The 57,671-nt window shown below is 69.1% G+C and carries 46 protein-coding genes (1 of these 46 cut by a window edge); 25 read left to right on the top strand and 21 right to left on the bottom strand.

Annotated elements, in window-relative coordinates; all coding sequences use genetic code 11:
* A protein-coding gene (locus D7006_RS02410) for a cation diffusion facilitator family transporter (RefSeq protein ID WP_237355404.1) crosses the window boundary here: on the top strand, positions 1–794 show its 3' portion. 97 nt of this gene lie to the left of the window's left edge; the window shows 794 of its 891 coding nt (coding positions 98–891); the start codon falls outside the window, past its left edge; its stop codon occupies positions 792–794.
* A 6-nt stretch (positions 795–800) separates the two neighbouring features.
* On the opposite strand, the gene mog is transcribed toward D7006_RS02410, so the two are convergent.
* A complete protein-coding gene (mog, locus tag D7006_RS02415; protein ID WP_237355405.1) occupies positions 801–1,334 on the bottom strand; it encodes a molybdopterin adenylyltransferase in 534 nt (177 codons plus the stop codon).
* 202 nt (positions 1,335–1,536) lie between these two features.
* On the opposite strand from mog, the gene D7006_RS02420 reads away from it, so the two are divergent.
* A complete protein-coding gene (locus tag D7006_RS02420) occupies positions 1,537–2,448 on the top strand; it encodes a helix-turn-helix transcriptional regulator (protein ID WP_237355406.1) in 912 nt (303 codons plus the stop codon).
* Between the two features lie 123 nt (positions 2,449–2,571).
* On the opposite strand, the gene D7006_RS02425 is transcribed toward D7006_RS02420, so the two are convergent.
* Entirely contained in the window at positions 2,572–4,278 is a 1,707-nt protein-coding gene (locus D7006_RS02425; protein ID WP_237355407.1) for an ATP-binding protein, read from the bottom strand.
* A gap of 439 nt (positions 4,279–4,717) precedes the next feature.
* On the opposite strand from D7006_RS02425, the gene D7006_RS02430 reads away from it, so the two are divergent.
* From D7006_RS02430 to D7006_RS02460, 7 genes are all read left to right on the top strand, one after another.
* Positions 4,718–5,590 (top strand): branched-chain amino acid ABC transporter permease, encoded by an 873-nt coding sequence (locus D7006_RS02430; protein ID WP_169124693.1) that lies wholly within the window; start codon positions 4,718–4,720, stop codon positions 5,588–5,590.
* Positions 5,590–6,426: a branched-chain amino acid ABC transporter permease gene (locus D7006_RS02435; protein WP_168461421.1), complete on the top strand. Its 837-nt coding sequence runs from the start codon at positions 5,590–5,592 to the stop codon at positions 6,424–6,426. The genes D7006_RS02430 and D7006_RS02435 overlap by 1 nt, the downstream gene beginning before the upstream one ends.
* On the top strand, positions 6,426–7,187 hold the full coding sequence (locus D7006_RS02440; RefSeq protein ID WP_169124694.1) for an ABC transporter ATP-binding protein: 762 nt from the start codon (positions 6,426–6,428) through the stop codon (positions 7,185–7,187). Before D7006_RS02435 ends, D7006_RS02440 begins: the two co-directional genes overlap by 1 nt.
* A 3-nt stretch (positions 7,188–7,190) precedes the next feature.
* Entirely contained in the window at positions 7,191–7,916 is a 726-nt protein-coding gene (locus D7006_RS02445) for an ABC transporter ATP-binding protein (protein WP_237355408.1), read from the top strand.
* Positions 7,917–8,005: 89 nt separating this feature from the next.
* The gene (locus D7006_RS02450; RefSeq protein ID WP_169124696.1) at positions 8,006–9,178 is read left to right on the top strand and encodes an ABC transporter substrate-binding protein; all 1,173 of its coding nucleotides are present in this window, start codon (positions 8,006–8,008) and stop codon (positions 9,176–9,178) included.
* A gap of 89 nt (positions 9,179–9,267) precedes the next feature.
* On the top strand, positions 9,268–9,951 hold the full coding sequence (locus D7006_RS02455) for a DUF2848 domain-containing protein (protein ID WP_237355409.1): 684 nt from the start codon (positions 9,268–9,270) through the stop codon (positions 9,949–9,951).
* A 53-nt stretch (positions 9,952–10,004) separates the two neighbouring features.
* On the top strand, positions 10,005–10,694 hold the full coding sequence (locus tag D7006_RS02460; protein WP_237355410.1) for a GntR family transcriptional regulator: 690 nt from the start codon (positions 10,005–10,007) through the stop codon (positions 10,692–10,694).
* A 154-nt stretch (positions 10,695–10,848) separates the two neighbouring features.
* Here D7006_RS02460 and D7006_RS02465 read toward each other — a convergent pair whose 3' ends face one another.
* On the bottom strand, positions 10,849–11,556 hold the full coding sequence (locus D7006_RS02465) for a 4'-phosphopantetheinyl transferase superfamily protein (protein WP_237355411.1): 708 nt from the start codon (positions 11,554–11,556) through the stop codon (positions 10,849–10,851).
* Complete coding sequence (locus D7006_RS02470; RefSeq protein ID WP_229644976.1) at positions 11,549–12,250, bottom strand: thioesterase II family protein; 702 nt, start codon at positions 12,248–12,250, stop codon at positions 11,549–11,551. The genes D7006_RS02465 and D7006_RS02470 overlap by 8 nt, the downstream gene beginning before the upstream one ends.
* 293 nt (positions 12,251–12,543) lie before the next feature.
* Here D7006_RS02470 and D7006_RS02475 point away from each other — a divergent pair, with 293 nt between their 5' ends.
* The 5 genes from D7006_RS02475 (at position 12,544) to D7006_RS02495 (ending at position 17,963) form a co-directional block, all read left to right on the top strand.
* Positions 12,544–13,353 carry an ABC transporter permease gene (locus D7006_RS02475; RefSeq protein ID WP_229644975.1) on the top strand — a complete coding sequence of 270 codons (810 nt, stop codon included), beginning with the start codon at positions 12,544–12,546 and terminating at the stop codon, positions 13,351–13,353.
* Positions 13,354–13,363: 10 nt separating this feature from the next.
* On the top strand, positions 13,364–14,188 hold the full coding sequence (locus D7006_RS02480; RefSeq protein WP_169124702.1) for an ABC transporter ATP-binding protein: 825 nt from the start codon (positions 13,364–13,366) through the stop codon (positions 14,186–14,188).
* An 88-nt stretch (positions 14,189–14,276) separates the two neighbouring features.
* Entirely contained in the window at positions 14,277–15,689 is a 1,413-nt protein-coding gene (locus D7006_RS02485; protein ID WP_237355412.1) for an enolase, read from the top strand.
* Positions 15,690–15,720: 31 nt separating this feature from the next.
* Positions 15,721–16,914 (top strand): dihydrodipicolinate synthase family protein, encoded by a 1,194-nt coding sequence (locus D7006_RS02490; RefSeq protein ID WP_237355413.1) that lies wholly within the window; start codon positions 15,721–15,723, stop codon positions 16,912–16,914.
* 80 nt (positions 16,915–16,994) lie between these two features.
* Positions 16,995–17,963, top strand: a complete 969-nt coding sequence (locus D7006_RS02495; RefSeq protein WP_237355414.1) for a hypothetical protein — start codon at positions 16,995–16,997, stop codon at positions 17,961–17,963.
* Between the two features lie 6 nt (positions 17,964–17,969).
* Here the strand turns inward: D7006_RS02495 and D7006_RS02500 are convergent, their stop codons facing one another.
* On the bottom strand, positions 17,970–18,698 hold the full coding sequence (locus D7006_RS02500) for an SGNH/GDSL hydrolase family protein (RefSeq protein WP_237355415.1): 729 nt from the start codon (positions 18,696–18,698) through the stop codon (positions 17,970–17,972).
* Between the two features lie 334 nt (positions 18,699–19,032).
* Here D7006_RS02500 and D7006_RS02505 point away from each other — a divergent pair, with 334 nt between their 5' ends.
* Positions 19,033–19,464: an OsmC family protein gene (locus D7006_RS02505; RefSeq protein ID WP_237355416.1), complete on the top strand. Its 432-nt coding sequence runs from the start codon at positions 19,033–19,035 to the stop codon at positions 19,462–19,464.
* Positions 19,465–19,614: 150 nt separating this feature from the next.
* Here the strand turns inward: D7006_RS02505 and D7006_RS02510 are convergent, their stop codons facing one another.
* Together D7006_RS02510 and D7006_RS02515 are read right to left on the bottom strand one after the other, a co-directional pair.
* Complete coding sequence (locus tag D7006_RS02510; RefSeq protein ID WP_237355417.1) at positions 19,615–20,628, bottom strand: LLM class flavin-dependent oxidoreductase; 1,014 nt, start codon at positions 20,626–20,628, stop codon at positions 19,615–19,617.
* Positions 20,629–20,702: 74 nt separating this feature from the next.
* Positions 20,703–21,599: a LysR family transcriptional regulator gene (locus D7006_RS02515; protein WP_237355418.1), complete on the bottom strand. Its 897-nt coding sequence runs from the start codon at positions 21,597–21,599 to the stop codon at positions 20,703–20,705.
* A 78-nt stretch (positions 21,600–21,677) separates the two neighbouring features.
* On the opposite strand from D7006_RS02515, the gene D7006_RS02520 reads away from it, so the two are divergent.
* A complete protein-coding gene (locus D7006_RS02520; RefSeq protein WP_237355419.1) occupies positions 21,678–22,454 on the top strand; it encodes an MBL fold metallo-hydrolase in 777 nt (258 codons plus the stop codon).
* Positions 22,455–22,457: 3 nt separating this feature from the next.
* Here the strand turns inward: D7006_RS02520 and D7006_RS02525 are convergent, their stop codons facing one another.
* The gene (locus D7006_RS02525; protein WP_237355420.1) at positions 22,458–24,617 is read right to left on the bottom strand and encodes a histidine kinase dimerization/phosphoacceptor domain -containing protein; all 2,160 of its coding nucleotides are present in this window, start codon (positions 24,615–24,617) and stop codon (positions 22,458–22,460) included.
* A 302-nt stretch (positions 24,618–24,919) separates the two neighbouring features.
* Between D7006_RS02525 and D7006_RS02530 the strand changes: the two genes are divergently transcribed.
* Positions 24,920–25,609 (top strand): gamma-glutamylcyclotransferase, encoded by a 690-nt coding sequence (locus D7006_RS02530; protein ID WP_237355421.1) that lies wholly within the window; start codon positions 24,920–24,922, stop codon positions 25,607–25,609.
* Between the two features lie 57 nt (positions 25,610–25,666).
* On the opposite strand, the gene D7006_RS02535 is transcribed toward D7006_RS02530, so the two are convergent.
* Positions 25,667–26,431, bottom strand: a complete 765-nt coding sequence (locus tag D7006_RS02535; protein WP_237355422.1) for a helix-turn-helix transcriptional regulator — start codon at positions 26,429–26,431, stop codon at positions 25,667–25,669.
* 615 nt (positions 26,432–27,046) lie between these two features.
* Here D7006_RS02535 and D7006_RS02540 point away from each other — a divergent pair.
* The 3 genes from D7006_RS02540 to D7006_RS02550 all read left to right on the top strand — a co-directional run bounded on the left by D7006_RS02540 (position 27,047) and on the right by D7006_RS02550 (position 37,227).
* Complete coding sequence (locus D7006_RS02540) at positions 27,047–34,495, top strand: hypothetical protein (RefSeq protein WP_237355423.1); 7,449 nt, start codon at positions 27,047–27,049, stop codon at positions 34,493–34,495.
* A 297-nt stretch (positions 34,496–34,792) separates the two neighbouring features.
* Positions 34,793–35,440 carry an invasion associated locus B family protein gene (locus tag D7006_RS02545; protein WP_237355424.1) on the top strand — a complete coding sequence of 216 codons (648 nt, stop codon included), beginning with the start codon at positions 34,793–34,795 and terminating at the stop codon, positions 35,438–35,440.
* 239 nt (positions 35,441–35,679) lie between these two features.
* Positions 35,680–37,227: an adenosine deaminase gene (locus D7006_RS02550; RefSeq protein ID WP_237355425.1), complete on the top strand. Its 1,548-nt coding sequence runs from the start codon at positions 35,680–35,682 to the stop codon at positions 37,225–37,227.
* Between the two features lie 10 nt (positions 37,228–37,237).
* Here D7006_RS02550 and bchE read toward each other — a convergent pair whose 3' ends face one another.
* Positions 37,238–38,761 carry a magnesium-protoporphyrin IX monomethyl ester anaerobic oxidative cyclase gene (gene bchE, locus D7006_RS02555; RefSeq protein ID WP_237355426.1) on the bottom strand — a complete coding sequence of 508 codons (1,524 nt, stop codon included), beginning with the start codon at positions 38,759–38,761 and terminating at the stop codon, positions 37,238–37,240.
* Positions 38,762–38,885: 124 nt separating this feature from the next.
* Here bchE and D7006_RS02560 point away from each other — a divergent pair, with 124 nt between their 5' ends.
* On the top strand, positions 38,886–39,962 hold the full coding sequence (locus tag D7006_RS02560; protein WP_237355427.1) for a class I SAM-dependent methyltransferase: 1,077 nt from the start codon (positions 38,886–38,888) through the stop codon (positions 39,960–39,962).
* 10 nt (positions 39,963–39,972) lie between these two features.
* On the opposite strand, the gene D7006_RS02565 is transcribed toward D7006_RS02560, so the two are convergent.
* The 7 genes from D7006_RS02565 to D7006_RS02595 all read right to left on the bottom strand — a co-directional run bounded on the left by D7006_RS02565 (position 39,973) and on the right by D7006_RS02595 (position 50,043).
* Positions 39,973–42,687 carry an EAL domain-containing protein gene (locus D7006_RS02565; RefSeq protein WP_237355428.1) on the bottom strand — a complete coding sequence of 905 codons (2,715 nt, stop codon included), beginning with the start codon at positions 42,685–42,687 and terminating at the stop codon, positions 39,973–39,975.
* 72 nt (positions 42,688–42,759) lie between these two features.
* Positions 42,760–43,800 carry a TRAP transporter substrate-binding protein gene (locus tag D7006_RS02570; RefSeq protein WP_229646421.1) on the bottom strand — a complete coding sequence of 347 codons (1,041 nt, stop codon included), beginning with the start codon at positions 43,798–43,800 and terminating at the stop codon, positions 42,760–42,762.
* A gap of 212 nt (positions 43,801–44,012) precedes the next feature.
* On the bottom strand, positions 44,013–44,522 hold the full coding sequence (locus tag D7006_RS02575) for a peptide deformylase (RefSeq protein WP_237355429.1): 510 nt from the start codon (positions 44,520–44,522) through the stop codon (positions 44,013–44,015).
* A 205-nt stretch (positions 44,523–44,727) separates the two neighbouring features.
* Complete coding sequence (gene clcA / locus D7006_RS02580) at positions 44,728–46,092, bottom strand: H(+)/Cl(-) exchange transporter ClcA (protein WP_237355430.1); 1,365 nt, start codon at positions 46,090–46,092, stop codon at positions 44,728–44,730.
* Positions 46,093–46,210: 118 nt separating this feature from the next.
* Complete coding sequence (locus D7006_RS02585; protein ID WP_237355431.1) at positions 46,211–47,953, bottom strand: ABC transporter ATP-binding protein/permease; 1,743 nt, start codon at positions 47,951–47,953, stop codon at positions 46,211–46,213.
* A gap of 236 nt (positions 47,954–48,189) precedes the next feature.
* Positions 48,190–48,402, bottom strand: coding sequence for an alkylphosphonate utilization protein (locus D7006_RS02590; RefSeq protein ID WP_024280870.1), 213 nt, complete (start codon positions 48,400–48,402; stop codon positions 48,190–48,192).
* A 15-nt stretch (positions 48,403–48,417) separates the two neighbouring features.
* Positions 48,418–50,043: an acyl-CoA synthetase gene (locus D7006_RS02595; RefSeq protein WP_169124728.1), complete on the bottom strand. Its 1,626-nt coding sequence runs from the start codon at positions 50,041–50,043 to the stop codon at positions 48,418–48,420.
* A gap of 238 nt (positions 50,044–50,281) precedes the next feature.
* Between D7006_RS02595 and D7006_RS02600 the strand changes: the two genes are divergently transcribed.
* Positions 50,282–52,198: a propionyl-CoA synthetase gene (locus D7006_RS02600; RefSeq protein ID WP_237355432.1), complete on the top strand. Its 1,917-nt coding sequence runs from the start codon at positions 50,282–50,284 to the stop codon at positions 52,196–52,198.
* Between the two features lie 86 nt (positions 52,199–52,284).
* Here D7006_RS02600 and D7006_RS02605 read toward each other — a convergent pair whose 3' ends face one another.
* Positions 52,285–52,620, bottom strand: a complete 336-nt coding sequence (locus D7006_RS02605) for a hypothetical protein (RefSeq protein ID WP_237355433.1) — start codon at positions 52,618–52,620, stop codon at positions 52,285–52,287.
* A 26-nt stretch (positions 52,621–52,646) separates the two neighbouring features.
* Entirely contained in the window at positions 52,647–52,964 is a 318-nt protein-coding gene (locus tag D7006_RS02610; RefSeq protein WP_237355434.1) for a hypothetical protein, read from the bottom strand.
* Positions 52,965–53,295: 331 nt separating this feature from the next.
* Here D7006_RS02610 and D7006_RS02615 point away from each other — a divergent pair, with 331 nt between their 5' ends.
* From D7006_RS02615 to D7006_RS02625, 3 genes are all read left to right on the top strand, one after another.
* A complete protein-coding gene (locus D7006_RS02615; protein ID WP_229646429.1) occupies positions 53,296–54,003 on the top strand; it encodes an outer membrane protein in 708 nt (235 codons plus the stop codon).
* A gap of 204 nt (positions 54,004–54,207) precedes the next feature.
* Positions 54,208–55,122, top strand: a complete 915-nt coding sequence (locus D7006_RS02620; protein WP_237355435.1) for an MBL fold metallo-hydrolase — start codon at positions 54,208–54,210, stop codon at positions 55,120–55,122.
* 17 nt (positions 55,123–55,139) lie between these two features.
* Positions 55,140–55,862 (top strand): SOS response-associated peptidase, encoded by a 723-nt coding sequence (locus D7006_RS02625; protein ID WP_237355436.1) that lies wholly within the window; start codon positions 55,140–55,142, stop codon positions 55,860–55,862.
* A gap of 3 nt (positions 55,863–55,865) precedes the next feature.
* Here D7006_RS02625 and D7006_RS02630 read toward each other — a convergent pair whose 3' ends face one another.
* Together D7006_RS02630 and D7006_RS02635 are read right to left on the bottom strand one after the other, a co-directional pair.
* The gene (locus D7006_RS02630; RefSeq protein ID WP_237355437.1) at positions 55,866–56,645 is read right to left on the bottom strand and encodes a DUF1499 domain-containing protein; all 780 of its coding nucleotides are present in this window, start codon (positions 56,643–56,645) and stop codon (positions 55,866–55,868) included.
* 41 nt (positions 56,646–56,686) lie between these two features.
* Positions 56,687–57,430, bottom strand: a complete 744-nt coding sequence (locus D7006_RS02635) for an HAD family hydrolase (protein WP_237355438.1) — start codon at positions 57,428–57,430, stop codon at positions 56,687–56,689.
* Positions 57,431–57,671 lie beyond the last annotated feature (241 nt).

Here is a 57,671-nt window from a genome sequence, read left to right on the forward strand (position 1 = left end):
TGGCGCTGCTGTCGGATGCGCTGGAAAGCATCATCAACGTCGCCGCCTCGGCCGCCGCGCTGTTCGCCATCACGGTGTCCGCGCGTCCCGCCGACGACAACCACCAGTTCGGCCACCACAAGGCGGAATATCTTTCCGCCGTTCTGGAAGGTGTGCTCGTGGTGGTGGCGGCCATCACCATCATGCGCGAGGCCTATTACGGCTTCCTCGACCCGCATCTGCCCGACCAGCCCTTCACCGGCATGCTCATCAACGGCGCGGCGACGGTCATCAACGCCATCTGGTGCCTGGTGCTGCTGCGGGTGGGCAAGAGCATGCGCTCGCCGGCCCTCGTCGCCGACGGCAAGCATGTGATGACCGATGTGGTCACCTCCGTCGGCGTGCTGATCGGCTTCGTGCTGGTGCCCGTCACCGGCTGGCCGGTGCTCGATCCGCTGATCGCCGGCCTCGTGGCGCTCAACGTGCTGTGGACCGGCTGGAGCCTGATGAAGGAATCCGTGGGCGGCCTGATGGATGCCGCCCCGCCGCCGGACGTGGTGGCGCGCATCCGCGAGCTGGTCTCGCTCCACGCCGCCGGCGCCATCGAGGCGCACGATCTGCGCACCCGCCATGCCGGGCGCATCACCTTCGTGGAATTCCACCTGGTGGTGCCCGGCGACATGACGGTGGCCGCCGCCCACGACATCTGCGACCGCATCGAGAACGCCTTCGAGCGCGACATGGACGATGCGATCATCACCATCCATGTGGAGCCCGAGGGCGAGGCCAAGCACCGCGGCGTGGTGGTGGTCTAAGTCCTGTCAGGCGCCTTTGGGCCGGAACGCGGCGCAGACCTGCGGGTCGGTCTCGATGCGCCCGGCGCCGATCAGGTCCAGGCAATAGGGGATGGCCGGGAACACGGCCGCGAGGCACACGGCGATGGACGCCGGCTTGCCGGGCAGGTTCACGATCAGCGTCTTGCCGCGCACCCCCGCCTCCTGCCGTGAGAGGATGGCGGTGGGCACCTCATTGAGGCTGATGCGCCGCATCTGCTCGCCGAAGCCGGCCAGCGGCTTCTCGATTACCGCCGCCATGGCCTCGGGCGTCAGGTCGCGCGGGGAGGGGCCGGTGCCGCCCGTGGTGCAGATGAGGTCCATGTGCTCCGCGTCGGCGAGGGTGATGAGGGTGTCGCGCACGCTCTCGAACCCGTCCGGGATCACCCGATAGTCGGCGACCCACGGGCTGGTGATGGCGCGGCGCAGCCAGGCCTCGATGGCCGGGCCGCTCAGATCCTCATAGGTGCCGGAGCTGGCGCGGTCCGAGATGGTGACGATGCCGATGCGGGCGGGGGTCATGTGGCAAATCCGGCTGGAAAGCATTCCGCCTGTGCTGGCGTGCCAAGCATCCTAAAGCAAGCGCCGCACCAGCGGTGCCCCGTCGCAGGGTACAATTTGGGCTTGCGACGCGCCGCCCATGCCGTATTCATGTGAACATAAGATAAAAGTGTCGTTTCCTCCGGCGCGCCCAGCGTGGTGGAGGCCAATCGGGCCGGGCCGGATGTCGGAATATCTCACCACCCGCGAACTCGCGGCGCTGCTGAGGGTGCGCGAGCGCAAGGTCTATGACCTCGTCGCCACCGGCAGCCTTCCGGTCCGGCGCGTCACCGGCAAGCTGCTGTTCCCGCGCCGGGAAATCCAGGACTGGATCGCCGGCTCGGCGGACACCGCCCCGGCCCACGCCGCCGCGCCGGATGGCGCCCACCATTCAGCGCCTTCGGACCATCACGCCCCGCCGCCGGTGATGACGGGCGGGCATGATCCGCTGCTCGAATGGGCGCTGCGCGAATCGCGCTCCGGTATCGCCTGCCTGATGGATGGCGCGCTCGACGGCCTCGACCGGGCGGACCGTGGCGAGTGCATCGCCGTCGGCCTGCATGTGCCGGAGGGCGACGACTGGAACGCCTCTGTGGTGGAGCAGCGCTTCGGCCGGGCGCCGTGGGTGCTGGTGGAGTGGGCGCGGCGCGTGCGCGGGCTGATCTGCCGGCCGGGCCTTCCCCGTCCACCCACCTGCCTCGCGGAGGTCAGGGGCTTCCGATTCCAGATGCGCCAGAAGGAGGCAGCGAGCGAGCTGGTACTCGACCGCCTGCTCGCGGCGGAAGGGATGGGCCGCGACGACCTCACCTGCGCCGGCACGGTGGAGCGGTCGGAAACCGACCTCGCCCTCGCGGTGGCCGCCGGGCGGGCGGATGTGGGCCTCGGCATCGCCGCCGCGGCGCGCCTGCACAATCTCGATTTCGTGCCGCTGGTGGAGGAGCGCTTCGACCTCATGGTCTGGCGCCGGGCCTATTTCGAGCCGTCGTTCCAGAAGCTCGTCGCCTTCTGCCGCGAACCCGCCTTCCACGCGCGGGCGGCGGAGCTGGGTGGCTACGACGTCTCCGGCTTCGGCCGGGTGCATTTCAACGGGGCCTAATGCCGTTGGACCGGTCTTCGACCGGTTCTGGAGGCCACGCTCAAGGGCCGCAGACAAAAAAGACCCGCCCGAGGGACCGGGCGGGTAAGTCAAGGGCAATGGGGGTGCCCTATGGGAGGCCGCTCAGGCGAGCGGCGGCACATCCAGCGCGCGGAAGATGGCGCAGCGGCGGAAGGCGTCGATGGAGGGCGGCTCGCCCTTCTGCGAGCAGTATTTCGCGACCAGCTTCGCGAGGCCCTTGATGTCGCGGCCGGAGGTCTCCGGGAACATCTCCACCAGCGTGTCGATGAGCTCGTTGGAGAGGATGAGGCCGAACTGGTCGCACATGACGCGCCAGATCTTCCGCCGGTCGTCCGGGCCGGGGGAGTGATACTTGATGAGGGCGATGCAGCGCGAGACGATGGCCTCGTCGATGTCGTCCACCCGGTTGGTGGTGAGGAACAGCAGGCCGTTGAAGTATTCGAGCACGCGCAGGAACACGCCCACCACCGCATTCATGGTGAGATTGTCCTGCCGGCGCTTGATGTAGACGTCCGCCTCGTCGATCAGCATCACCGCGCCCCAGCGCTGGGCGCGCGTCAACGCATCCTTCAGCGCCTGCTCCATGTGGGCCACGTCAAGGCCGAGCTGGCCGGAATGCACGCGGTAGAGCGGGCGCTGGATGATCTCCGAATAGACTTCGGCGGTGAGCGTCTTGCCGACGCCGGGCGGGCCGGCGCAGAGCACGGTGGTGCCGCCGGATTTGCCGGCGACCACGTCGTCCATCAACGTGTTCATCTCGGCGGTGAGAATGTCGATGAGGTCGGTCTGCTCCGGCGGCAGAACCAGCTTCTGCTTCAGCTCCGGGTGGTATTCGTAAGGCCGGATGTCGTCCACATGCACCCACACATGGTGGTGCAGCTCCAGATGGAACATCAGGATCAGCGGGTGGACCGGCATGTCGGTGAAGGCACCCTTGGGGATGCTGTCCTTCGCCGCGCGCAGGGCCTCGTCCACCGCCATGTGGAAGAGGTTCTGCTTGTCCGCCTTCTTCACGATCTTGTCGAGGAAGAAGCCGGAGGTCTCCGTGCCCAGCGTGCGCTCGCCGAGGAGTTCCTCGTCGTTCACCAGCCGCGCCTCGCTGCCGGAGGAGGAGAGGACCACGGTCGCCTTGCGCGCCCAGTCGGTGTCGCGCCGGTTGGCGGTGGGATCTTCGGCGAACAGGCCCGTGCCGCGGCCGGAGAACTGCTCGCCATAGCGGCCGCGCCACTCGAAATAGCGCACCATCTGGTCGTCGAAGGACTTGAGCAGGCCTTCGTCCTCCATCAGCCAGCCCTTGGCGGCGAGCGTGCCGGGGATGGTGAGGCCGCGCAGGTCCTTGGAGCGGATCAGCAAATTCTCCACATGGGTCTTGCCGCGGTTGTTGGCCTTCAGTTCCACGATCAGCCGGCCGGCCTCCTCCTCGCCGGGGGGCGTGTAGTCGAGGCGGGTGATGAGATAGGGCTCGGGCTTGCCCGAGGGGTTCATGCGGAACAGCCAGCCGCGGATGCAGTGCTTGACGAAATAAAGCGCGATGGCGCCCGCCAGATCCTCCAGTTCGTCCGCGCCGAAGCGCTTGCCTTCGTCGCGGAACACGCCGACGAGGTTGGCGAGCTGCTCCTCCTGCCCGCGAATGGTGGTGCCGCCCGTCCTCAGCACCAGCTCGTGCAGGTGGGCCAGCTCGTCGGGCTTCAGCGCATCGAGGCCCAGCTCCATGCGGCTCGAAAGACGCGGCTGGGCGAGCAGGTGCGCCTGGTCCGGGAAGGCGTCCACCAGGCTTTCGACCACCAGGCGTTCGACGATGAGTTTCATGGGGCAGCCTCATGTCTCGAACGATGTCGGGGCTTCGACAATTTGGTCGACCTGTGACACGCCCTGGCATCGCGAACGGGGATGAAAGGGCGATAGCAAGATCGGGGCCGGAGCCGGGCTGGGCCTTTTTCCGGCGTCCGCCTGCCGCCCCGATGGGCACTCCGCCGCCTCCCCGGCGTGCAGTCCGGCCCGGCTCCGGCGCGCGGAAATCCCCGCAAAAGATTGCCAGCACAGCGTGGAAGGGGCACGTCCTTTATGCTGCAATGCAGTGAAATCCGCCTGAAATTTCAGCTTGAAGCCACGTCAAAAATAGCTTTGTATCAAAACTAATCGCTGCCCCGCTTCCGTGCCGTCCGCAATCGTCGGAGGGCGACGCCTCAGGCGGAAGGGGAGGGGCAGTGCCTGCGTCCGGCGTTCGAGAGGAAGGTTGCCCCGGCCCATGCTCGCGCAGCAGATCGTCAACGGCCTCATGCTCGGGGCCATCTACATGCTTGTGGCGGTGGCCTTCACCCTCGCCATCGGCGTGCTCAACTTTCTGAACTTCTCGCTGCCCGGCCTGTTCATGGTGGGCGGCATGCTCGCCTTCGGGCTGATGAAGGCAGGCTGGCCCTTCCTCATCGCCGCGGCGGGCGCGCTGGCGGCGGCGGCGTTCGTCTCGCTCCTCGTGGAGCGTTTCGCCTACCGGCCCATGCAGGGGGGCGATCCCGAGGTGCCGCTGGTGTCCTCCCTCGGCTTCCTGGTGCTGCTCGAGAATTTGATGCTGATCCAGTACGGCTCGGACCAGCAGGCATTCCCGGCCCTGCTGCCGGACCTCAACATCCGCCTCGGGGGCCTCGTCATCGGCATCGCGCAGCTCATCTCGCTGGCGCTCTCCCTCGGCCTCGTGACGTTCCTGTCCTGGTATCTGTCCTCCACCGCCGGCGGCCGGCGCATCCGCACAGTGGCGGAGAACCGCGAGACGGCGCTGCTCATGGGCATCGACATCTCCCGCCTCGTGCCGCAGCTCTTCATCGCCTCCGCGCTGCTGGCTGCGCTGGCCGGCATCCTGTTCGCGGTGAACTACCAGCAGGTGTCGCCCTTCATGGGCGAGGGCGTCGGCTTCAAGGGCGTCGCGGCCATGATCGTCGGCGGCATGGGCTCCATCTGGGGCGCGGTGCTGGGCGGGCTGGTGATCGGCCTCGCGGAGGTGCTGTCCATCTCCTTCATCGGCGCGGACGTGGTGAACATCTCCGTCTACGGCCTCTTACTCCTCATCCTCATCGTGCGTCCGCAGGGCCTCATGGGCCGCGCCGCCAGCCGGGAGAAGCTGTGATGAGCGGCTATCTGACGGGCGTCCTCGTCGTCCTCGCCTTCAATGTCATCGCCGCCTATGCGGTCTATCTGCCGCTCGCGGCGGGGCAGCTGAACCTCGGCATCGCCGGCTTCATGGCCATCGGCGCCTATGCCTCGGCCTTCCTCACCAACGAATATATGTGGCCCATGTGGGCGGCGATCCCGCTCGGCGCGGGGCTTGCCGGGCTGGTGGGCCTCCTCATCGGCGTGCCGGTCCTGCGCACCCACGGCATCTATCTCGCCATGGCCACCTTCGCCCTCGGGCAGGTGATCTCCGCCGTCTTCCTCAATCTGGAAGTGGTGGGCGGCGCCGCCGGCTATCCCGTCACCGATTATGCCGGCCCTTATGTGGTCTATGCGGCGGCGGCGGGCGTGGTGGTGCTGATGCTGCTCGTGTCGCGCACCCGCTTCGCGCTCTGCCTCACGGCGGTGAAGAGCGACGCGACGGTGGCGGACCTGCTCGGCGTTTCCGTGCGCGGCATGAAGGTCGCGGCCTTCGCGCTGGGCGCGGCGGTGGCCGGCTTCGGCGGCGGGCTGTACGCGCACCATTACAGCTTCGTCGAAGCCCAGCATTTCAACGTGCTGCTCTCGGTCTTCACCGTGCTCTATGTGCTGTTCGGCGGCACGCAGACGGTGTGGGGCCCGCTGGTGGGCGCCGCCTTCTTCACTTTGGTGCCGGAGCTGCTGCGCGCCTCCGACCAGTGGCGCTACGCCCTCTTCGCCGTCTTCATCATCCTGTTCATGGCCGTGCGGCCGCAGGGGCTGGTGACGTCGTCCCTGTTCCGCCTGTTCCGGCGCAAGGCGGAGGCCGCGTGATGTCCGCTGCTCTCGCCATCTCCGGCCTGTCGAAATCCTTCGCCGGCGTGCGCGCCATCCGCGATCTGTCCTTCACGGTGCCGAAGGGCGTCACCACCGCCCTCATCGGCCCCAACGGGGCGGGCAAGACCACGGTGTTCAACCTCGTCAGCGGCGTCTACGGCGTCGATGCCGGGCGCATCGAGGTGAACGGGCAGGACGTGACGCACATGCCGTCGCGCAAGCGCATCTCCACCGGCGTCGCCCGCTCGTTCCAGAACATCCGCCTGATGCCGCACCTCTCGGTGCTGGAAAACCTGCTGGTGGGCCAGCACGTGCGCGCCTCCTCGCTTGGTGCGCTGCTCACCCCCTACCGCCTCTTTCCCAACCATCGCTGGAAGCGCGAGGCGCGCGCGGCGCTGGAGGAGAGCGGCCTCGGCCGCTGGGCGGACGAGATGGTCTCCGCGCTGCCCTATGGCGTCAGGAAGCGCATCGACCTCGTGCGCGCGACGCTCGCCGGCGCGAGCCTGCTGATGCTGGACGAGCCCGCCGCCGGCCTCAATCCCAGCGAGACCAACGCGCTCCGGGATCATCTCAAGGCGCTGATGGCGAAGGGCGTCACCCTCCTCGTGGTGGAGCACGACATGCACTTCGTGGATTCGATCTGCGAGAACGTGGTGGTGCTGAACTTCGGCGAGAAGATCGCCGAGGGCCCGCTCTCGCGCGTGCGGCAGGAGAAGCTGGTGCGCGAGGCCTATATCGGTACGGACGAGGAGGCCTGAGCCATGGCGCTGCTCGAAGTCTCCGGCCTCTCCGTCTCCTACGGCCGCGTCGCGGCGCTTTCGGACGTGTCGCTGACCGTGAACGAGGGCGAGGTGGTCACCGTGCTCGGCGCCAATGGCGCGGGCAAGTCGACGCTGCTCAAGGCCATCCTCGGCGCGGTGCCGGCCAAAGCGGGCGGCATCGCCTTCGCTGAGGCCGACATCACCCGCCTGCCGCCGCACCGGCGCATGGGGGCGGGGCTGGTGCTGGTGCCGGAAGGCCGGCGCATCCTCATCACCCTGACGGTCGAGGAAAACCTGCGGCTCGGCGCCCACATGCGGCGCGACACGGCGGCGGTGGAGCGGGAGATGGCGGCCATCTACGACCGCTTCCCCAACCTCGCCGAGCGCCGGCACATGGCCGCCTCCTGCCTTTCCGGCGGCGAGCAGCAGATGCTGGCCATCGGCCGCGCCATGATGGCGAAGCCCCGCCTGATGATGCTGGACGAGCCGTCGCTGGGCCTCTCGCCACTGTTCGTCTCCAAGCTGTTCGATCTCATCCGCGAATTGAACACCGGGGGGCTGTCCGTGCTGCTGGTGGAGCAGAACACCGGCAAGGCGCTGAAGGCGGCGCATTCCGCCACCGTGCTGGAACTCGGCCGCGTGGCCATGGCCGGCGCGCCCGACGTGCTCGCGGCGGATCCCCGTTTGCAGGACGCGTATCTCGGCGGCGGGTCGGCCGCCCATTGAACCAGGGTCCGAGGGCCCATGGGCCCTCGGGTGAAGCCCGCGCGGCGATTGAGCGTGCGGGAAACAAGAGCCACAGAGGAGAACGGGACATGAAGAAGAGCGTGCTGTTCGGTGCCGGCCTTCTGGCGGCGCTGGTCGCCTCCGGCGCCGCGCGGGCCGAGGGCGAACTGGTCCTCGGCTACATGATGGCCAAGAGCGGCCCCTATGTGAGCCTCGCCAACACCAATGAGGTGGCCGTCGACATGGCGGTAGAGGAGATCAACGCCAAGGGCGGCATCAACGGCAAGAAGATCAAGGTGGTGAAGTTCGACACCGCCGGCGATCCCAAGCAGGCGACCACCGCGCTGCGCTCCTTCGCGCAGGATGCCGGCGCGCTCGCCGTCATCGGCCCGTTCTCGTCCTCGGAAGTGCGCACCACCTTCCCGGTGGGCGAGCGCGAGGGCCTCGCGCAGATGTCCATGGCCTCCTCGGCCCCGGGCCTCACCAAGGGCTTCACCTACGGCTTCCGCAACACCACGGACGAGGGCAAGGTCATCGACCAGGTGCTCGCCGCCATCAAGGACAAGAAGCTGCCCATGGCCTCGGGCGCTGCGGCCTATGCCACCGACGACGTGGTGTCCAAGTCCATCGGCACGGTGGTCGTGCCGAAGATGTTCGAGAAGTATGCGATCCCCTCCAAGGGCTCGGTGGACTTCCAGCTCGCCGCCTTCGATCTGTCGCCCCAGGTGGCGCAGCTGAAGCAGATGGCGCCGGATATCGTCGGCCTCGGCTCGCCGCCCGAAGGCGCGGTGAACCTCGCCAAGGAGCTGAAGCGCCAGGGCGTCTCCACCCGCATCATCGGCGGCACCACCATCGCCGATCCCGAGCTGCCCAAGCGCATGGACGGCGCCGGCGACAACCTCACCATCGGCACCACCTTCTTCCCCGAGGTGAACGACAAGACCAAGGCCTTCACCGCCGAGTTCGGCAAGCGCACCAAGGCCGCCGGCCTCAACCGCACCGACCCGAACCAGATGGACGCCTCGGTCTATGACATCGTCTACCTCTATTCGGAGGCGATGAAGCGGGCCAACGTGACCGGCGACAAGGCGAAGCTCGCCGAGGAGCGCGCCGCCATCCGCGACCAGCTCGCCAAGCTGAAGGACTATCAGGCCCTCGAAGGCGCCATCTCCTTCACCGACGGCGACGCCGTGAAGCCCGTCTACATCCTCGAGGTGAAGGGCGGAAAGTGGACCCTTCTCGACACGCGCACGCCGAACTGACCTCGGCCGAAGCGTGCGGCCGGCGCCTCCTTTCCCTCCCCCTTTCGGAGGCGCCGGTCTCTTCTCCTTTTCCTGAACGAGAGATCCCGATGGGCACCGAGCTCACCTTCACCCTCCATGCCGGCGGCGAGAGCCGCACCGAGACGCTCGCCATCCGCCACGCGGTGATCGCGGGCTGGACCGGCCGCGACAAGGTCGCGCTGGAAAAGCACATCGTGGAGCTGGAGGAACTGGGCGTCGCGCGCCCGGCCTCGACGCCCATCTATTACCGCGTCGCCGCGGCCCGCTTCACCACGGCGGGCGAGATCGAATCCACCGGCGCGGAGTCGTCCGGCGAGGTGGAGTTCATGATCCTTCAGGCTGATGGCCGCCGCTGGCTCGGCGTCGGCTCCGATCATACCGACCGCAAGGTCGAGACCTACGGCATCACCGTGTCCAAGCAGATGTGCGACAAGCCCGTCGCCGCCACCCTCTGGGCGCTGGACGAGGTGCTGCCGCACTGGGACAGCCTGCTCATCCGCTCCTATGCGGTCATCGACGGCGCGCGCGTGCTCTACCAGCAGGGCTCGGTGGCCGCCATGCTGCCGCCGGAGGAGATCATCGCCGGCTATGAGCCGGGCTTTGCGGACGGCACCGCCATGTTCTGCGGCACGCTCGCGGCCATCGGCGGCATCCGTCCCGCCGAGCGGTTCGAGTTCGAGATCGAGGATCCCGTGCTGGGCCGGATTATCCGTCATGGGTATGATGTGACCGTCCTTCTCGTTGCCGGCTGAGCGAGGGGCGGGGCCAAGGCAGAACGACCGGCACCGGTCAGGGGAGAGGCGCCATGCAGCTCGATGCGCGCGACGTGGGTCAGGAGATCTCCGAGGATGTCGGCCCGCCGCAGGTCCGCTCCCTCCGCGACACGGCCTATGACGTCATCAAGCAGCGCATCATCATGTGCGCCTTCCGCCCCGGCGAGGCGCTGAGCGAGGCGCAAGTGGCGGCCTCCCTCGGCCTCGGCCGCACGCCGGTGCGCCAGGCCTTCGACCGGCTGATGCGCGACGGCCTCGTGGAGGTGCTGCCGCGCAAAGGCATTATCGTGCGGCCCATCTCGCAGGACGAGGTGCGCGACATGGTGGAGGTGCGCCTCCTCAACGAGAGCTTCTGCGCCCGCCTCGCTGCCGAGCGGGCGGATGCGGGCGTCATCGCCGCTTTGAAGGAGAATGTGCGCCGGGGCTCCGCCGCCGCGGGGTCCGGGGACATCGTGGAACTGATGGCCCTCGACCGCGAATTCCACCTCACCATTTCCGGCGGCGCCCGCAATCCGGTGCTGGGCGAAATCCTGCGGAACCTGCACGAGCGGGCGCAGCGCGTGTGGTTCGTTTCCCTGCGCGACGTCGCCCACCACCGCCGCGTGGTGGACGAGCATGCCGCCATCGTCGACACGCTGGCCGCCCGCGACGCCGACGCCGCCGAACAGGCCACCCGCGCCCACATCCTCTCCTTCGCCGAAAACCTGACGCGCCAGCTCTGAACCCCTTTGAGCGCCGTCATCGCCCGGCTCGTCCGGGCGATCCACAGCTTGGCCGGGCGGGGTGTTCGCGGCCATTCACCGTGCGAACGGATGGGTGGATGCCCCGGACGAGCCGGGGCATGACGGTGTTGGTGGGAAGGGGTCGAAGCGCCCCCTACATCCGCTCCCACCCCGCCCCGGCGGAGAGGAACAGCATCGGCGCCTCCACCTCCACGGCGAAAGCGTAGGCGGCGGCGGGCAAAGCGCCGCTGCCGGTCAGGAAGGCGCGGCCGGCGCGCGCCACGAGGCCGCCGCCTTCAGGCAGGCGCACGCCCCGGGCATCTCCGGCAAGGCCCTCGCCCGTCGCCTTCAGCACCGCCTCCTTGCCGCACCACTGGCGCAGGGCCGCTGCGGCGCGGTCGCCCTCGGGGAGGGCGGACCAGCGGGCGCGGTCGTCGTCATGCATGAAATCGGGGGCGAGGCGGGTCCACAGATCGAGCCCGCGCGCCTTCTCCACATCGACGCCGATGGTGCCGCCGCGGGCGAGCCCCACCGCCACCCAGCTTCCGGAATGGGTGAGGTTGAAGTCGAGATCCGACGCGATGCCGAGCGCCGGCCGCCCGTTGGCGCCGCGCACCAGCGGCACGTCGGCGGGGGGAAGGCCGAGGGCGGCGCCCAGAAGGGTGCGCGCGAGGCTCCAGGCGGCGGTGCGGGCGGCGCGGTCGTCCGCCTTCACATGGCGGGCGATGCGCGTGGCCTCCCCGTCCGGCAGCGCGATGGAAAGGTCGGGATTCACAGGCGCATCGGCGACCCGCGCGATGGCGACAAGACTCGCGGCCGGTGCGAGGCGCGCGGCATCCACCGGCGAGGACGGATCAGGCACGGGCGGCGCGCCAGACGGAGAGGGTGCGCTTCAGCAAAGTGAGAAGGCGCTCCTCGTCGGAGCGCGTGAAGAAATGCCCGCCGGGCCACACCTCCACCGCCACCGGGCCGGCGATGTGCTCGCGCCAGGCTTCGAGGCTGGCGGCGGGGGTGGCGGGATCATCGGCGCCGCCGAGGATCACCGCCGGGCAGGCCAGTGCCGGGCCGGGGGTGAAGGCGTAGGTATCCACCATGCGGAAGTCCGCCTTCAGCGCCGGCAGCGTCATGGCGAGGATGTCGGGGCGGCGGAACAGCACCTCGGGCGTGCCGCCGAAGCGCTTCAGCTCCTCGATGAGCGCGGCATCGCTCATCAGATGCCGGTCGAGCCGGGGAAACGGCAGATGCGGCGCCGCGCGGCCGGAGAGCACCAGCCCGGCCACGGTGACGCCGTGGCGGGCGAGCGCTCGCGCCATCTCGAAGGCGAGCAGCGCGCCCATGGAATGGCCGTAGAGCGCCACCGGCACATGGCGATGGGCGAGGGGCGCGGCGATGTCCTCGGCCAGCGCCGCGAGGCTCGCGGGCACCGGCGCGCCGTGGCGGGAACCGCGGCCGGGAAGCTCGGGGCTGTCCACGGTGGCAAGGCCGGCGAGCGCGGCCTTCCAGCTGCGGTAGAGCACGGCGGAGCCGCCGGCATGGGGCAGGCAGACGAGGCGCACGGCTCAGGCGTCCCCGTTCCGGGGCGGTATCGTCCGTGTGTCTGGACAGCGACGCGGCATCGTGGAAGCCTCCCCTACCGAGATAAGCGGGAAAGGGCTGGCGGCTCAAGGCTCACGCTGCAGTGCGGCAAGAAAAGAAGCGGAAAAAGCGCCGCTCGCGTTACTGCGGTGCCGCCTCGACCAGGTCGGCATGGGCTTGACAACGGGCGCGCCGGGAAATGTAATTCACTAGTTAGTTAAAACGGGACCACAGAGTCCCGGCCGGGACAAAACGCTAAAGGGAGGAAGCCAGCATGGCGTCGCCGCGCCACAGGAATCCCGTGCTCGCCGTCATCGACGCGCCGTGGGCGAGGCCGGTGGGGCTGCTCGTGATCCTCATCGCGATCTGGGACATCTCGGTCCGCATCTTCCAGATCCCGGCCTATCTCATCCCCACCCCGTGGGACGTGATGATCGCCTTCCGCAACGATGGCGCCATGCTGGCGCGCGAGGCGGTGCCCACCACCATCGCGACGCTGGCCGGCTTCGCGCTCTCGGCGGCCATCGGCATTCCGCTCGCCATGCTGATCGCCGGATCGCGCACCATCGAGGCCTATCTCTACCCGCTGCTGGTGTTCTCCCAGTCCATCCCCAAGGTCGCCATCGCGCCTTTGTTCGTGGTGTGGTTCGGCTTCGGCATCGTGCCGAAGGTCATCTCCGCCTTCCTGCTCGGGGTGTTCCCGGTGGTGGTGGCCGGGGTGCAGGGCTTCAAGTCGGTGGAGGCGGACATGCGCGACCTCGCCCGCTCCATGAAGGCCTCGCGGCTCCAGACCTTCGCCATGGTGAGCCTGCCCCACGCCATGCCGGCCATCTTCGCCGGCCTGAAGGTGTCGGTGACGCTGGCGGTGGTGGGCGCGGTGGTGGGCGAGTTCGTGGGCTCGAATTCCGGCCTCGGCTTCGTGCTCCAGCGCTCCATCGGCAATTTCGAGCTGCCCACCATGTTCGCCGCCCTCATCGTGCTCGCGCTCATCGGCGTGGTGCTGTTCTGGGTGGTGGACCTCGTGGAGCGCCTGATCGTCCCGTGGCATGCGAGCCAGCGCCATGACGTCTTCGTCACCGTCTGAGGAGGGCGACATGGCCAGACCCAACACCCTGCGCGTGATCTCCCGCAACGAGGGTCCTTCGACCCGCCGTCGTCTCATCGACATCCGCGGCCTCGCCAAGACCTACCAGACCCGCGACGGCGAGGTGCCCTCGCTGAAGCCCATGGACCTCGACATCTCCGAGGGCGAGTTCATCTGCGTGGTCGGCCCCTCCGGCTGCGGCAAGTCCACCCTCCTGAAGCTGGTGGCCGGCCTCATCCCGGCCTCGGCGGGGGAAATCCTCATCGACGGCAAGGCCGTGACCGAGCCGCCGGACGATGTGGGCATCGTGTTCCAGAGCCCGGTCCTGCTCGCCTGGCGCACCGTGCTGCGCAACGTGATGCTGCCGGTGGAGGTGCGCCGGCTGGACCGCGCCAGCCATCTGGAGCGCGCCCGCCAGCTGCTCAACACGGCGGGGCTCAACGGCTTCGAGAACAAGTATCCCTGGCAGCTCTCCGGCGGCATGCAGCAGCGCGCCGCCATCTGCCGGGCGCTGGTGCACGACCCCAAGATCGTGCTCATGGACGAGCCGTTCGGCGCGCTGGACGCCATGACGCGCGAGAAGATGAACCTGGAACTCCAGCGCATCCAGTACGAGACGGGCAAGACCATCCTGCTCATCACCCACTCCATCCCCGAAGCGATCTTCCTCGCCGACCGGGTGGTGGTGATGACCGATCGCCCGGGCTCGGTGGCCGCCATCTATGACGTGCCGCTGCCCCGCCCGCGCGCGCTCGACATGATGGCGAGCCCCATCTTTGCCGAACTCGCCAAGACCATCCGCGGACATTTCTACGCCCGCGGCCATCTCGATTGAGGTGCCGCCGGCGCCGGTCGCACCGGTACCGGCGGACCTCGCTCCATCGCCGCGCGGGCCTGAGGCCCGCAGGACTGAGAGGACGAACATGCCCTTTCCGCGCATCACCATCCGCGAGGTGGAGATCGGCGAGCGGCTGATGCCCTTCGTCCGCCCGTTCCGCTTCGGCCCCTCAGTGGTGGAGACGGCGCCGCAGGCCTTCGTGAAGGTCGCGGCGGAGGTGGAGGGCTTCGGCCCGGCCACGGGCATGGCCGCCGAGATGATGATGCCGCGCTGGTTCGACAAGGCGCCGCACAAAAGCCCCCTTGACACCGTGGACGACCTGCGCCGGGGCCTCGCCCAGGCGGCGCGGGTCTATGCCAATGCGCTGCCTTCGAGCGCCTTCGGCCTGTCGGTGGCGGCGCGGGCGCCGCAGCTCATGTGGGGCAAGCGCGAAGGCGTGCCGCCGCTCGCCGCCGGCTTCGGCCCGGCGCTGCTCGACAAGGCGGTGCTGGACGCGCTGCTGAGGGCAATGGGCATCGGCCTCGTGGCCGGCCTCAAGGCCAATGTGATGGGGCTCGACGGGCGCCTCTCGCCCGACCTCTCCGCCGGGCAGATCGGTGGCTTCCTCGCCGCGCTCACGCCGGCCCCGGCGGTGGCGCTGCGCCACACGGTCGGCCTCATGGACCCGCTCGACGGCCCGCACGGCCTCGCCGCCGAGATCGCGGCGGCGCGCCTCGCCTTCTTCAAGATCAAGATCGGCGGGGACCTTCCCGCCGACATCGCCCGGCTGGAGGAGATCGCCGCCATCCTCGCCGCCTCGGCGCCGGGCTATGTGGCGACGCTGGACGCCAACGAGCAATACGACCCCGACCGCCTGATGGCCCTCGCCGAGGCGCTCGACGGCCCGCGCCTTGCCGCCTTCCGCGCGCGGCTCCTCTATGTGGAGCAGCCGTTCGACAGGGCGCAGACCTTCGCCGCGCCCCTGCCGCCGCTGGATGGCCTGCCGGTCATCATCGACGAGGCGGACGATGCGCCGGACGCCTTCCCGCGCGCGGCGGCGCTGGGGTATCGCGGCGTCTCCTCCAAGAGCTGCAAGGGGCTCTACAAGGCCATCCTCAACGCGGCGCGGGTGAAGGCGTGGAATGCGGGCGGGGCGCGCGCGCCCTTCCTCATCTCGGCGGAGGACCTCACCTGCCAGCCGGGCCTCGGCATCGAGCAGGACACGGCCCTCGTCGCCGCTTTGGGCCTCGCCCATGGCGAGCGCAACGGCCACCATTATGTGGAGGGCTTCGGCCCGGCGCCGGAGCGGGAGGCCCGCGCCTTCTTCGACGCCCATCCCGACCTCTACACCCAGCGCGGCGGGCGGCTCGGCCTCGATGTCTCGCGCGGGCTGCTGCCCACACGCAGCCTTCTGGAGGCGCCGGGCTTTGCCCGCGCCGCCGAGCCCGACTGGGCCAGCCTCACCCCCATCGCGCCGGCCGCGGTGCCCGAACCCATCCCGCACGGGACGCTCGCCTGAGCGCCCGCGCCGCCTTTTCAGGATCGCCCCCATGAACGAGCACGCCCGCGCCACCGCCCTTTCCATCCGCCTGCCCGTGGCAAGCGGAGGGCTGGAGACCTTCCGCCTCTCCGCCCCGCGCGATTTTCCCGCCCGCGCCTCCGGCCCCATGAACCGCATCGCCTTCTCCGCCGCACATGTGGTGGCGGACCCGCTGAAGGATTGCGACCCGTGGCTCGATGCCGCCATCGACTGGGACCGCACCATCGCCTACCGCGCCCGCCTGTGGGACCTCGGCCTCGGCGTCGCGGAAGCCATGGACACCGCCCAGCGCGGCATGGGGCTGGACTGGCCGACCTCGCTGGAATTGATCCGCCGCTCGGTGGAGGCGGCGAAGGCGCACGGGCCGGAGGCGCTGGTCTTCTCCGGCGCCGGCACCGACCATCTCGCCCCCGAGGCGGCGACATCGCTGGACGACGTGATCCGCGCCTATGAGGAGCAGATCGCGGCGGTGGAGAAGGTGGGCGGGCGCGTCATCCTCATGGCTTCGCGCGCGCTGGCCCGCGTGGCGAAGTCGCCGGAGGATTATGAGAAGGTCTATGCCCGCGTGCTGTCGCAGGTGTCGGCGCCGGTCATCATCCACTGGCTCGGCGACATGTTCGATCCCGCGCTCGCCGGCTACTGGGGCACGCGCGACCTCGACGTGGCCATGGACACGGCGGTCGCCGTCATCAACGCCAATACGGCGAAGATCGACGGCGTGAAGATCTCCCTCCTCGACAAGGACAAGGAGATCGTCATGCGCCGCCGCCTGGACCCGGCCGTGCGCATGTATACGGGCGACGATTTCAACTATGCGGAGCTGATCGCGGGCGACGCGCAGGGTTATTCCCACGCTTTGCTCGGCATCTTCGACGCCATCGCCCCGGCCGCCTCCGCCGCGCTCACCGCGCTGGCGGCGGGGGACACCGCGCGCTTCCACGACATCCTCGGGCCGACCGTGCCGCTGTCGCGGCACATCTTCAAGGCGCCGACGCGCTTCTACAAGACGGGCGTCGTCTTCATGGCCTACCTCAACGGCCACCAGGACCATTTCACCATGGTGGGCGGGCAGGAGAGCACCCGCTCCACCCAGCACCTCGCCGAGCTGTTCCGGCTCGCCGACGCGGCCGGCCTCCTCACCGATCCGGACCTTGCGGTGACGCGCATGAAAGCGGTGCTCGCCGTGCGCGGTGTGGAGGGATAATCCCCGCGACTTCAGGCGCTTCCGCCACGCTCGTGCTTGTGCCACCTTCCCGCCATCGAAAGGCAGGGGAGGGGGCTGTCATGCGCATCAACCTGGATGCGGATCAGCAGGACGCGGCGCTTGGTGCCATGCTCTGGGTGTCGCAGGCGCGGGGCGCGGCGGCGGTGACGCCGGCCGACCGCCACACCATCGCCGCCGCCGCCGAGGTGGTGTTCGGCCGACCGCCCGGCGGGTCCTTGCCGGGGCCTGTCGATCCCGCCGGCCTCGCGGCGCGGCTCCGGGGCCCCGCTGCGGCCGAGGCCATGCGGCTCATCACCGTGGTTGCGCTGGTGGATGGCAGCATCGATGCCGCCCGCATCGACCGGCTCGTCGCGTGCGCGCAGGCCGCCGGGCTCGGCGGCGCAGACTATGTGCGCGATCTCGCCGAGGCGGCCCACGGCCATCTCCATGCAGCACTCGGATGCATGATCCGGGCGAACATGGAGAGCGTCACCGGTCGCCCCTGGAGCGGCAACGTCACGAGCGACGTGGCCGCCTATCTCCTGCCTTACAACGACAAGCCGGACCCCGCGCTCGCCGCCCGCTTCCATGCGCTGGAGCACCTGCCGCCGGAGAGCTTCGGCAACCACTTCTTCCACCATTTCCGCGACAACGGATACGCCTTCCCCGGCGAGCCGAACGGCCTCTCCGCCGTGTTCTGCGTGCCGCACGATTCCTGCCACGTGCTGGCGGGCTACGACACGACGCCGCCCGGGGAAATCCTGGTCTCCACCTTCACCGCCGCCATGCACCCGAAGAATTCCATGGCGGCCCATGTGCTGCCGGTGATCGTGAGCTGGCATCTCGGCATCAAGCTGAACGATGTCGCCGCCTCGGCCACCGGCGCGCTCAAGCCCGGTGCCTTCTTCGAGGCGTGGGAGCGCGGGGCGGGCATGAATACGGACCTCTTCGCGCCGGGCTGGGACTTCTTCGCCGTGGTCGCGGAGGACATCGACGCCCTGCGGGCCCGCTACGCCATCGTGCCCCGGCGCTTCCCCCTCGACGCCTGAGCCGGATCAGCGGCAGGCGGCCGAGAACAGGCGCGCCCGCCACAGCAGGGCGCCGGCGCGGCTCGGATGGATGCCGTCCGTGGTCGAGACCGATTGCGGCGCCGGCACCACCACCGCGCCCGTCTCGGCGCCGATGGCGCGGATGGCGGCGTTCTGCTGCGCCACGTAGGACTGGTCCAGCATGTCCGCATAGGGCGAGCGGCCGTGCTCCACCGGGTTCACCTCCACCAGCACCAATTGGCTGCCGGGAAAGCGGGAGATGATCTCGCGATAGAGCGTCCGCCACTCGGCGATGGAATGCTTCGGCTTCACGGCATCGTTGGCGCCGATGGCGATCACCACACGGGCGGGCTGCAGGTGGCTTTCCAGCGATCCGGCGCGGGAGACGAGATCGTCGATCTTGTCGCCGGGCACGGCGGCGTTCAGCACCTCTTCGCCGCACAGGCTGCGCGGGGCGGCCTGATAGGTGATGCTGTCGCCGATGGCGAGCACCGGGGCATTGCTCAAGCGGGCGCGCACATCCGCCTCCAAAGCGATGCGGGCGCGCAGGGGAATCTGGTGCACGGCCAGCGCCACGAGCGCGGCCGCAAGGCCTGCCACCGCGAGGGCCACGAGCCAGGGCCTGAGGCGCGCCCGTTGGCGGGCCGAGAGGGTCGGCGCAAGAGCGAGAGCGAAACGGCTGCGGGCGGGCAAAGGCCGGCTGCCAGCATCCTGCTGGCCGGGACAAAAGCTCATGGGGCTTCACCTTTCATCTGGAAGGCAACGCCCGGAACACCGTTTGGTGTCCGGTCGCCGCGCCGGGTGCCGCCCCTCTGGTCCAAACAAATCCGCCTGTGTCCCGTGCCGCGCCGCCGCAAAGCGGGGCCCCTCGGAACGCTCCCCATTGTCACGGCCGAGATGTCGCAAGTTGGACCGCGCTGCGACTTTTGATGTCGCGGGTGTGAACGAATGTTTCCGTTTCGCACGATGGCGAAATGAACGTTTTGGCCCCCTCGGACGTTCCTCCCTCCGCAGGCACTGCAAAGCCCAAGCGCACCCCTGCGCGGGCCATCAGAGCGAGGAGACGACCATGGCGATCGTGCGCAGCGGTTCGGCGGAATGGAGCGGCGGCATCAAGGACGGGCGGGGCAAGATCTCCACCGAGAGCGGGGCGCTGGCCGGCTTCCCCTACGGCTTCGCCAGCCGCTTCGAGGGCCAGCGCGGCAGCAATCCCGAGGAACTGCTCGGCGCGGCCCATGCCGCCTGCTTCACCATGGCGCTCTCCCTCATCCTCGGCGAGGCGGGCCTCACCGCCACGCAGCTGGAGACCACGGCGAAGGTGTCGCTGGAGAAGCAGGACGCCGGCTTTGCCATCACCCAGGTGGACCTCACCCTCGTCGGCACCGTGCCCGGCGCGACGCCGGAGCAGTTCGCCGAGCTGGCCGGCAAGGCCAAGGCGAACTGCCCGCTGTCCAAGGTGATCCGCGCCAACATCACGCTGGACGCCAAGCTGGCGGGGTGATGCCAATAGATTGAGCCGTCATCGCCCGGCGCGTCCGGGCGATCCACGGTTGGGCTGGGTCGGGTCTTGGGGCATTGCTCCGGCGGACGGGTGGACCGCCCGGACGCGCCGGGCGATGACGGGCGGAGAGGGATGGCGGCGTCCGGCCGCTCACACCACCGCCGCCGCGTCCGCTTCCGCCCTTTCGCCCGCCACTTCCGCGATCATGCGGTAGGAGGCGAGGCGCTTGTCGTGGTCGAACACGTCGGAGACGATCATCACCTCGTCCACGCCGGTCTCGCGCACGAAGGCGGCGACGCCCTCACGCACGCGCTCCGGGCCGCCGATGACCGAACGCGCGAGGAAACGCTGGGCCTGCGCCTTCTCCATGGGGGTCCAATAGTCCTCGATGTCGTCGATGGGCGGCTTGGAGAGGCCCCGCGCGCCGCGGAAGATGTCGGCCACAGACATCTGCTGGGTGGTGGCGAGGCGGCGCGCCTCGGCGTCCGTCTCCGCCGCGATGACGTTCAGGGCGGCCATGGAATAGGGCTTGGCGAGCACGTCCGAGGGCTTGAAGCGCGCGCGGTAGATGTCCAGCGCCGGCAGGAGGTCGGCCGGGGCGAAGTGGGAGGCGAAGGCGTAGGGCAGACCGAGGGCCGCCGCGAGCTGGGCGCCGTAGGTGCTGGAACCCAAAATCCAGAGCGGCACCTGCGTCCCCGTCGCCGGCACGGCAAACAGCGTCTGGCCGGGCTGGGCGGGGCCGAGATAGGCCTCCAGCTCCTGCACGTCCTGGGGGAAATTGTCGGAATTGGTGAGCGAACGGCGCAGCGCCCGCATGGTCATCTGGTCGGTGCCCGGCGCGCGGCCGAGGCCGAGGTCGATGCGGCCGGGGAAGAGATGCTCCAGCGTGCCGAACTGCTCGGCGATGACGAGGGGCGCATGGTTGGGCAGCATGATGCCGCCCGCGCCCACCCGGATGCGCCTGGTGCCCGCCGCGATATGGGCGATGACCACCGCCGTGGCGGCGCTGGCGATGCCCTGCATGTTGTGATGCTCGGCCACCCAGAAGCGGCGATAGCCCCAGTCTTCCGCATGGGCGGCGAGGTCGCGGGCATTGTCCAAGGCCTGACGGGGGCCGAACCCCTCCCGCACCCGGACGAGATCAAGAATGGAAAGCTGGGCCATCAACTGCCTCGTCCGCCCCCGAACGACATATGGCCGTGAGATAGGGAGCGCGGGGGCGAAGCGGAAGGGGCGGCTCAGGCCCCGTCCGGCGCGAAAAGGCCGGCCTCGGCCGCGAACAGCGCCGCCAGCGCATCGCGCACCGCCCGCACCGCGCCATCTTCCGGCTGAAGTGGCCGCGTCAGGGCCACCAGCGGCCGCGCCGGGCAGGCCGGCGCCAGCGCCACAGGGACGAGGCCCAGCAGCGTGGCGCCGATGAAATGCGGCAGCAGCGCCACCCCCAGCCCGGCAGCGGCGGCCTGCGCCTGGGTGAACTGGCTGTTGGCGCGAAAGGCGAGCCGGGCGCGCGGGAAGTGGCGGGCGAGGAAAGCCGCTTCCGGCAGGTGCGCATTGGCGGCGTCGAAGCCGACGAACACCGGGGCAGCGCCGTCCGCCAGCGTCGCGGCATGGGCGGGCGCCGCATAATAGCCGAAGCCGATGGTGGCGAGCCGCCGCGCCACCACGGCGCCATCGCCGGGCATGCCTAAGCGCAGCGCGATGTCTGCCTCGCGCCGGGAGAGGCTTGCCAAGCGGCGCTCGGAGATGATCTCCACGTCGATGGCTGGATAGCGCGCCGCGAGGGCGCCGAGCCGTGGCACGAGGAAGCCGTCGGCGAGGCTGGGCGTCGCGCTGATGCGCACCAGGCCGGAGAGCGACGGCTCGCGCGGGGCGCGGGCGAGGCGGGCGGCCGCCTTCTCCATGGCCTCCGCCGCCTCCAAAGCGTCCATGCCCGCCGCCGTCAGGCCGTAGCCGTCACTGCGCCGATCGAACAGGCGCGCGCCGAGCGTCGTCTCCAGCGCCGTGATGCGCCGGGCGACGGTGGCATGGTTCACGCCCAGCGCCCGCGCCGTGGCCGAGAGGCTGCCGTGGCGGGCTAGCGCCACGAACACGCGGGCGTCCTCCCAGTCGAGGGTTGTGCGAAAACGATCGGTCATTGAGAAAGAATAGGGAATTTTCGCTCAGGGGCGAAGTCTGGATGCTGGCGGCGACAGGACAAATCGAAGGAAAGCCCCATGACGTCCGCTTCCGTCACCCTCACCCTCATCGGTGGCCCGACCGTGCTGATCGAGATCGGCGGCTTCCGCCTCCTCACCGATCCCACCTTCGATCCGCCCGGCCTCTACCGCACCGAGCCAGTGCGCTTCGAGAAGACCGCCGGCCCCGCGCTGGCGGTCGAGCAGGTGCTGCCGCTCGATGCCGTGCTGCTCAGCCACGACCAGCATCTCGACAATCTCGATGCCTCGGGTCGCGCCCTGCTGCCTCAGGCGCGCGCCGTCTTCACCACCCCCGTGGCCGCCGCCCGGCTCGGTGGCAATGCGGTGGGGCTGGCGCCGTTCGAGACGCGGGAAATCGAGGTGCCGGGCAAGGGACGCCTGCTCGTCACCGGCGCGCCGGCCCGCCACGGCCCGCCCGGCATCGAGCCCATCTCCGGCGATGTGGTCGGTCTGCTGATCGGCGTGGAGGCGCCAGGCGACGCGGTCTACGTCACCGGCGATACGGTCTGGTATGAGGGCGTGGCCGAGGTGGCGCGGCGGTTTTCGCCGAAGGTGGTGGTGGTGTTCGCCGGCTCGGCGCAGCCGCGCGGCGCGTTCCACATGACCATGGATGCCAACGACGCGCTGGAGACCGCGCGCGCCTTCCCCGGCGCGACGCTGTTCGCCGCCCATACGGACGGGTGGGTGCACTTCAAGGAGAGCGCGGAGCGCCTCGCCGCGGCCTTCGCCAGCCTCGGCGTCGGGCACAGGCTGGCGGCGCCGGAGCCGGGGCGGCCCGTCTCCTTCGCGCTGTGAGCGTCAGGCCCCCGACGGGCAGAGGGGGGCGGTGACGATGGTGCGCAGGCCGGGAGCATTCTCCTCGTCGGCGATCACGCCGTCGAGGCCCTGCACCATGGCCTTGATCATGAGCGTGCCGAAGCCCTGGCGCTCGCCCACCTTGCCGCTGCCGTGGTCGGCGACGATGAGGCGGAAGCGGTCGCGGTGCTGCTCCAGCGCCACACGCAGCGGGCCGGGGGCGCCGCCATAGGCGTATTTGGCGGTGTTGAGCACCAGCTCGGTGAGGATCAGCCCAAGCCGCACCGCGCGGTCGGCCGCCATCAGCACCGGCGCCACATCGAGCATGATGTGGGCTTCCCATTCCTTGCCGAGGGCGCTCGTGACCTCGTTGGTGAGGTCGATGAGATAGCGCGAGAGGTCCACCGCCTCCACCTGCTCGCCGGCATAGAGCTGGCGATGCACGAGGCCCACCGCCGCCACCCGGCGCTCGGCCTCCGCCAGGGCCGAGGCCGCCTCGCTCTCGCCGAGACGGCGCGACTGCAGGCGCAGGAAGGAGGACACCAGCTGCAGGCTGTTCTGCACGCGGTGGTTCACCTCCCGCATCAGGAAGTCCTTGTGCTGCAGCAGCTGCTCGTTCTCCACCACGGTGGCGGAGAGACGGCGGTTGAGGTCACGCACGCGCCGGTTCTGGCGCGCCTGCAGCACGGCGTGGCCGAGGCGGTTGATGGTCTCCACCTCCGCCAGCGACCAGGCGCGCGCCTTGCCGCGCACGGTCTCGCTCCACGCCTCGAACGAGGCGCGCGGGGTGAGCTGGGCATTGGGATCGGCCGGCTCATCGCGATGCGGATTGCCGGCCCAGTTGACCACCTCCACCTGCTCGGCGCGCAGCCACAGCAGCACCAGCGGTGCGTCGCCGGGAATGTTCACCGCCGCGACGCCGCTGGCCAGCGGCGCGACGTCGGCTGCGGCCGGCAGCAGGCTGGGCAGGGCGCGGGTACTGAAGGCCCGCGTCTGCGCCTTGCCCTCCACCCAGCGCGCGATGCGCCGGAGCGCCGTCTCGTCCGGGCAGCGGCCGCAGGTGCGCACGCGGTCGGCCTCGACCACGGCGAAGCCGTCGGCGCCCAGCGCCCGGCGCAAATCGTCGCCGTGGCGGGTCAGCACGTCCTCCACCGGAGCGTCGGCGGCGAGATAGTCGGCGAGGGAATCCTCGGCGCCGCGCAGCCGGATGCGGTCGCGATACTGCATCGCCTCCTCGCGGGTGCGGATCTGGCGGGCGAGGTTGGAGGCGAGCGACTGGCAGGCCATGCGCAGTTCGTAAGGCAGGCGCCGGGGCGTGCGGTGATGGCAGGCGACGAGCCCCCACAGCACCCCGTCCTTGACGATGGAGACGGAGGCCGAGGCCACCACCCCCATGTTGTGCAGATACTGGATGTGGATGGGCGAGACGGAGCGCAGCATCACATCGGACAGATCGAGCTGGGCGAGCCCGGCCTCGGCCGGGCGCAGCGGCGCGGGCTCGTAGGCCACGTCCGGGATCACCCGCACGCGGTTGCGCACATAGAGCGCGCGCGCCTGCCGGGGGATGTCGCTGCCGGGGAAATGATGGTTAAGGAAGGAGCCCATCTCCTTCGCCTTCGCCTCGCCGAGCACCGTCCCCGCCTCGTCGTCGAGGAACTGGTAGATCATTACCCGGTCGAAGCCGGTGATGCGGCGGAACACGGAGGCGGCTTCTGTACACAGATTGCGCAGATCCGGCGCGCGCTCGAAGCTCACCGCCGCGGCGTCGAGCCCGGCCAGCACCTCGGCCGCGCCGAGCCGCACTTCGGGCGCCGGCTCCAGCTCCACCAGCAGGCCCTGCGGGGCGCGGTGCAGCAGCACTTCGAAAGTCTCGGCGCGCCCGGGCACGAGGCCGACGCGGGTGACGCCGCTCTGCGGCGCCTCGCGCAGCTGCGCCGACAAATCCTGTCCGAGGAGGGTGTCGAGGGTGGCGCCGAGCCAGTCCTCGGCCAGGCGGCCCTCGATGTCGCCGGCGCCGCCCACCACCGTGCGGGTGCGCGAGTCGGCCACGAGCAGAAGGCCGTGCGGCTGGATGGAGCCCGGAATGTGGATGGGTTCGCGGTCGCAGGCGCCGAGATCCGGCGTGGTGCGGGGCGCGGTGCTGCTGACGGAAGCGTCGTTCATGGGGGCCGTTCGCGCTCGTCCTCTCTCGTCGCAGGAAACCCTGCGCCGCTGATGATCGGAGCCGGCCGCGCCCCCCGGCGCGCCCCCGACGCCCGCGCCGGTCGCCGCCCGTGGCGGGCGGTTCCAGTCGCGATTCCTCACCCTTCATCGCACGGGTTTTACTGCCAAGCCAAATGCCGAGCCCGATGCCACGCCCGATGCCAAGCCTATACCCCGCGGGATGCCGTACCCGAGGAAGGATGAGGCGCCGATGGGACGCGGGCATGGGAATTGGCGCGGTTCCTGCTTAAATAGGGGCAGCCATGAAGATGCATGCTCTGACCCGTGAACTGATCGAGGCCGGCGGCATTGACGCGCTGGTGGCGCGCGATGCGCCGGATCTGGCCGTGCTGACCGAGGCCGAGCGCGCCGCCTCGCTGCAGGCGACGCTGGCGGAACGGCCGGAGGGGCCGGCCTGGCTCTTCGCCTACGGCTCGCTGATCTGGAACCCCACCGTGCGGGTGGAGGCCTGCCGCGTCGGCCGCATCGACGGCTGGCATCGCGCCTTCTGCCTGGAGACGGTGGTGGGACGCGGCTCGCCCGCCCATCCCGGCCTCACCCTCGCCCTCGACGAGGGCGGCGACTGCACCGGCGTCGCCTTCCGCCTGCCGGAGGAGGGGCTGGAGCACGAGCTCTCCCTGCTGTGGCGGCGCGAGATGCTCTCGGGTGCCTATGTGCCGCGATGGCTGGATGTCATCGACCTCGACGGCGGGCGGATCGGCTCGGCCATCGCCTTCACCATGGACCGCACCAGCGTGCAGTATGCCGGCGGCCTGAGCGAGGAAGAGGTGGTGGACCGCCTCGCCACCGCCCGGGGCGCCATCGGCTCGGCCGCCGACTATCTGTTCGCCACCTGCGAGGGGCTGGCGGAGCACGGGGTGCGCGATTGCGCCCTCGACACGCTGGCGGCGGCGGTGCGGCGGCGCCGGGAGGCGCTCGACCGGCAAGGGTGATCGCGGCAAGGGTGAGCGCGGCAGGGGTGATCGCAAGAGGTGTGATGGCCGGAGGGTTCAGCCCGTCTGGCTGACGTCAGCTTCCTCGGCGCGGGCGACGCCGGCGGTAGCCTGGTTGGCCTCGGTGCGGAACGCCGAGGGGGCACGGCCGAAGGTGCGCCGGAACAGCCGGTTGAAGGTGGCGATGTCGTTGAAGCCGGCCTCGAACGCGATGTCCGACACCTTCTTCGCGGCATTGACGGGATCGAGCAAAGCGGCGCCCGCATATTTCAGGCGCGCGGTGGTGATGTGTTCCCGCAGCGTGGTGCCGTGCTTCTGGAACATCTTCTGGAGCGTGCGCACGTTGAGCTTGTAGCGCTGGGCCACCTGGGCCACGCCGTAATCCTGCTGGCGGCAATTGGCGGCGATGTCGGCGAGGATGTCGCGGAAGAGATGGTCGCCGCCGGGCTGGCCGCCGAGCTCGTCCTCGCGTGCAACCGAGAGGAGCGCGAGAAGGCCGGCCTCGCAGGCCCGAGCCAAAGCCGGCGGCAGGTCGCGCCCGACGATGCACTGTGCCTGCGTGATGAGCAGTTCCACCGACGCGTCCGGCGTCGTGGACAGTGCGCTGCCGCCCGCGCCCGCCGCTCCGGCGCCCGGCGTGCGGTCCGGGGCCGCCACCAGAATCACCGACCCCGCGGGGAAGCGGATATCCGCGCCGCGGCGCACCGTTGCTAGAAAGGGCACGTTGGCGGGAATTGGTTGTGCCGGCCCCTGATCAAGCGCGATGGTAGAGGATTCGCTGGCCCGCCCCGCCAGAGTTAGCGGCAGCTCCAATGCGGTCATACGCAGACCCCCCAATTGTGGCGCCTCCGCACAAATAATGGCCACATTCGGTAACAGCGTCTGACGCACGGTTAACCGCTTGTTAACCGCTGTGACCTTGGGGACGGGTGCATCGCTACCTTGCAACAGCGCACGATGAGACTGTGAGTCTGATGCAGAGCAGTCATGAATACTCAAATATTGCGTCTGCGAAATCTTTCGAAATCCCTCCATGACTGGCCGCCACGCCTCCCTTGATCGGCGCTACAACACGGCAAACAGAGTCTAAACGCAATCCACGCTACTAAATTACCGTCATCTATTCTATCTTTGACTAAGCTGTAGGGTGGTTGCAGGCAACCACCAAATGCCGACTTTATAGTTAATGTATTGAAATAACTATACAATTCAAACTATGGCAGAAGTGCAACACCTCACGCGAATATGAAGAAGTTCGCTTTTTGAGCAGTGATGATTCGCGCCCTGCGGAGAGGTGATTGCAGACGCTGGGTAAGTTCGCGTCAGTTCGAGGAGTGTGAGAATCGCTCCACAACCATGGGTCGCAGATTGTGGCGGCCGAAACAGGTTCTGGCTGGCGGAGGGCTCCCCTCCTGCCGCCGCATGTTGGGGGTGAAGATGGTCAATACGGGCGGCACCATCCTGTCTGGCGTTGAGGCGCATCCTTCGGTGAACCGGGGTCGCATGCGCGCACTGCTTCTCAGCTCCGCTCTGGCGACGGTGCTTGCGGGCGTGATCCAGCCGGGCACGGCGAACGCGGCGTGCTCCAGTGCGGGTTTTCCGAATGTGACGGTGGACTGCACCGGGACCGATAACAACGGCTTCTCGAACAACAACATCTTCGGAAGCACGACGGTCAATGCCGGTGCTGGCGTCATCGTGCAGACCGCGCCGAGCGGTACCGCCCTGAACGTCGGTTCTCTAACCTCGATCACCAGCAACAACACGGCCGCGACCTTCACCGGCGATGCCAACGGCATCGTCTATAACGCCGGCACCAGCATCACGCTGAACAACTTCTCCGGTTCGGCCACGGGCACCACCGGAAACGGCATCCAGCTCTTCGCCACCGCCGGCAACATCACCGCCAACAATTTCACCGGCACGGCGACGGGCGGCGATAACGGCATCAGCGCCACCGCAGCGGTCGGCAGCATCACCATGACCGGCTTCGCCGGCACGGCGACCGGCACCGAGGCGAGCAGCAACGGCATCAACCTCACCTCCACCCTGGGCAACATCACCTTCACCTCCACGCCCGCCGCCTTTGTCAGCGGCGGCACGAACGGCCTGAACTTCACCGCCCTCGGCACCATCAACACCACCACCAACGGTGGCTTCTTCAGCGGCACTTCGGGCTCCGGCGCCAACTTCCTCGGCCAGGAAGTCAACCTCACCGCCAACAACTCCTTCTTCATGGGCGGCACCAACGGCGTCGCCGCCACTGGCGCCGACCTCGACCTGCGGTTCGTCGGCGGCACCGCGATGGGGACCTCGGGCGATGGCATCAACGCCACCGCGGTGGGCTTCTCCCTCGGCGGGACGCAGATCCCGGCCGTCTCCTCGGTCACCACCAACGGCACCTTCGTGCAGGGCGGCACCAACGGCATCAACGCCACCGCCACGGCTGTCGGCCTCACCGGCGTCGGCGTGGACGCCACCACCACCGTGACCGCGAATGGCGGGTCGGTGACCGGCGGCACGGGCGCCGGCATCTTCGCCTCGGCCATCACCGCGCCCGTCACGGGCGGCCCGAACACCGCCTCCACCACCGTGCAGGGCTCCGCCGACGTCACCGGCGGCTCCAACGGCATCTTCGCCCTGGCCGGCAGCCTCAACGGCAACGCCAACACCACGGTGAACGTCTCCGGCGACGTGGAAGGCACCAACGGCAACGGCGTCTTCGCCCTCGGCGCCAGTGTCGGCGACTTCACCGGCTTCGACCCGAACGATCCCTCCACCTGGAACTCGGCGGTCGGCACCGGCAAGGCCACCGTCGACGTCACCACCAAGGACAATGTCACCGCCGGCAACGGCACCGGCATCCTCGCCGTGGGCATCGGCACCGGCAATGAAGTGACCGTCGACGCCCGCGACAATGTCGACGCCACCGGCGGCTTCGGCGTGCTGGCCGGCTCCATCGGCACCGGCGGCACCGTGGATGTCACCACGAAGAGCGTCTCCGGCACCCAGGGCGGTGTGCTCGGCTTCAACACCGATGGCAATGTGAACGTCCACACCACCGGCACGGTGGAGGTCGCCTCGGGCGGCCTGATCGGCGTCGGCGCCATCTCCAACAACGGCAATGCGACCGTCAACTTCTCCGGCGTCATCGACCCGCCGCTGATCGGCGCCGGCTCGCTGACCATCGGCAACGGCACCGCCACCACCAACACCGCCGGCACCATCGACGCCGACCTCATCGGCGTGATTGCCCTGAACGTGGGCGACGGCCGCGCGGTGGTGGACAACAACGCCTCGGTCCAGTCCAGCGTGGGTGCCAACCCGCTGCTCGGCGTCGGCGGCATCAAGGTCGGCAACAACAATGCCGGCCTCGACGTTGACGTGCAGAACAACGGCGTCGTCACCGACTATGCGGTGGGCGTGCTCGGCCTCGCGGTCGGCAACGGCAACGACGTTTCGGTGAACAACAAGGGCGTGGTCGATGCCGGCTTCCTCGGCGTCGGCGGCATCGTCGTCGGTGAAGGCACCGGCGTCGAGACGGTCACGGTGCGCAACTCCGGCGCCATCGAGACCGGCGGCATCGGCGTGCTGGGCGCGGCCCTCGATCTGAACGGCACCGGTGCCGGCACCAATGTCGACGTCAACAACTCCGGCACCGTTACCGGCGGCTTCCTCGGCGTCGCGGGCATCGCGGTGGGCGAGGGCTCCGGCACCACGGTGAAGGTGGTGAACTCCGGCGCCATCTCTGACAATGCGGGCATCGGCGTGCTCGCCGGCGCCTTCGGCGACAATCACACCGTCACCCTCAATAACCAGGGCGCGATCACCGCCGACCTCGGCGGCGTGGTCGGCGTGGTGGGCGGCGACAACGGCAAGCTCAACGTCACCAACTCCGGCGCCATCTCCACCCAGGGCGCGGCCGTCGCCGGCCTCGTGGTGGGTGACGAGGGCCAGGTGAAGGTCACCAACACCGGCGCCATCAACGGCGGCCTGCTGGGCGTGGGCGGTGTCGTGATCGGCGACAACACCACCGGCATCGCCACCACCGTGGAGGTGAAGAACTCCGCGGCCGTCACCAATGACGGCATCGGCGTGCTGGGCGGCGGCATCGGCGACAACCAGGTGGTGAAGGTCTCCACCTCCGGCGCCATCGACTCCGGCCTGCTCGGCGTGGGCGGCTTCTCCATCGGCGCCAACGGCAATGTGGACGTGAAGACCACCGCGGCCGTCACCTCCGGCGGCGCGGGCGTGGTCGGCGCCGGCATCGGCGACAACTCGGTGGTGAAGGTCACCACCGGCGAGCAGGTGGACGGCACCTTCCTCGGCGTCGGCGGCCTCATCGGCGGCGCGGGCTCGCAGCTCACCATCGTCACCGAGGACAAGGTGACCTCCTCCGACGGCTTCGGCGTCGCGGCCCTCGGCCTCGGCACCGGCCAGACCATCAACGTGACCACCCAGCAGGAAGTCTCCGGCGACCTGCTCGGCGTCGGCGCGCTGAACCTCGGCGGCGGCGGCACCACGGTGAACGTCGAGACCCAGGCCAAGGTCACTTCGGCCTCCGGCTTCGGCGTGCTCGGCGGCTCCATCGGCACCGGCGCCAACACCGTCACTGTCCTCACCCAGAAGCAGGTCTCCGGCGACCTGCTGGGCGTGGGCGGCATCATTGGCGGCACGGGCGGCAGCCTCACCATCGAGACCAAGGACACCGTGGACAGCGCCAACGGCTTCGGCGTGGCGGCCCTCGGCCTCGGCTCCAACACCATCGACGTGACCACCGACAAGGCGGTCACCGGCCGCTATCTCGGCGTCGGCGCCCTGGCGCTGGGTGACCAGAACACCGTCACCGTCCACACCAAGGACACCGTGACCTCCTCGGATGGCTTCGGCGTCCTCGGCGGCGCCATCGGCGCGGGCCCGAACGTCGTCTCCGTCACCACCGACAAGGCGGTCGCGGGCGACCTGCTCGGCGTCGGCGGCGTCATCGGCGGCACGGGCGGCAGCCTGACCATCGAGACCAAGGACACCGTGGACAGCGCCAACGGCTTCGGCGTGGCGGCCCTCGGCTTCGGCTCCAACACCATCGACGTGACCACCGACAAGGCGGTCACCGGCCGCTATCTCGGCGTCGGCGCCCTGGCGCTCGGCGACACCAACGCGGTGACGGTCCACACCAAGGACACCGTGAAGTCGGCTGATGGCTTCGGTGTGTTCGGCGGCGCCATCGGCGGCGGCGCCAACACCGTGAAGGTCACCACCGACCAGACGGTCGACGGCCGCCTCCTCGGCGTCGGCGGCATCCTCGGCGCCACCGGCGGCTCGCTGGACATCAACACCAAGGCGGCCGTGACCTCCGCGGACGGCTTCGGTGTCGCCGGCCTCGCCTTCGGCAACAACAACACCGTGAAGGTGCTCACCGAGAGCACCGTGAGCGGTGACCTGCTCGGCGTCGGCGCCCTCTCCATCGGCGACGGCGGCACGGTGGACGTCCACACGCTGGCGGCCGTGACCTCGGCCAACGGCATCGGTGTCCTCGGCGGCAATATCGGCGCGGGCCAGCAGGTGACCGTGGTCACTGACGGCACGGTCAACGCCGCCATCGCGGGCGTGGTCGGCTTCAACACCGGCGGCGACACCGACGTGACGGTGAACCAGAAGGTGTCGGTCGCCCCCGGCGGCTTCATCGGCGCGGCCGCCATCTCCGGCGGCACCGGCAACGCCACCCTGACCATCAACGGCGTGATCGATCCGCCCGCCATCGGCGGCGGCGCGCTCACCATCGGCTCGGGCACCGCCACGGTGAACGTCAACGCCGAGGTCCAGGCCACCACCATCGGCATCGTCGGCGCCAACATCGGCAACGGCGCCATCGACGTGAACGTCAATGCGGGCGGCACCATCAAGTCCGACGGCATCGGCATCCTGACCTTCAAGCTGGGCGACGGCCCGACCAACATCGACGTGGATGCGGCGGTCGGCGGCCTCAGCGGCGCGGCCACCGGCGGCGACGGCATCTTCGCCCTCGCCTTCGGCGAAAGCCCGGTGACCATCAACACCACCGCCAACGGCACCATCACTGCCGGCGACGACGGCATCTCGGTGGGCCACATCGGCGGCGGCAACATCACCATCACCACCAATGCGGCGATCACCGCCGGCGACGAGGGCATCCAGGTGCTCTCGGCGGCGCTGACCACCGGCGACGTGACGGTGACCAACAACGCCGGCATCACCGCCACCGACAACGGCATCTTCATCCTGAAGGGCGGCGACGGCGCGGTGACGGTGAACGCCAACGCCAACATCACCTCCACCACCGCCAACGGCATCGAGGCGAACGCCGTCCTCGGCACCGGCAACGTGACGGTGGCGCAGGCGGGGCTCACCACGATCACCGCGCAGGACTTCGGCATCATCGCCTCGAAGACCCTGGGCACGGGCGACGTGACGGTCACCACGGGTACGCTCTCGGCCATCAACGCCACCGCGGGCGGCATCTTCGCCGGCCGGTTCGGCGGCACGGGCAACGTGGTGGTCTCCACTGGCATCGCCAGCGGCATCACCACCTCCGGCAACGGCATCAATGCCCAGTCCATCGGCGCCGACGGCAACGTCACCGTCACCACCGGTCTCGCCAGCGGCATTACCGCGGGCAATGACGGCATCGTGGCCAACAAGTTCGCCGGCTCCGGCGACATCTTCCTCACCACCGGCTCCTCCAGCACGGTGGCCGCGGGCGATGACGGCCTCACCGCCACCAACTTCGCCTTCGGTGCCGGCAACGACATCTTCGTCACCACCGGCCTCAACTCCTCGGTCGTGGCCAACGACAAGGGCATCCGCGCCGGCGGCTGGGACAACGTCAACATCACCACCTCCGACCTCAGCCTCATCCGCGGCGACGCGGACCAGAGCGGGGTGGGCAACGCCATCCGCATCTTCGAGGCCGACTTCGCCACGGTGAACATCGGCACCAACAATGCGGTGATCGGCTCCGGCAAGAGCTGGGGCGAGGCGGTGATCTCGGTCAACAGCGACGACGGCACCACCATCAACGTGGGCGCCGGCACGCTGGTCAGCTCCTGGAGCTACCTGGGCGGCAACAACCTGCCCGGCCTGATCGTGGCGGCGAGCGACATCGTCATCGACACCGATGGCGGCGCCACCACCATCACCAACGAGGGCACCATCGTCGGCCGCATCGGCCTCACCGACAACGACGACACCTTCAACAACCTGTCGTCGAACACCTGGATCACGGTCGGCAACAACTACTTCGGGGGCGGCACCGACACCCTGAACAATACCGGCCGCATCGTCACGGCGCTGCAGGGCGCGGTGGCCGAGAACACCAACTTCTTCAGCCTCGAGACCTTCAACAACGGCGACCCGCTCTTCCTGCAGAGCGGCCTGCTGACCATGATCGACGAGGTGCCCGGGCAGATCGCCTTCAACGGCGCCCGTGACGTGACCTACGTGAGCGGCACCTGGAACGGCGTCGGCAACAGCCGGGTGGGCCTCGACAGCTTCCTCGGCGCGGCCGGCTCCACCTCGGACCAGCTTGCGGTGGGCGGGCTCGACGTGAACGGCGTGGAGATCGCCGGCCTCGTCACCACCGGAGCGACCGGCCTCGTCATCAACGACGTCAACCCCGGCCCCGGCGCCTTCAACCTCGCCGGCATCCGCGTGGTGGACGTGCAAAGCGTGGCCGGCACCACGAACCCGGCGAGCTTCTACATCGATCCCAGCTCCACCAACTACGCGCCGAAGTTCGGCGGCGTGATCGACAAGGGCCTGTTCTTCTATGACCTCACGGTCATCGGCAACGACCAGTACCTGATCGGCCTGCCGGACCAGGAAGTGTTCGAGCTGCCGAAGCTCGTCACCGGCGCCCAGGCCATCTGGCACGAGACCACCGGCGTGTGGCTCGACCGCCAGGCCGACCTGCGCACCTACCTGCAGGGCACGCCCAAGCAGCTCGTCACCAAGGAAGGCGTGAAGACCATCGACGGGGCTCCGGCCTCCGTCACCCCCGGCATCTGGGGCAAGGTGGTCGGCAGCTGGGGCTCTCGCGACGCCTCCAACACCTTCGCGGCCGGCGGCGGCCTCTACGGGTTCGACACCGGCTACAATCAGAGCATCTACGGCTTCATGGCCGGTGCCGACTTCGGCAAGGAGAGCGTGTTCGCCACCAATGACGCGGTGGTGTTCGGTGTCCTCGGCGGCTATGTCGGGTCCAACCTGAACTTCAGCAATTCGCCCACCTCGGCGGATTACTCGGGCGGGACGGTCGGTGCGTATGCCACCTACATCACCGGCAACTGGTACTTCGACGCCCTCATCAAGGCCGACTTCCTCTCCATGGACTACAACGCGCCGACGCTCGCGGGCATCGGCTACTTCGGAAAGTCCACGGACGCCCGGAACGTCGGCTTCGCGCTCGATACCGGCTACCGGCTCTACACCTGGGCCAATGGCGGGTTCGTCGACGGCCTCGCCACCCTGTCCTACGTGAACACCAACATCTCCAACCTCGCCATCGCCGGAAACACCTTCGTGGACTTCGGCAACAACGACAGCCTGCGCGGCAGCCTCGGCGCCCGCGTCGGTGGCCAGATTTACGACGCCGCCACCTACAAGGTGCAGGCGAGCGTGACCGGCCGCCTCTGGTACGAGTTCCTGGGTGACAACGCCGTCACGATCTTCAATCCGGGCGTGCCCTTCGGCACCGTCGACAACTTCGACGGCCTGTTCGGTGAAGTCGGCGTCGGGTTCAACGTCTTCGCCAAGGACTCGGGCTGGAACAGCTTCGTGAATGCCGACGTGAAGTTCGGCGACAACTACACGGCCGGCAGCGCCAAGGGCGGTGTCCGCTACCAGTGGTGAGCGGCGCCTGATCCTCGATCAGTCCAGCGGGCGGCGTGCCTTGAAGGTGCGCCGCCCGTTCCTTCTCCGGGGACAAGATCGTGACGGAGCTTGGCTTTCGCGCCGTGCCGTCCCATCCTCGCCCGCCGGGTGCGGGGCCCCGCCAGGGGTGCCGCAGAGCGCTTGTCCGGGAGCGCACCGCAGCGGGACCATCTGCCCCTGTCCGGTCTTTCCTCGGGTTTCTTCATTCGCGTCATCTGATACGGCCCTTTCGTCACCGCCCTTCTGTCCCCGGGTCCTTGTCCACGGAGGCGTCTCGTGATCCTTCCCCGTCCGTTCCGCTCCACCTCCTTCCGCGCCAGCCCGTTCCTGGCGATCGCCGCGCTGCTCGCGGCGACGCCGTTCGCCGTGCTGTTCTCCGAGGATACGGGCGCCGTCACCGTGGCGCAGACCCAGCAGGCGCCCGCCCAGAACCGCACCGCCCAGAGCCAGCCGGCCGCGCCCGCCGCGCCCGCCGGCCCGGTGAAGACGGAGACCCAGTCGTTCGACAATTGGGTGCTCACCTGCCAGGAGCTGCCCCCGGCGGCCGGCGCCAAGACCGGCAAGAAGACCTGCTTCGGCGTCCTACGCATCACCGACAATCAGTCGAAGCGCGTGGTCGTGGTGTGGAAGATCGGCCGCGACGGCAAGGACGTGCCGACCATCGCCATCACCACCCCCACCGGCGTGCTGGTGCGCGACGGCGTGGACCTCGTGCTCGGCCAGAACACCCGCAAGCTCGCCTACCAGTGGTGCAATGGCACCGAGTGCGAGGCGAGCATTGCCTACGACGCGGCGCTCGCCAAGGAACTGTCCGCGGCCAAGGAGGCCACCATCGCCTTCCGCCTGCAGGACGGCCGGCAGGTGAACGTGAAGGTGGGCGTCACCGGCGTGGACAAGGTGCTGACCGGGCTGGCCAAGAGCTGAGGTTCGGCCGGCTCCTGCCGCCCCCGCATTCCGCGCGCATCCGCACCCCCGTCATCCCCCGGCGCGTCCGGGGGATCCACCGCGCCGCTCATCCGCTGCCTCGGGCGATGACGGCGTCGGTTCGTGTGAGGCGCGCCGAGGCGGTCGATGACCGTTCCCGGTCCGTTTCCCCGATTCCGTGAATCGGAGAAACCCTCTACCCTCCCGCTCGAGTTGAGACCCGCGCCCCGGAGGCCCAGTTGCGTCGCCGTATCCTGATCGCCGCGTTCGTCCTGATCGCGGCTTTTGTCGCCATCCGGGCCGCAGTCGTCGCCAGCCATCTGCCCGAGGCGCTCACCGCCGCGCATTTCGAGGCGCTGCGGCCGGAGCCGAACCGCCAGCGCGCCTTCCTGCACCGCATGCCCAAGGGCGGCGACCTGCACACCCACCTCTCCGGCGCGGTTTATGCCGAGCGGTTGATCGCCTGGGCCATCAAGGATGGCCTGTGCCTCGATCCCGTGGCCATGAACATCCTCTCCCCGCCCGCCGATGCGAGCGCCGAGAAGCCGTGCGGCGCCGATCCGAAGATCGTCCCCATCGCCGACGCGGTGGCCGGCTGGCGCGGCCAGACCACCTTCGACCTCTTGGTGGATGCCCTCTCCTTGCGCTGGTTCCTGCCCACCCCGGCGGTGCCCTCGGGCCACGACCAGTTCTTCGCCTCCTTCTCCAAGTTCAACCCCGCCGCCGGCGGCCCGGACTGGACGCGCACCATGGAGCGCACCGCCGAGATGACGGTGGACCAGCTGCGCCAGTACCGCGCGGACAACGTGCAATATGCCGAGCTGATGGTGACGCTGCTCGAGGGCGAGGACCGCCGCCGCCTCGGCCAGGCCATCGGTGCCGAGCGCGATCCCAAGGCCATGCTGGCGGCGCTGGAGGCGGCCGGCATGGCCGAGGTGGTCCGCCGCCGGGTGGAGGACATCAAGGCCCTCGTCGCCCGGGTGGAGGCGCTGCGCGGCTGCGCGGCGGACGCCACCCGACCCGGCTGCGGGGTGGATTTCCGCTATATCGCGCAGGTGAACCGCAACGGCGCGCCGGCCGAGGTGTTCGCCCAGACGGCGGTGTCGGCGGCGCTGGTGCGGGCGTTGCCGGACATCGTGGCCGGCTTCAACTATGTCGGCCCGGAGGACTACCGCACGGCCCGGCAGGATTACCGCACCCACATGCAGTGGATCGGCTTCCTCGCGGGCAAGGATGTGCCGGTGGCGCTCCATGCGGGCGAGCTGTGGCTCGGGCTGGTGCCGCCGTCCGACCTCGACTTCCACATCCGCGATGCGGTGGAGACGGCGGGCGCGCGGCGCATCGGCCATGGCACCGCCATCGGCTTCGAGCGCGACATGGATGGGCTGCTGGCGGAGCTGAAGGCGCGCGGCGTCGCCATCGAGATCGCGCTCACCTCGTCCGACGTGATCCTCGGCGTGCGCGACCGCCGCCACCCCATCCGCACCTATCTCTCGGCCGGGGTACCGGTGACGCTGGCCACCGACGATGCGGGCGTCTCGCGCATCGACCTCACCAACGAATATGTGCGCGCCGCGCAGGACCACGGCCTCGGCTATCGCCGGCTGAAGGGCTTCGCGCACACCGCCATCGAAAAGGCCTTCCTGTCGCCGCCGGAAAAGGCCCGCCAGCAATCCCGCCTCGATGCCGCCTTCACCGCCTTCGAGCGCGAGGTCTCCGACGCCCTCCCCCTCGGCACCCGCATCGCCGCCTTCTTCCGCGCGCTGGTGGGCGTGCAGGGGCGTTGAAGGCGAGGAATCAGGCGGGCTCGCGCGCTTCCGCCGGCCTGCGGGGCGATGGCGCCATCGCATATTCCTCCCGGTCCTGCGGCGGCCCCCACATATCCGCGACCGTCGCGCCGGTGTCGCGCGAGGGACGGCGCAGGAAGCCGAGGATCTCGTGCGGCCACACCCGCCGTCCGATCTGCGCATACCAGCGCATGGCATGGCGCAGGCGCGCGTCGCGCTCCAGATAGGTGCGCCGGAGCGCCTTGGGCCGCAGTTGCAGCACCGCCTCGGTGAACTTGACCCAGGCGAGCGTCCGCCACGCCGGCATGTGGCGCGTGGCGAGCGCCTGGTGCTTGTAGTCCCAGCGCTGGCGATCGGCCTCGATCACCCGCCGGCTGGCGGCGAGCTGGTAGTAGGGCGTCCAGCGATGCGGCGTCACGTACAGCATCTGGATCTGGTCCGGATCGTGGGCGAGAAGGCGCCGGAGGCCGCGCCAGTGGTCGCGGTCGGTCTCCTCCTCGAAGCCCACCACCCAGGTGGCCATGGAGAGGATGGAATGGCGGCGCAGCAGGCGGATCGCCTCCCGGTCGGTATCGACGCCGCCGCCCTTGCGGATGAGGGCGAGGGTGGCCGCATCCGTATTCTCCAGCCCGAGCAGGAAGCGCACCCAGCCGGCCTTGCGGTAGAGGGGAAGGATATCCGCGTCGCGCACGATGTCGTCGGCGCGGGTGGAGCCGACGAGGATGAGGTCCACATCCTCCGCGATCAGCGCCTCCAGAAACGCGCGCCAGGCCTTGCGCGACGAGGTGGGGTTCTCGTCGGCGAAGTTGATGACCCGGACGCCCTGCTCGCGGTGGAGCCGCGCCAGTTCCTTGGCGAACAGCACGGGATCGCGGTGGCGCCAACGGCTCCAGAAGCCGCGCTGGCCGCAATAGGTGCAGGGATGCGGGCAGCCACGGGAGAACTGGACCACCACCGCCCGGAGCCCGCCCCAGTAGGAATAGCGGGCGTGATCGATCAGCTCCCAGCCGACGCGGTAGGCATCGAGATTCTGGATCATCGGCGCGGGCGGGGTGGCGTGCGGGCCGGCGGCGTCGCGAAAGGCGATGCCGGGGATGTCGGCGAGCGGCGTGCCGGATGCCAGGGCCGCCATGAGGCGCCGGGCGGTCTCCTCGCCCTCGCCCCGGACGATGGCCGTCACATGGGGTTCGGCGGCGAGGATGTCGCGCCAGTGATAGGTGGGGAACACCCCGCCATAGACGATGAAGGCTTCGGGCAGCGCCTGCGCGATGCCGGCCGCCACGGCCGCGATCACCGGATGGCCGGAGGTGGAGCCGGAATGGCCGAACAGCACCGCATCCGGCTGGAAGGCCGCCGCCGCCGCGACGAGCTCGGCCGCCGTCATCGGCTTCAGCTCGCCGTCCACGAGGCGCACCGCGTGCCCGTCATCGATGAGCGGGCCGCCGATGGCGAGGAGGCCCAGCGGCGGCAGGTGATCGTCGGGGATGCGGCTGCCGATGGAGGGGTGCGGCACGTTGATCAGCAGGATGCGCACGGGACCTTGCTTCCTCCGCCCCGGGATGGCCGTGGCCCGTGTCGCCGCGGCCTGCCTTCCAATGGGTCAATGCTTACCGCGTCCCCCTCGGATGTGCCATCCTCCGCCGGACGGGAGATCCAGGATGGCCGGGGATGACGAGCGGGCGACGGGCCCGGCGCCCATGCAGGGGGGTGGGTTCTACAATGATCATGCCCAGCATCAGGCGCAGGGCGGCGCCCATGGGCTGCCGCTGATCGACCGGGCGTTCGAGGGGATGGTGCTGCACGGCCCCGTCACGCTGGCCGATTATGGCAGCGCCACGGGGCGCAATTCGCTGGCGCCCATGGGGCTCGCGCTCGGCCATGTGCGCCGGCAGCTGGGGCCGGACGTTCCGGTGAGCGTCGTCCACACCGACCAGCCGGGCAATGATTTCTCCGGCCTGTTCCAGCTGCTGCGGGACGATCCCGAAAGCTATCTCCGGCGTGACGGCCGGGTCTTCGCCTCCGCCGTGGGGCGCACCTTCCATGAGCAGGTGCTGCCGGATGCCAGCGTGGATTTCGGCTGGTGCTCGTTCGCCGCCCACTGGATGAGCCATGCGCCGGTGATGCCGGCCGGCCATGTGTGGCCGCGCCAGACGGCGCCGGAGGTGCGCGCTGCCTTCGCCGCGCAGGCGGCGGCGGACTGGCGGGCCTTCCTCGCCGCCCGTGCGCGGGAGCTGAAGCCGGGCGGCGCCCTCGTGGTGGTGCAGCCGAGCCTGCCGGAGGCGGAGCCCACCACCTTCCCCGTGCTGATGGCCTGGGTGGAGGCGGAGCTGGACGCTCTGGCCCTCGGCGGCGTCCTCACGCCCGACGAGCGCGGGCGGATGACCATCCTCGTCTTCGAGCGCACCGCCGCCGATGCCCGCATTCCGTTCGCCGACGGGGCGTTCGCGGGGCTGACGCTGGTGGTCGAGGAGGCGCGGGAGATGCCGGACCCGTTCTGGCCGGCCTATGGGTTGGATGGCGATGCGGCGGCGCTGGCGGACAAGCATCTCGGCTTCTTCCGCGCGCCGTTCCTGCCCTCGCTGCTGGCGGCGCTCGATGCCGGCCGCGATGCCGGCTTCCGCGAGGCGTTCACGGGGCGGTTGATGGAGGCGCTGGGCCGCCGCATGCGCGCGGCGCCGCAGCCGCTGCTCTCCCCCATGGTGATCCTCACCACTCTGTACCGGAAGGCGGGGTAGGGGCGCGCTGTCAGGCCAGCGGGGAAAAGCGCCGCGCCAGCGCCACCGGCACGCCGGCGCCGGCGCGGGCGAGCGCCGCGGCCTCGGCGATGGGGAGGGGCCGGCCGAGCAGGAAGCCCTGCGCCTCGGCGCAAGAGGTGCGGGCGAGCAGCGCCCACTGCTCCTCGGTCTCGATGCCCTCGGCGACGGTGGCGATGCCGAGCCGGCCGGTGAGCACGGTGACGGCCTCGATGATGGCGGCGCTGGCGGAGCCCTCGGTGGCATCCAGCACGAAGGAGCGGTCGATCTTGATCTTGTCGATGGGCAGCAGGCGCAGCCGGCTGAGGCTGGAATAGCCGGTGCCGAAATCGTCGAGCACGATCCTCACCCCCAGGTCGCGCAGGCGCTGGAGCACGGCGAGGCTGGTCTGCTCGCTCTCGAACAGGGCGGTCTCGGTGATCTCGCATTCGAGCCGCTCGGGCGGCAGTCCGCTGTCGCGCAGCGCCGCCTCCACCGTGCCGATGATGTCGCCGAAGGCGAGCTGCACCGGCGAGAGATTCACCGCCACCTTCAGATCGCCGGGGAGCGCGGCGATGTCGGCCACCGCCTGCCGCATGGCGAACGCGCCGATCTCCACGATGCTGCGGGAATCCTCGGTCAGCGGAACGAAGATGGAGGGGTCGACGAGGCCGCGGCGCGGGTGGTTCCAGCGCAGCAGCGCCTCGAACCCGGTGAGCGCGCCGGTCACCACCGAGAAGATCGGCTGGTAGGCGAGCTCGAACTGGTCCTGCGCCAGCGCCTGCCGGAGGTCCTGCTCCATCTCCAGCCGGGCGCGCAGATGGACGTCCATCTCCGGCTCGAACACGCACAGGGTGCCGCGACCCCACGCCTTGGCGCGGTAGAGCGCGAGGTCGGCCTGCTTGAGCAGGGTGTCGGCGTCGGTCCACGCCGCCTCGGCCACCGCGATGCCGACGCTGACGCTGACGGAGATGGTATGGCCGAGGGCCGAATAGGGCTCCCCGAGCAGGGCGATGATGCGCCCGGCCAGCTCGGTGGCCGCCTCCGGCTGCTGCGGCCCGATGCTGATGATGGCGAACTCGTCGCCGCTGAGGCGCGCCACCGCGCCGGGGGCCTGGACGCAATTGGTGAGGCGGGCGGCCACCGTCCGCAGCAGGGCGTCGCCCACCGGATGGCCGAGGGTGTCGTTGACGTCCTTGAAGCGGTCGAGGTCGAGATAGAGCAGGGCCATCTTCTCGCCCAGCTCGGCGGCCTGGTGGAGCGACTTGCCGATGCGCTCGCGGAACACCACCCGGTTGGGCAGGCCGGTGAGGTCGTCGTGGTGGGCGAGGAAGCGGATGCGCCCCTCGCGCTCGATCAGCACCATGTTCTGGCGCTGCGCCTCGGCGGCGGCCTCATTGGCGCGCAGGTTCGCCTCGGCCAGCTCCGCCTGCACCGCCTTGAGCGCGGTGATGTCGGTGCGGATCCCGACCACGCCGCCGTCCGCGGTGGCCCGGTCGGTCATCAGCACCCAGCGCCCGGTGGACAATTGTCGCTCGACGGGACTGTTTTCGGGACGATGCCAGCGCTCCCTTTCCGCGACGGCCTCTTCGGTCACCGGGCCGGCGAACGGAAGTTGTCGCGCCTTGGCGCTTGCCCGCATGATGTCCTTGAAGCGGGCACCCGGGATGAGAAAAGGCGCGGTGATGGCGAACAGTTCGCGGTAGCGCTGGTTGCAGGCGACGAGCCGGTCGTCTCCGTCCCACAGGGCGAAGCCATCGGACATGGCCTCCACCGCATTGGCGAGCACGGCCGTGGCGCGGGCCCGCTCGGAATCCACCTTCTCGCGCTGGCGCAGGGCGATGAGCAGGGCGCCGGCGAAGGCCGTCACCAGCGCCGCGCCGATGGCCGCCGCCGCGACCATCCGGTCCCGGTCGAGCCGCCAGGGGGCCAGCACGTCGTCAAGCTTGGTGGTCAGCACAACGCGCAGGTCGCCGGGCAACGAGGCGCGCACCACGGCGAGTTCCGGCTCTCCCCTGTCGCCGGTGGTGACGAAGGCCTTGCCGTCGGGCGGGCGCGTTCCCAGTGCACCGTGCCGCCACTCGCCGATTGCCAATTCGTCATGGGGGAAGGAGGCCATCAACTGGCCGTTGGGTCGTTCGATGCGGATGCGTATTTCCGGGGCAAGACCGGTCTCTGCCAGGATCTTCATGAGGGCGAGGATCGGGACGTCGGCGACGGCGACCACGCCGCCCCATCCGGGGACGGCCCGGACGGCATAGAGCGACCAGTCGCCGTTCACCGGACTCTGCACCGGCCCGAGCATGGCGGTGGGCTCCAGCCCGGTAAGCCCCGCGGCGAGGGGCAGCGAGCGCAGCACACCCCGGGGGCGCGCGGAGGCGATGATGGCGCCATCGGGGGCGACCAGCATCAGGTCGCGGAAAGCGATGGTCTGCAAGTTGAGGCCGCGCAGTAGTTCGTTGGCGCCCAGTGAGGCGGGGGCCACGCCGGCCGCGGCGAACAGCGGGCGTATGGTGGCAAGCGCGCTGTGGACCTGCAGCAATTGCCGGTTAAGCGCACTCTCCACACCCTGCGCCGAGCGCTCGATATTGGTTTCGGCGGCGAGCTGCGTGGCGACGAGGCTCCGATCGGCGAGCAACGCCGTCCCGATAGCCAGAAGGCCCAAGATCACGATGGTCCCGGCAATGACGGAGAGCTTGAGGCGGTGCCAGATCATCGTCGGCGTCATCCGCCAGGCTCGAGGGCGCCGCGGGTAATCCTGAGGGATACCCTTCCGTCCGAACTGTCCGGCCGGCTGCGATCACTCGGCTTTTGCAGTCGTGGTATGCAGCTTCGCAAGATAGGCATTCCATGCATCGACGCAAGCCGAGCCACACCGTTCGATCCAGCGCGGCAGGACGGTTCCGGAGAGCAGACTGAGGCGGCGGGCGGCGTCGGCTTCAGATTGTGGCACCACCACCAGCCGGTGAGCCTGCGGCCGCCCGCAGACGCTCGCGCCGGTGTTGCAGTCGAGCCCGCGAGCGGTATCAGACTCCGCCTGCTGCCAGATGCGCCCTTCGAGATCCGCGAGGCCGTCACGGATCGGCGCCCGCACGTCCTGCGGCAGGGCCTGCCAGGCGGTCAAATTGGCGCCGAAGAAGGAGATTCCCCAGCTGATTGCCATGCTGTGGACATGGGTGGTGACGTCGCCGAGGCCGATCTCGTAGCCGCTGAGGGTGCCGGTGATGGCGCAGTCCACCACGCCCTGCCGCACGGCATCCACCACATCCGCGAACGGCACCACGACGGGAATGGCCCCGAGCGCTTTCATCAAATCGGACTGGGCCACCGAGGAAGTGCGGACCCGGCGGCCGGCAATGTCGTCGAGGCCGCGGAAGGCGGAGCGGCAGAAGAGCACCTGCGCCGGATAGGCATAGATGGCGAGCAGCTCGATATCCCACCGGTCGCGCAGGATATTGACGAGATGCGCGCGGAAGGCGGCGACCGTCTTCTTCAGGGTCGCCATGTCGGGATTGAGGATGGCCAGGTCCACGGCGTTGAGCTCCGGCTCCTCCGCCGAGACCACGGAGAGAAGGCCGGTGCCGAACGGCACCACGCCGAGCCGCATGAGCTGCAGCATCTCCTGCCCGCGCAGGCCGCCGCTGTCATTGGGGATGATGGTGGCGACCACCCGCCCGCCGGTGCGCTCGGGGATCTCGCGCTCCCAGAACGGCTGTTCCAGCCGGGTGAACTGGGTGACGCCCCCGAGCCCGCCCACCACCTGCAGCCGGATGGGTTCATCCTTGGCGCGTGCGGGAGAGGTCAGGCCCAGCGCCATGAGGAGCAAAGCGAAGGAGGGCAAGAGCTGCCGCAGGCATGCCCGCGCCGTCCCGATTCGCCTGTGAATCGCCTTTCGCCTGCGTCGCGCCCGCATCTTCCGGCCCCGCCTTCAGGCCAGCCGCCCGCCCCGAACCGCAACGCCGGGGAGGGATATTCCTGTGAGAGTGAGCGCAAGGGCGGGGAATGTGCAAGCACAAGCTTGGCCAATGAGGGCGCTTTCCGCGCCAGCCGGAGTCATCGGCCCGCGTCGGAACGTTGCGCCTTCTCGTATTTGCGGACGACCCGCTCCCGCTTCAGCCGCGACAGGCGTTGCAGCCAGAAGATGCCGTCGAGCTGGTCGCACTCGTGCTGATGGCAGACGGCGCGCAGTCCCTCGGCCTCTTCCTCCTGAAAAGCGCCGGCGAGATCCTGGTAGCGTACCCGCACGCGCGCCTGGCGCCCCACCTCCTCGATGGCGCCGGGCATGGAGACGCTGCCCTCGGCATGGCGGATCGTCTCGGGCGAGGACCACACGATTTCGGGATTGATGTAGGTGCGCGGCCCTTCCTCCGGGGAAAGCTCCAACACCACCACCCGCGCGAGCACCCCCACGTGGGGCGCCGTGATGCCGATGCCTGGCGCCGCGCGCAGGGTGTCGAGAAGGTCGGTTGCGAGGGCTGCCAGCGCGGCGTCGAACACCACGACCGGCACCGCCGGCTGCCGCAGCCGCGGGTCGGGGAACTTCACGATCTGCCGCACCGCCATGGGCGTCCTCCGTGTCGCGTCCCGATGCCGCCCACCCCGATGCGGAGCGGGGACTCGGGGGCGAGGTCGAGATGTATTTTGATACCGTTGGACAGGAGGTTCGGCCCGATGGGGTCGATTCTGGACTGGGCACGACCTGAACCGGTGCCGAATCCCGCCGATACCCCCGGTGCTACCCCCACCTGAACCTGCCGATATCGGGCCTCTATTGCGGCCGCCGCTCCCGCTCGTCCCAGCCGCCGATGACGTCCTGTTCCGGCTCCGGCGGGCGGGGCATTCCGGCGAGGCGCAGGGTGCGGTCGAGCAGCACTTCGTAGATCGGCTTGCCGCCAAGTCCTTCTGCCACAAGGTTTGCGGTGACGCAGGTGAGGATGGTCGGCAGCAGGAGATCGTAGGCCCCGGTCAGCTCCGCCACCAGCACCATGCCCACCAGCGGCGCCCGCACCGTGGCCGAGAACAGCCCGCCCATGGCCGCGATCCCGCAGGCCGCAAGCATCTGGGGTGGAAGGGAAAAAAGGCTCCCAAGCAAGGTCGCGAACAACACGCCCACAGCCGTCGCCAGCGCCAGGATGGGCGCGAAGATACCGCCGGGAATGCCCGTGGAATAGCTCGCCATGGTCATGGCGAAGCGGATCAGGACGATCCCCGCCAAAGTGAGCGCCGGCAACCCCATGCCCGGCAGCGACACCGCCAGCATCTCCCCCCCGAACGTCGCCTCCGGCCGCAGCACCAGAAGCGGCCCCACCGCCGCGCCGACTACCACCGGCAGGACATAGGGCGAGACCTTCAAAGCCAGTCCCCGTGCGGCATCCAGCGAGAAGACCAGCGCCGCGTTGAAGGCGATCCCGACCACCCCCAGCACCCCGCCGAGCCCGATGAATGCTGGCAAGAAGTGCAGCGGCGCGGCGGCCACATCCATCTGCATGTCCGGCTCGGTGCCGCCGATGACCTGGGCCACAATGGCGCTCGCCGCCGAGCAGATGATGACCGCGCTATAGGTCCGCAGCCCATAGGGAAACTGCCGCCGCGTCTCCTCGATGACGAACAGGATGGCCGCCAGCGGAGCGTTGAACGCCGCCGCCAGACCCGCCGCGGCGCCAGCCGCGAGTAGGCCCCGGCTGTCGCGGGTGCTCAGGCCGGCGGCATCGGAAATGGCCTTGGCGATGGAGGCGCCCATGTGGATTGTCGGGCCTTCCCGGCCCGCCACCAGCCCCGATCCGAGGGCCAGCACGCCGCCGCCGAACTTCACCGGCAGCACCCGCTTCCACCGCACCTCGCGCAGGCCCTCCAGCGCGCCCTCGATCTCCTGCACGCCGGAGCCCGCCGCCTCGGGCGCGAAGCGCCGCACCAGAAAGACCGCAAGCGCCACCATCAGCGCGGCGCCGACCGACAGCGCGGCGTAAAGCTCAGGCCCCTGGAAATGCTCGCGCAACAGCAGCGGCCACTCGCCGGCCTTGACCGTCGCCCAGTGGAAGCCGGCGCCGACGCCGCCTCCGATGAAGCCCACCAGCGCGGCGAGGGCGTAATAGACGATGTCACGGGGCTTCTGGGCGGGCTCGGCGGATGTCACGCGGGACCTCGGGGCGGGGCAGCTGGGCAGCCTGATGCACTGCAACACCAGACTTAGCTGACGCGCGCGGTGAGGGGCAAGGACCGACCGACTCGACCCGTCCCGCGCCCGCCTGCCCTCACACCGCCTTGAGCGCCGGCGGCGCGGCCGGTCCCAGCATCCGCGGCATCTCCTCGCCATGGAGATGCAGCACCCGGTCATGCAGGTCGACGAGGGTGTTGCGGTGGCCGATGGAGATGAAGGTGCTCTCCGGCAGACGCTCCCGCAGCAGGCGGTAGAGCGCCGCTTCGGTCGCCTCGTCGACGGCGGAGGTCGCCTCGTCCAGCAGCAGCACCTCGGGCGCTTCCAGCAGCGCGCGGGCGATGGAGATGCGCTGCTGCTCACCCAGCGAGAGCTCGTGCGGCCACAGGGCTTCCGCATCCAACCGCCCGGCGAGGTCGGAGAGCCCGACGGCGGTCAAGGCTTCGGCGATCTGGTCCCGCGGCACATCGGCGACGGGGCGGGGATAGGCGAGGGCCACATCCAGCCGCCCAGCCGGGACATAGGGCTTCTGCGGCAGCACCATGAGGCGATGCTCCGCGTGCCGATGCACGGAGCCCGTCGAATAGGGCCAGATACCCGCAATGGCCCGCAGCAGCGTGGTCTTGCCGGCGCCGGACGGGCCGGTGATGAGCACGCATTCCCCGTGCGCGATATGGAGTTCGTCGGTGGCGATGAGCGGCGCGCCGCCCGGCAGGCGCACATCAAGCCCGCGCAGCGCCAGAGCCTTGGTGGCGGGAAGGGAGGCGAGGCTCTCGGTGGGACGGCTCGCCTGCGCCGCCGCGATGGCCTTCTCGAAGCCGGTGAGCCGCTGCACGATCGAAGTCCATTCCGCCAGCGTCACATAGCTGGAGATGAAGAAGGAGAACGAGCCCTGCACCGAGGAGAAGGCGCTGGCCGTCTGCATCAGCTGGCCGAGCTGGATCTGGCCGGAAAAATAGGCCGGCGCCACCACTACGTAGGGGAAGATAGTCGAGATCTGGTTGTAGCCGGCGGTGAACCAGGTGAGGCGCTTCTGCGCCTTCATCAGCTCGACGAAATTGCCGAAGATGTGGGAGAACCGCCCCTCGAGCTTGCGCTCTTCGGCCTGCGCGCCGTCCAGGAGGGCGATCTGCTCGCCATTCTCGCGCACCCGCACGAGATCGACGCGGAAGTTCGCCTCATAGCGCTGCTGCTCGAAATTGAGCTTCACCAGCGGGCGGCCGATGAAATGGGCGAGGAGCGTTCCGCCCGCGGCATAGATCAGCGCCGCCCAGAACAGGTAGCCCGGCACGTTCAGCTCCTGCCCGAACAGGTTCAGCGGCAGCGAGCCGGACAGATTCCACAAGATGACGGAGAAGGAGACGAGGGACACCACGGTGCCGAGCAGGCCGACGCCCACGGAGATAGTCCGGCTGATGAAGGATTGCACGTCCTCGGCGATGCGCTGGTCGGGATTGTCAGCCTCATCGCCGCCGAGCCGCAGGCGGTAGTGCACGTCGTCGCCCAGCCACGCGCCGAGATAGCGCCGGGTGAGCCAGCGCCGCCAGCGGACCTCCAGCCATTGCTTCAGGTAGATCTGGTAGACCGCCACGACGATGGCGCCTGCGGCGATGGCGCAGAAGATCAGGATCTGCGTCTTGAACGCGGCGAAGTCCTTCTCCTGTATGGCGTTGTAGAACGCGACGTTCCACTCGTTCAGCATCACCGTGGCGAATACCCAGGCGAGCTCCAGAGCGATCACCGCGGCGAGGAGGCCGATGGCGATCCAGCGTTCCTCGCTCTTGAAATACGGCACGGCGAGGCGGCGGATGTCGCCGAGTAGGGATAGAAGGGCGCGCAAGGCCGGGCTCTCCGGAAGGGGCTTCGCGGCGAGCATTGAACCCCCGCGCATGGCTGAACCATGGCCGCAGGATGAAGGATTGGAAAGGTGCCGGTGGGGCAGGGGATGCGGGGTTACAGACAGGATTGCAAATCGTGTCTGTAACCCCGGGTCATCGGGCAATCACGTAAGGGGAGCCTGACCAGTCCTCCCGAAATGGGCCGCACTGGACTTGGCGCGTAGTCCAAGTGACGCGCTCAGGCCTTCTTCACGAACTCCGTGCGCAGCACGAGGCCCTTCACCTTCTCGACCTTGCAGTCGATCTCTTCGGGGTCGCCGGTGAGGCGGATGCCCTTGACCAGCGTCCCGCGCTTCAGGGTCACCGAGGTGCCCTTCACCTTCAGGTCCTTGATGAGGGTGACATTGTCGCCGTCCTTCAGGACGGCGCCATTGGCGTCGCGGACTTCGATATCGGACATCTTTCCTCAAACCTCCTTGGCCAGCTCGCGCAGGCGGAACTTCTGGATCTTGCCGGTGGAGGTCTTGGGGATTTCCTCGAAAACCACGTGGCGGGGGCACTTGTACGCCGCCAGATGGGCGCGGCAATGGGCGATGATGTCCTCGGCCGTCGCGCTCATGCCGTCGCGCAGCTCGACGAAGGCGACGGGTGTCTCGCCCCACTTCTCGTCGGGCTTGGCCACCACGGCGGCGGCGGCGATCGCCGGATGCTTGTAGAGGGCATCCTCCACCTCGATGGACGAGATGTTCTCGCCGCCGGAGATGATGATGTCCTTGGAGCGGTCCTTGAGCTGGATATAGCCGTCGGGATGCTTCACCCCGAGGTCGCCCGAGTGGAACCAGCCGCCCGCGAACGACTTCTCGGTGGCCGAGGGGTTTTTCAGATAGCCCTTCATCACCACGTTGCCGCGGAACATGACCTCGCCCAGCGTTTCGCCATCGGCGGGGACTGGAACCATGGTCTCAGGGTCCATCACGTCGAGGGCTTCCAGCGCGCTGTAGCGCACGCCCTGCCGGGACTTGAGGAAGGCCCGCTGCTTGGCGTCGAGCGCATCCCACTCCGCGTGCCAGTCGTTGACGACCGCCGGGCCGTAAACCTCGGTGAGGCCGTACACATGTACCACGTTGAAGCCGGCGTCCTGCATGGCGGCGAGCACGGCCTCCGGCGGCGGGGCGGCGGCGGTGATGAATTCCACCCGGCTGGGCAAGGGGCGCTTGTCCGCTTCCGCCGCGTTGAGCAGCGTGGACATCACGATGGGCGCGCCGCACATGTGCGTCACCTTGTGGTCGGCGATGGCGTCGAACATGGCCTTCGCCCGGACCTGACGCAGGCACACATGGGTGCCGGCCACCAGCGTGATGGACCAGGGGAAGCACCAGCCGTTGCAGTGGAACATGGGCAGCGTCCACAGATAGACCGGATGCTTGCCCAGCCCGCACGTCACCACGTTGCCGACCGCCAGCAGATGCGCGCCGCGGTGGTGATAGACGACGCCCTTCGGATCGCCCGTGGTGCCGGAGGTATAGTTGAGGGCGATGGCGTCCCATTCATCCGCCGGCGTCTTCCATGCGAAGTCTTCGTCGCCGGTGGCGAGAAAATCCTCGTATTCCATCACCCCGATACGCTCGCCGGCGCCGGTGAACTCGGGGTCGTCATAGTCGATGACCAGCGGCTTGCGGACGGCGAGGGCGAGGGCCGCCTTGATGACGGGGGAGAATTCCCGGTCGGTGATGAGCACCTTCGCCTCGCCGTGGTCGAGGGTGAAGGCGAGGATGGCGGCATCGAGCCGGGTGTTCAGCGAATTGAGCACCGCGCCCACCATGGGCACGCCGTAGTGGGCTTCCAGCATGGCCGGTGCATTGGGCAGCATCACCGCAACGGTGTCGCCCACCCCCACGCCCACCTTGGCCAGCGCCGAGGCAAGCCGCCGGCTGCGGGCATAGAATTCGCGGTAGTTGCGCTTCAACTTCCCGTGCAGGATGGCGGTGTGGTCCGGGAACACGCTCGCCGCCCGCTCCAGAAAGCCGAGAGGTGTCAGCGGCTGGAAATTGGCTGCGTTCCGTTCGAGATCCTGGTCGTAGATGCCGGCCATCGTGTCCCCCCTCTCGCCCGAAAGCTTGTGTTCGCGCCGGGATTCCGGTCGAATTGGAGCGCGAACCTAGCCGAGGGCGGCAGGGCGGTGCAATCGGCCGAGCCCGATACCAAAGTACCAGTTCGCAGCATGAGGTTGCGGACCCGGGCGACAAACGTCTTACGCATTTGTGCGAGCTTGCGCCGTAAAAACGCTCCCGGCACTACCGGGCCAAAGAAGACCCTTGAGGGAGACGTCCATGTCCATTGATGGCGCGAGCCGCTACGCGCAGGCCTATGCCGGCTGGAAGACCGATCCGTCCGCCTTCTGGGCCGAGGCCGCCCGGGGCATCGACTGGGCCCGGCCGCCGCAGGCCATCTTCGACGCCGACGCCGGCGTCTACGGCCGCTGGTTTCCCGATGCGGTGGGCAATGTCTGCCACAACGCGCTGGACCGCCACGTTGCGGCCGGCCGTGGCGATGAGGCAGCGCTGATCTATGACAGCCCCGTCACCGGCACCAAGCGCACGCTGACCTATGGCGAGATGCTGACGGAAACGGCGACCCTTGCGGCCGTGCTGCAGGACATGGGCGTCGGCAAGGGCGACCGGGTGCTCGTCTACATGCCGATGGTGCCGGAAGCGATCTGCGCCATGCTGGCCTGCGCCCGCATCGGGGCGATCCATTCGGTGGTGTTCGGCGGGTTCGCGGCCAAGGAGCTCGCCACCCGCATCGAGGATGCCGAGCCGAAGGTGATCCTCGCGGCGTCCTGCGGCATCGAGCCGAACCGTGTCGTGCCCTACAAGCCGCTCCTGGACCTCGCCATCTCCATGTCGGCGGTGAAGCCGGAGCGCTGCCTCGTGCTGCAGCGGACCCAGGGTCCCGGCGCGCTCGTGGAGGGCCGCGATCTCGACTGGCAGGCCGCGGTGGATGCCGCCGCTGCAGCGGGCAAGGCCGCCCCCTGCGCCGACATGCTTGCGACCGACCCGCTCTACATCCTCTATACCTCCGGCACGACCGGTAAGCCCAAGGGGGTCGTGCGCGACACCGGCGGCTACATGGTGGCGCTCGATTGGAGCATGAAGAACCTATACGGCATCAAGCCCGGCGAGGTGTTCTGGACCGCCTCCGATATCGGCTGGGTGGTTGGCCATTCCTACATCGTCTATGCCCCGCTGATCCTGGGCGCGACCACGCTGGTCTACGAGGGCAAGCCGGTGGGGACGCCCGATGCGGGCGCCTTCTGGCGGGTGATCGAGGAGCATGGCGTCGTCGCGCTGTTCACGGCGCCGACCGCGCTGCGCGCCATCAAGAAGGAGGATCCCGACTGCCTCCTGAAGCAGGGGCGCGACCTCTCGCGCTTCCGCACCCTGTTCCTGGCCGGCGAGCGGGCCGATCCCGATACCGTGGTTTGGGCGCAGGAGCAGCTGAAGGTGCCGGTGGTGGACCACTGGTGGCAGACGGAGACCGGCTGGGCCATCGCCGCCAACCCCGTGGGCCTCGGCCTGCTGCCCATCAAGCTCGGCTCGCCCACCGTGCCCATGCCCGGCTACGACATCCAGATCGTTGACGAAGCGTCGAAGCCCGTTCCGGCCGGCACCATGGGCTCCATCGTGGTGAAACTGCCGCTGCCGCCCGGCTGCCTGCCCACCCTGTGGCAGCAGGACGACCGCTTCGCCGAAAGCTACCTCGCCGAGTTCCCCGGCTACTACAAGACCGCCGACGCCGGCTTCCTGGACGATGACGGCTATGTCTTCGTCATGGGCCGCACCGACGACATCATCAACGTTGCCGGCCATCGCCTGTCCACCGGCGGCATGGAGGAGGTGCTCGCCTCCCATCCGGACGTGGCTGAGTGCGCCGTCATCGGCGTGAAGGACGAGCTGAAGGGTGAGGTGCCGTGCGGCTTCGTCGTGCTCAAGGCCGGAGAGCGGCGGGCACCGGATGTCATCGAGAAGGAACTGGTGGGGCTGGTGCGCGACCGCATCGGGCCGGTGGCGGCCTTCAAGCTCGCGGTCACCGTGAACCGCCTGCCCAAGACCCGCTCCGGCAAGATCCTGCGCGGCACCATGAAGAAGATCGCCGACCATGATCCCTGGACCGTGCCCGCCACCATCGACGATGCCGGTGTGCTGGAGGAGATCGAGGGGGTGCTCAAGGAGCGCGGCATCGCCTGAAGGGGTGCCGCTTTTTGACCCTATCGAGGCCGGGCAAATGCCCGGCCTTTTTGCGTTCGGCTACCGGGATTTTCGGGCATCCAAAGTCAACGCCGCCCGCCATCGCGATAGGGGACGTAGCAGCTGTAGCCGATGAAGCACTGGGGATTGTCGCGCGTCGGCACCCATTCCGGACGGGTGTCCTGGTCATAGACGCAGAAGGTCCGGTCGCGCACGTAGCGATCATAGAGGGTGGGGGAGGTGGCGAGCACCACGGCGCCCTTCGATTGAATGAGGGCCGCGGCCTGGGTGCAGGTGAAGGAGCGGCTCTGCGTCTGCGCCGCCGCCGGCTCCGCGAGGGCGGCAAGGCCGGCCACAATCACAAGGCCGATAGCCGGGCGGACCCGGCGGGTGGTGCAAGTCTTCACGGCATCCTCCTTCACGACAGACGGCTCCGGCCGGTCGTTCCTCACCGGAAGGAATTCTCCCGGGTCGGCACGTAGCAGGTATAGCCCACGAAGCATTGCGGATTGTCCTTCGTCTTGATCCATTCCGGCTTCAGCTGCTCGAAGCCGGAGCAGTAACGCAGGGAATTTACGTAACGGTCGAAGATGTTGGGCCCCGTGCCTATGACCATGGCGCCATTGGAGGCGACCATTCCGGCAGCCGCAGCGCATGTCATGGTGAGGCTGTCGGGCCGCGCCAATGCGGCGCCGGAGGTCATTATGGCGAGCGCCGCCCCGGCCGCGACCGACCGCGCGAAAGGGGGGAATCGGTAAAGTTGCATGGCGTCCTCCTTGGGGACCAAGGAACCCAGTCTACGCTCGGGCCCATGAGAATGGCGTGAAGGCCCTTGTTTTTACGAACAATTTACCTTTTGGGTCCGGTGAGAAGGCCGATAGGCGGCGAAGGGTCGGTCATCACCCCTATGTAGCGGTAGCATACTAGGAATTTGGCTCCGGGTTGTGCTGATTTGGGGTGACTGTGGCAAGAATGTTACGGCATTCCGGCGAGACCCCTGCTAAATAAACCTCACTGGACGAAACGACTCGTGGCTCTCCGCAGCTGCCGACGATTTCGCCCAAAGCACGAGTTACCCAAGCAAGGGGGTTTTGGTCATGAAGCGGTTCCTTCTCGCCACTGTCGCGCTGGCGGCGCTCTCGGCTCCGGCCGCGGCTGCTGACCTGGCGACGAAGTATCCCGTCAAGGCGGTGGCCGTTGTCCCGGTGTTCTCCTGGACCGGTTTCTACATCGGCGCCAACGTTGGCTACGGCGGTGACTCGTTCACCTACGACGTCAACTACTTCGGCTCCCCGGTCGCCTCGGCCAGCCTGAACTCCTCCGGCTTCTACGCCGGTGGCCAGATCGGCTACAACTACCAGTTCGCCAACAACGTCGTGCTCGGCATCGAGACCGACCTGCAGTGGTCCAACATCGAAGGCACCGTCAGCGCCTCCGTGCTCGGTCTGCCGGTCGTGAGCGCTGGCACCACCATCGACTACTTCGGCACGATCCGCGCCCGCCTCGGCTACGCGATCGACCGGTTCCTGCCCTACATCACCGGTGGTGTGGCCTACGGCAAGACCGCGACCTCTGCCTCGGTCCTCGGCGTTCAGGTGTTCGACAAGTCCAGCACCAACTGGGGCTGGACCATCGGTGCCGGCGGCGAGTTCGCCATCACCAACAACTGGACGTTCAAGGCCGAATACCTCTACGTCGACCTCGGCTCTGCGAGCGTGGACGCCGTTGCGATCGCGCCCGGCCTGAGCGCCAGCACGGACTCCAAGTTCAACTCGTTCCGCGCGGGTGTGAACTACAAGTTCTGATCGAAGCTCTGCTTCATCGCGAAGCCCGCTGCCTCGGCAGCGGGCTTTTCTTTTGCCTGCGCGGCCTCGGCTTAGAGACCCGAGCCAGTTCCGGTCCGGGCCGCCGTTTCCGACCGATCCAAGCGCATCAGCACGCACCGATCCGCCGGAGCCCGCCACCGCCGCGGTTGTCGCTGATGCCTCAACTGGGCTAGCGTTGCCCCCATGAGCGACGAAATCGCCTTCGACCGCAGCTTCGATGTTCCAGCCGGCCGCCTCGATCAGGTGACGCCGCTTGTCCGGCGCATCGTGGCGCCCAATCCTTCGCCCTTCACCTTCACCGGAACCTGCTCCTACATCGTGGGCACGGGTACGGTGGCGATCATCGATCCGGGGCCGGACGACCCCAGCCATATTGCGGCGGTGCTCGATGCGGTCCGGGGCGAGACCGTCAGCCACATCGTCATCACCCACACCCATCGCGACCACTCCCCCGCGGCGCGCGCCATTCAGGCCGCCACGGGTGCGCCGACTGTTGCGGAAGGGCAACATCGTGCCGCTCGCCCGCTCGCCATCGGCGAAGTGAACCCGTTGGACGCCAGTGCCGACATGGACTTCCGGCCGGACGTTGTCCTGCCCGACGGCGAGGCGGTCGCTGGTCCGGGCTGGACGCTGTCCGGCATCGCCAGCCCTGGCCATTGCGCCAATCACATGGCCTTCTCGCTGGCCGAGGAAGATCTCATCTTCTCCGGCGACCATGTGATGGCCTGGGCCACCTCCATCGTCGCGCCCCCGGACGGATCCATGGGCGACTACATCCGATCGCTCGAGCGTTTCGCGGCACGCACCGAGGCGGTCTACCTCCCGGGACACGGCGGGCCGGTGCGCGACGCCCCGGCGTTCGTGAAGGATTACCTCGCCCACCGCGTGGCGCGGGAGGCCGCGATCCTGCGCGCGCTGGACCGCGATGTGGAGACGATTCCCGATCTGGTCCGGGGCATCTATATCGGCCTCGATCCCCGACTGGTGGGGGCGGCATCGCTCACCGTTCTGGCGCATCTCGAGCATCTGGTGGCCAGTGGCCGGGTCGTCACCGACGGAACGGCAGCCATAACCGGCCGATTCCGCCGGGCAGCCTGACACGCGAGACGGCAGCCATGTGCGGGCGGTTCGTCCAGCTGACGCCCCCGGCGGCCCTTGCCGCTCTGTTCGGGGTTGATCCAGCACTGTCGCCCCTGCCTAACGTTCCAGCCCGCTACAACGCGGCGCCGACGCAGGATCTCATGGTGGTCCGCCGAAATCCGGAGACGGGGCGGCGCCATCTCGATCTGCTGCGCTGGGGATTGGTGCCGTCTTTCGCCAAGGGGCCATCCGGCGGCGCCAGTCTCATCAATGCCCGCTCGGAGACTGTTGCCGAAAAGCCCACCTTCCGCGCCGCCTGGCGGGCGCGGCGCCGCTGCATCGTTCCTGCCGACGCTTTCTATGAATGGAAGGCCGTGGACAAGCGGCGCCAGCCCTTCGTCATTTCCCGCGCCGATGGCTCTCCCATGTCCTTCGCCGGCCTGTGGGACGGCTGGAAGGATCCCGGCACCGGCCAATGGCTCCGCACCTTCACCATCCTCACCTGCCCGGCAACGGAACGCCTGCGCCCCCTGCACGAGCGTATGCCGGTAATCCTGCCCGACACGGACATCTCGGCCTGGCTGGTGGGGGAGGAGGGCGCAGCGCTGATGCGCTCCTACCCCGGCGAAGCGCTTCGCCTGACCCCGGTTTCTACCGACGTCAATTCCGTACGCAACGAAGGTCCGAGTCTGGTGGAGCCGTTGGCACCGGACGAGGCCGCGGCCGCCGCCGCGCTTTTGGCGCGATCTGCGGTCTGAGACTCAGCGCCGCCGACGCTCGGCCGCGAGGTCCGCCATCAGCGCCTCGATGCGCTGGGCGTTGGTGCCAAGATCATGGATGCCGTAGCGCGCCGAGGAGCGCACATCGACCCGCGCCCCCTTCGCAGTCGGCCGTATGCGGATCGAGACGTCGCTGCGGAAGCCCATGACGGGCGAAACGGCCACGGCCTCGATCTGCCCGTCGCGCCTGGTTCCGCGCGGGGGGATCGCATCGAGGATGTGCCAGCGCCGCTTCTGCACCAGGGCGAGGACCGTATTGAACGCCTCTTCCGGTGTTGCCGTGAGGTCGACCGGCTTGATGCCGGGATAGGCCATACGCTGGGCCTCGGCCGCCGCGGACCCGCCGAAGGCGAGGCTGTTGGCATCCCGGGGATGGGCGAGCATGAGGGCACGAAAGCGGGGCGGATCAGTGGGGTCGGTGGCGATATCGGTGAGTTTCGGCAGCATCATGCCACGCGCGAGAACGGCGGCAGGACCAGCCAGGACCAGCCCGCCGATGGCCACGGCGGCGATGGCGCGGCCGATACCCAGCCACCCCGTCTCCCAGGTGATGAAGAAGGCGACGATGCCCATGGCGGCAGCGACGAGGGCCAGCACAAGGCCAGCCCCCAGCGTGGCGATCGCCGGCTGGAAGTCGAGCATGCCCGCACGATAGAGCAGCGCAGCCAGTGCCACCACCGGCACCGAAAACAGCGCCAGCCGGAAGCTCCAGCGGGCCAGAGGCGAATAGCGCTCCTCGGTATAAAGCCGGCGTCTGATCATCCTGCCGCCCGTGCTGCGCGTCCTGCGCCGTTGCCGGTCGGTTAGACCGCGTTTTCGCCGGCGAGGGAAGAGGCTTTCCCGGCCGGGGCGGGTAGTGCATCAGGCAGATCGTCGACGCTGTCCACCACGAGGTCTGCATCGCCGACGAGGTCGTCGACCGGCGCTGGCCCGCTGCGCACCAGGATGAAACGGGCTCCTGCGCCGCGTGCCGCTGCGAGGTCGTGGGCACTGTCGCCGATCACCGCCATGGCGTCCGGGCGGTGGCCGAACCGCGCGGCGAACGCCGCCACCATTCCCGGGCCGGGCTTGGAGCCGAAGCCGGAATCGTAGCCGTGAACCGCTTCGAGGAGGTCCAGGAAGCCGAGGGCCTCGGACTGCTGGCGGGCATTCTCCTCGGCGTCATTGGTGACGATGCCGAGGGCGAAGCCCGCCGACTTCAGCCGCTGCAGCGCTCGGGCGGGATGGCCGATGGGCGTGAGGTTCGCGAGACCCGCGGCCGCGAACAGGCGATCGATCTCCGCAAGGAAGTCGCCGTCGGCGGGGCGGCCCAGAGCATGAGCCCAGAGCGGGCCGTAATGGGCCGACGAGCCGGAAACGAGGGGCGAGGTGGGCAGGAAACGCTCCTCGTCGGGGAGATAATGGCTCACCGCCTCCAGCCGGGCGACGGCATGGGCGTCATCGCGCGCCATCTGCCGCATGACTGCACCGGCCGCCCGGCCCCAGGTGCGGTCGAAGTGCACCAGGGTGCCGTCCTTGTCGAAAAGCAGCGCGGTCAGATCCTGCATGGGTTCATCCGCTGGGCGGGGAGGGGGCTCCCGCAGGCCGGCTCGACCGCAGCGGAGGACGTCTTTAGTATCACGTGCATGTCATCCAGACGACCCGCCGTTCCGAGCCGTTGCCAGACCAAGCCGCACGCAGCGCTGCGGAAGGCGGTGCCGTGGATGGCCGGGTTGCCGGTTGCCATGTGCATCGGCTTCGCCGCATTCACAGCGCCCGGCCCAGCAAGCGCAGCGACCCCGCTGCCAC

Source organism: Xanthobacter sp. YC-JY1, assembly GCF_021730305.1.
Taxonomy (GTDB): domain Bacteria; phylum Pseudomonadota; class Alphaproteobacteria; order Rhizobiales; family Xanthobacteraceae; genus Xanthobacter; species Xanthobacter flavus.

Excerpts from the sequence above, each read along its gene's own strand:
- D7006_RS02620 (WP_237355435.1), top strand. The coding sequence starts at position 54,208 with ATGAGCGACGAAATCGCCTTCGACCGCAGCTTCGATGTTCCAGCCGGC.
- D7006_RS02430 (WP_169124693.1), top strand. The coding sequence starts at position 4,718 with ATGCTCGCGCAGCAGATCGTCAACGGCCTCATGCTCGGGGCCATCTAC.
- D7006_RS02515 (WP_237355418.1), bottom strand. The coding sequence starts at position 21,599 with ATGACCGATCGTTTTCGCACAACCCTCGACTGGGAGGACGCCCGCGTG.
- D7006_RS02630 (WP_237355437.1), bottom strand. The coding sequence starts at position 56,645 with ATGATCAGACGCCGGCTTTATACCGAGGAGCGCTATTCGCCTCTGGCC.
- D7006_RS02610 (WP_237355434.1), bottom strand. The coding sequence starts at position 52,964 with ATGCAACTTTACCGATTCCCCCCTTTCGCGCGGTCGGTCGCGGCCGGG.
- D7006_RS02440 (WP_169124694.1), top strand. The coding sequence starts at position 6,426 with ATGTCCGCTGCTCTCGCCATCTCCGGCCTGTCGAAATCCTTCGCCGGC.
- D7006_RS02455 (WP_237355409.1), top strand. The coding sequence starts at position 9,268 with ATGGGCACCGAGCTCACCTTCACCCTCCATGCCGGCGGCGAGAGCCGC.
- D7006_RS02615 (WP_229646429.1), top strand. The coding sequence starts at position 53,296 with ATGAAGCGGTTCCTTCTCGCCACTGTCGCGCTGGCGGCGCTCTCGGCT.
- D7006_RS02540 (WP_237355423.1), top strand. The coding sequence starts at position 27,047 with ATGGTCAATACGGGCGGCACCATCCTGTCTGGCGTTGAGGCGCATCCT.
- D7006_RS02565 (WP_237355428.1), bottom strand. The coding sequence starts at position 42,687 with ATGACGCCGACGATGATCTGGCACCGCCTCAAGCTCTCCGTCATTGCC.
- D7006_RS02505 (WP_237355416.1), top strand. The coding sequence starts at position 19,033 with ATGGCGATCGTGCGCAGCGGTTCGGCGGAATGGAGCGGCGGCATCAAG.
- D7006_RS02535 (WP_237355422.1), bottom strand. The coding sequence starts at position 26,431 with ATGACCGCATTGGAGCTGCCGCTAACTCTGGCGGGGCGGGCCAGCGAA.
- D7006_RS02475 (WP_229644975.1), top strand. The coding sequence starts at position 12,544 with ATGGCGTCGCCGCGCCACAGGAATCCCGTGCTCGCCGTCATCGACGCG.
- D7006_RS02500 (WP_237355415.1), bottom strand. The coding sequence starts at position 18,698 with ATGAGCTTTTGTCCCGGCCAGCAGGATGCTGGCAGCCGGCCTTTGCCC.
- D7006_RS02485 (WP_237355412.1), top strand. The coding sequence starts at position 14,277 with ATGCCCTTTCCGCGCATCACCATCCGCGAGGTGGAGATCGGCGAGCGG.
- D7006_RS02525 (WP_237355420.1), bottom strand. The coding sequence starts at position 24,617 with ATGAACGACGCTTCCGTCAGCAGCACCGCGCCCCGCACCACGCCGGAT.
- D7006_RS02480 (WP_169124702.1), top strand. The coding sequence starts at position 13,364 with ATGGCCAGACCCAACACCCTGCGCGTGATCTCCCGCAACGAGGGTCCT.
- D7006_RS02625 (WP_237355436.1), top strand. The coding sequence starts at position 55,140 with ATGTGCGGGCGGTTCGTCCAGCTGACGCCCCCGGCGGCCCTTGCCGCT.
- D7006_RS02595 (WP_169124728.1), bottom strand. The coding sequence starts at position 50,043 with ATGGCCGGCATCTACGACCAGGATCTCGAACGGAACGCAGCCAATTTC.
- D7006_RS02450 (WP_169124696.1), top strand. The coding sequence starts at position 8,006 with ATGAAGAAGAGCGTGCTGTTCGGTGCCGGCCTTCTGGCGGCGCTGGTC.
- D7006_RS02445 (WP_237355408.1), top strand. The coding sequence starts at position 7,191 with ATGGCGCTGCTCGAAGTCTCCGGCCTCTCCGTCTCCTACGGCCGCGTC.
- mog (WP_237355405.1), bottom strand. The coding sequence starts at position 1,334 with ATGACCCCCGCCCGCATCGGCATCGTCACCATCTCGGACCGCGCCAGC.
- D7006_RS02510 (WP_237355417.1), bottom strand. The coding sequence starts at position 20,628 with ATGGCCCAGCTTTCCATTCTTGATCTCGTCCGGGTGCGGGAGGGGTTC.
- D7006_RS02575 (WP_237355429.1), bottom strand. The coding sequence starts at position 44,522 with ATGGCGGTGCGGCAGATCGTGAAGTTCCCCGACCCGCGGCTGCGGCAG.
- D7006_RS02520 (WP_237355419.1), top strand. The coding sequence starts at position 21,678 with ATGACGTCCGCTTCCGTCACCCTCACCCTCATCGGTGGCCCGACCGTG.
- D7006_RS02560 (WP_237355427.1), top strand. The coding sequence starts at position 38,886 with ATGGCCGGGGATGACGAGCGGGCGACGGGCCCGGCGCCCATGCAGGGG.
- D7006_RS02495 (WP_237355414.1), top strand. The coding sequence starts at position 16,995 with ATGCGCATCAACCTGGATGCGGATCAGCAGGACGCGGCGCTTGGTGCC.
- D7006_RS02600 (WP_237355432.1), top strand. The coding sequence starts at position 50,282 with ATGTCCATTGATGGCGCGAGCCGCTACGCGCAGGCCTATGCCGGCTGG.
- D7006_RS02530 (WP_237355421.1), top strand. The coding sequence starts at position 24,920 with ATGAAGATGCATGCTCTGACCCGTGAACTGATCGAGGCCGGCGGCATT.
- D7006_RS02435 (WP_168461421.1), top strand. The coding sequence starts at position 5,590 with ATGAGCGGCTATCTGACGGGCGTCCTCGTCGTCCTCGCCTTCAATGTC.
- D7006_RS02425 (WP_237355407.1), bottom strand. The coding sequence starts at position 4,278 with ATGAAACTCATCGTCGAACGCCTGGTGGTCGAAAGCCTGGTGGACGCC.
- D7006_RS02460 (WP_237355410.1), top strand. The coding sequence starts at position 10,005 with ATGCAGCTCGATGCGCGCGACGTGGGTCAGGAGATCTCCGAGGATGTC.
- D7006_RS02420 (WP_237355406.1), top strand. The coding sequence starts at position 1,537 with ATGTCGGAATATCTCACCACCCGCGAACTCGCGGCGCTGCTGAGGGTG.
- D7006_RS02635 (WP_237355438.1), bottom strand. The coding sequence starts at position 57,430 with ATGCAGGATCTGACCGCGCTGCTTTTCGACAAGGACGGCACCCTGGTG.
- D7006_RS02490 (WP_237355413.1), top strand. The coding sequence starts at position 15,721 with ATGAACGAGCACGCCCGCGCCACCGCCCTTTCCATCCGCCTGCCCGTG.